Raw genomic sequence first — 55,290 nt, forward strand, 5'->3', positions numbered from 1 at the left:
TGCGCCCCAGCCGAGCGGCGACGTCCATCCGTTCCGCTTGCGCTTCGGGGAGCTCGATATCGGCTACACGCTCAACACTGCGTCGCGCACCGTGACGCTGGAGGATATCGAGCATTTCGCCGACTTCACCGGCGACACCTTCTACGCGCACATGGATGAGGAAGCCGCCGCGGCCAATCCGTTCTTCCCCGGTCGCGTCGCGCATGGCTATCTGATCCTGTCGTTCGCTGCCGGGTTGTTCGTCGACCCGGCGCCCGGGCCAGTCCTCGCCAATTACGGAATCGATAACCTCAGGTTCCTCAAGCCCGTGACGCCGGGCGAAGCGATCAAGGTCGCGCTGACGGTAGGGAGCAAGACGCGGCGCAACGAGCAATATGGCGAGGTCCGGTGGGCGGTCGCGGTGACCGATAGCAGTGGAGATACCGTCGCAACCTACGACCTGCTCACGATGAACGCGCTCTAAGGGGCCGACGGGACATGGATTACGGTCCGACGACAAAGGAGGAATTGCAGCGCACTCAGCTCGAACGCCTGCGGTGGACGGTCGAGCACGCCTGGCGCAACGTGGCCACGTTTCGTGCCGCGTGTGAGGCCAAGAGCGTCACGCCTCGTGAAATCCGGTCGCTCGCCGATGTCGCGCGCCTGCCGTTCACGACCAAGGCCGATTTGAGAGCCACTTATCCCTTCGGCTCGTTCGCCGTGCCGCAGGACAAACTCTCCCGCATTCATGCATCGTCGGGAACGACGGGCACACCGACGGTCGTGGGCTACACCGCAGACGACATCCGCACTTGGTCGTCGCTCGTCGCTCGAAGCATCCATGCAGCTGGCGGGCGCCCTGGCATGAAGGTGCATATCGCCTATGGCTATGGCCTGTTCACCGGCGGGCTCGGCGCGCATTACGGCGCCGAAGCCCTCGGCTGCACGGTCATCCCGATGTCGGGCGGACAGACCGAGAAGCAGGTCAAGCTGATCCAGGATTTCCGCCCCGAGGTCATCATGGTCACGCCGAGCTACATGCTCGCGATCCTCGACGAATTCCGGCGGCAAGGTATAGATCCGCGAAGCTCGTCGTTGCGCATCGGCATTTTCGGCGCCGAGCCCTGGACCGAAGCGATGCGGCGCGAAATCGAGAGTGCGTTCGATCTCGCCGCGACCGACATTTACGGTCTGTCCGAAGTCATGGGGCCGGGCGTCGCGCAGGAGTTCCGGGACCAGTCAGGTCCAACCATCTGGGAAGACCATTTCCTGCCCGAGGTCGTCGATCCCAAGACCGGCGAACCGCTTCCCGACGGCGAGGAGGGCGAACTCGTCTTCACCTCGCTAACCAAACAGGCGCTGCCGATAATCCGGTATCGAACGCGCGACCTCACTCGATTGCTGCCGGGCCAGACAGTGCCGCATCGCCGGATGGCGAAGATCGTCGGCCGGTCGGACGACATGCTGATCATCCGCGGCGTCAATGTGTTCCCGACGCAGATCGAGGAAATGCTGCTCAAATGCGCGGCACTCGCACCGCATTTCGTGATCGAGATCAGCCGGGCGGACCGCATGGACGAAGTGACGATTGAAGTGGAGCCTCGCGCCGGCATCGATCCGTCGCATGGCCAGGCGCACGCGGCGATGCTGTCGGGCTATATCAAGGAGAATGTCGGCATCAGCGCACGTGTGGCGCTTTGCGAACCCGGCCGCATTGCCCGATCGCAAGGCAAGGCGTCGCACGTTCGGGATCTGCGTCCGAGCGAACGCGAATTTGCCGGGGCACCGTGTTAGGAGCCCCGAGCAGAACGGAATCCATCCAGGGAAAAGGCAACGTGCCGTTCGAAGTTCACATCGACACTGAGCGCAATCGGCTCAACATCACCCTCACAGGGTTCGCGTCGATGGATGACGTGCGGCGGTTCGAGGAAGACTTGCGGCTGGCGTTTACTCAATTACCGTCGCATCGCGGTCCGCATCAGCTTCTCTACGACGTGTCAGCCGCGAAGATCCAATCGCAGGAGGTGGTCCATGCGCTTCGACAGGCGGCGCTTCACTCACCACGAACCTCCGCTTTCGCGCTGGTCAACGCGAGCGCACTCGCCGGCCGCCAGTTGAGCCGCATCTTCCTCGGTGCCGCGGCACATGTCTGCCACGATCGCGATGCCGCGGTCCGCTGGCTGGACGCCAAGCTCGGCGATTTACAACCCTCTCCACAGAAAGTCGAACCATGACGGTCAAGCTCATCGCCCTGTACACGAAGCCCGACGACGAGGCGGCCTTCCTGGAGCATTACCAAACGGTCCACCTGCCGCTCGTCGAACAGACGCCGCATCTCGAGAAGACGGTGATCCATCGCGTGACCGGCGCACCGTTCGGCGAACCCGCTTACTTCCTGATCGCCGAGATGTATTTTCCCGATCGTGCCCAGTTCGACGAGGCGATGGCGTCTCCGGAAAACCGCACCGCCGGCAAGGACCTAATGAGCTTTGCCAAGGGCCTGTTCACGCTGTTGATCGCGGAATAGCCGGGCTGCGACGGTGCCGGCGCAGCCTATCGATCAGGCCTGAGTATAAAGCCCCCTCGCCTGGCCAAACAGCCGGACGAGCCCGAGCAGCGTCTCGATGTTCGGCACCGCGATGCCGAGCGCGCTCGCGATCTCCGCGGGCGCGGCGGCGATCTGGTCGATCTCGAGCGCCCGGCCCGCTTCGGCGTCCTGAAGCATCGACGTCTTGAACGCCCCGAGCTTGCGGGTCACCTGGTTCCTGTCCTCGCCGCGCTCGCCGATGGGGCAGCCGATGCGCGATCCCACCTCGCGCGCCTCGGCCATGACCGCGAGCACGAAGCGATTGACCAGCGGATCGTCGAGAATGCGGTCGCAGGTAGCGCCGGTGAACGCCGAGATAGGGTTCATCGTCATGTTGCCCCACAATTTGTACCAGATGTCCTGCCGGATCGATCCGCTTCGCGTAACGTCGAAGCCTGCCGCCGCGAATGCATCGGCGACTCTGTCGAGGCGCTCGCTGCGCTGTCCCACCGGCTCGCCGAGGATGAGTCCGTTGCCCGCCTTGTGCACCACGCGGCCCGGTGCTGGCGCCGTGACCGAGCCATGAACGACCGAGCCGATTACCCGGTCGAAGGGCAGCGCTTCCGCGATGATTCCGTCCGGATCGATGCTGGAGAGCGGCATCGCCGGGAGTTCGCCGCCGCCGGCAAGCAGGAACCACCAGGGAATGCCGTTCATCGCCGGAACAACGACCGTGTCTTCCCCGATCAGGGGACGCAGCCGCGGCGCCAGCCTCGCGAGTGCGGGGCCCTTGACCGCGATCACGACGACGTCCTGCTCGCCCAGCTCGGCCGCGTCCTCGGCGGCGGCAACGCTCGCCTCGACGGTTTCGCCGGCGGTTTCCAGCCACCATGGCCCCGACCGTAGCGCCGCCAGCGTGTTGCCACGGGCGACCACAGAGACCTGCTGCCCGGACCGCGCGAGGCGGACGCCCATCCATCCGCCGATCGCACCGGCTCCGGCAATGGCGATACGCATGGTCGTTCCTCTCAATAGACGGCGGTGGTGGCCTTGCCGCCGCCACCAACGAAATCGCGCAATAGCTCATCGCTGCCGCGCGTGAGCAATCCGGCATCGGTACCGACCGCCAGGAACGCGCTGCCGAGATCGAGGCATGCGCGGCCGAACACCGGATCGGTCGTCAATAATCCGGACGGTTTGCCGAGTTGCTTCAACCGCTTGATGGCCACCTCGATCCGCTCGACCACTTCCTCTGAACCGGGGCGCCCTCGATACCCCAGCGAGGCGGCAAGGTCAGCCGGACCGATGAATACGCCATCGACGCCATCGACGCTCGCGATCGCGTCGAGGTTGGCCAAGCCCGCCGCTGTCTCGATCTGGAGCAGCAGGCAGACCTGTTCGGAGGCGCGGTCGAGATAATCGGGGACCCTGCCCCAGCGCGATGCGCGGACGATCCCTGCAGCGACGCCGCGCACGCCTTCGGGCGGATAGCGGACCGCGCGGACCAGGTCTGCCGCCTGCTCGGCGCTCTCGACGAAGGGGATCAGCAGCGTCTGGAATCCGATGTCGAGATATTGCTTGGTCAGCCATGTCTCGCCCGACGGCAGCCGCGCGACCGGATGCACCGGATAAGCCGCCACCGCCTGCAGCTGCGCAAGCAACGACGGTATGTCGTTGGGTCCATGTTCGCCGTCGAAGAGCAGCCAGTCGAACCCCGCGCCCGCACATATTTCCGCGGCGATAGGGCTCGCCAGTACTTGCCACAGCCCGATCTGGGGCCGGCCCTCGCGGAGCGCCGCCTTGAAACCGTTGGCGAGCGGGAACGCGCCGGTCATGCGAACCGCACCGCGATCGCACCAAGCGGGCCGTAATCGGCGTGGAAAGTGTCGCCCGCGCGGATCGGCACGGGCGCGGCGAACGAGCCGCCGAGCACGATCTCACCCGCCGCGAGCGAAACGCCATGCGGGGCGAGCTTGTTGGCCAGCCATGCCACGCCATGCGCCGGATGGTTGAGGACGGCGGCGGCGACGCCGGACTCTTCGATCCCGCCGTTACGATAGAGCAATGCCGAAACCCAACGCATGTCCACCGCGTCCGGCTTTACCGGCCGGCCGCCGAGGATGATCGCGGCGTTGGCGGCATTGTCGGCGATCGTGTCGGTGACCTTGCGCGTCGCGCCGCTGGCCGGGTCCACGCGTTCGATCCGCGCGTCGATCACTTCGAGCGCGGGGATCACATAGTCGATCGCATTGAGCACGTCGGTGATCGCGATCCCCGGCCCTTCGAGCGGATGCTTCAGCACGAACGCAAGCTCGACTTCGATGCGCGGCTCGATGAAGCGATCGAACGGAATATCGCCGCCTTCGGCGAACAGCATGTCGTCGAGCAACGTACCGTAATCGGGCTCGGTGATGTTGGCGACGCGCTGCATCGCGCGGCTCGTGAGCCCGATCTTGTGCCCGATCGCCGACCGCCCGCCGGCGATCTTCGCGTCGGCCCAGGCGCGCTGGATCGCATAGGCGTCGTCGATCGTGAGGTCGGGAAATTGCAGCGAGAATTGCGCGATCTGTGACCGGTTGCGCTCGGCCTGATCGAGTCGGCGGGCAAGCTCCGCGACGCTGCCTTGGTCGAGTGACATCAGCTCGCTCCTCCGATCACTTTGCCCGGATTCAGGATATTCAATGGGTCCAACGCGTGCTTGATCGCCTTTTGGAGCCGCAACTCCACGGGCGATTTGAGGCGCGCCGCTTCGTCGCGGCGGAGCACGCCGAGCCCGTGTTCGGCGGAAATCGTGCCGCCGTGCCGCATCACTATGTCGTGGACCAGCGTGTTGAGATCGTCCTGCATCGCCAGGAACGCGGCGGCGTCCTGTTCTGGCGCCGGCGAGAAATTATAGTGGAGGTTGCCGTCGCCGATATGGCCGAAGGTCACGCGGCGTGCATCGGGCCAGCGGGCGGCTACCGCCGCATCGGCGTCGTCGAGAAAGCGCGCGATCGCCGAGACCGGGACGGCGATGTCGTGCTTGATCGTCTTGCCGATCGCGCCCTGCGCCTCAGAGATGTTTTCGCGGATCGCCCAGAACGCGGCCGACTGGCTCAAGGATTCGGCGATTGCGGCGTCGAGGACCATCCCGGCTTCCAGCGCGCCGGCCAGCACGTCTTCGAGCTGGGCACGAACGGATTCGTCGTCGCTGAATCCGCTGAACTCAATCAGCAGATACCACGGAGCAATGCCGAGCAGACGCCGCGCCGCCGGCTGGTGCTCGACCACGAGCGACATGCAAACCTCGGACAGTATCTCGAACGCGGACAATTCGCCTTGATGGCGCTGCCGAACGAGGCCGAGCAGCGCCAGCGCCGATGCGGGGTTTTCCAGCGCGACGAACGCCGTCGCGCGCGCGAGCGGCCGCGGATGGAGTTTGAGTACCGCGGCAGTGATGATGCCCAGCGTGCCCTCCGATCCGATGAACAGGTCGCGCAAGTCGTATCCGCTATTGTCCTTGCGCAGACCCCGCACGCCGTCCCAGATCTCGCCATCGGCGGTCACGACTTCGAGACCGAGGCAAAGCTCGCGCGCCATGCCGTATCGCAGAACCCCCGTGCCGCCCGCGTTGCAGGCAAGATTGCCGCCAATCGTGCACGAACCCTCGGCGGCGAGGCTGAGCGGGAAATAGCGATCCACACGATCGGCCGCGTCCTGCACCGATTGCAGGATGCACCCCGCCTCCACGGTGATGCTGTCGTTGACCGTATCGATCTCACGAACCCGGTTGAGGCGGGCCAGCGAAAGCACGATCGCCTCGCCCGTCCCATCCGGCGTGGCGCCACCCGACATCCCGGTATTGCCGCCCTGCGGGACGATCGGCACCCGGCGTTCGGCGCACCAGCGTACCACCGTGGCAACGTCCGCAGTGCTGTCGGGCTGGACGACGGCGCGCGCGCGCCCGGTCCACAGGTTGCGCCAATCGGTGAGGAACGGCGCCATGTCGGCCTGATCGGCCAGCAATTTGCCGGCGAAGGCCGAGCGCAGATCGGAGAGGCCGGTCATCGGCCGGTCAGCCGCGGCTTGCCAGCTGGTAATTGGCCTTCAAATCCTCGCGCACGCGCTCGTCGCACCCGAGCGCGACGCGGCGCACCTCGGGCGTATCCATCGGTGGGTGCCCGATGCCAGATGCGCGTAGGAGCGGACCCGCGATCACCGTATTTTTCAGCCTGCCGATATTGCTGATCTCGACCTCGATCACGTCGCCGGGATCGAGCGATCGCGAATGCGCGGGCGTGCCAGTCGAGATGATGTCTCCGGGCATCAGCGTGATGTAGCGGGCGAGATCGGCGATCAGATAGTCGACGCCCCAGATCGTCTCCTCGCCGATATGCGCTTCCTGTACCAACAGGCCATTGCGGTAGGTGCGAAGCGTCTGCTTGCGCGGATCGATGCCACGGACGATCCCAGGCCCGACCGGGCAGAACCCGTCCATCCCCTTCACCCGCAGCATCGACCCCTGATCGGTATCGCGGAAATCCTGTGCCCCCATGTCGAGCAAGGGCAAGAAACCGGCGATATGGTCCCAGGCTTCATCGGGCGTGATGTTGCGGGTCACCCTGCCGATCACCGCGGCATATTCGCCCTCATAGTTCAGGTAACGGACGCCCTCGGGCTTCACGAGCTGACCATTGTGCCCGTTCAACGCGGTCGACGGCTTGGTGAAATAGGTCGGCGTCGCGCTCGGTTGCGGCTGGTTGCGCGTCTCCATGCTGCGCGAGCGATAGCTGATATGGACCGCGATGATCTTGCTCGGCATCCCCTCCAGCGGCGGCAGGTGGATCAGCGCGGCGGGATCGACCCGGCGGCCATCGTCGAGACGAAGCTCGCTGCCGTCCATGGTTCCCCAATAGGCGGTGCCGTCGAGCAGCACGCGCCGCCGCTCGATCCTTGGGCCGTCGAGCACGCTCATGCCACGTCTCCCCCGGCCAGCGCCGGCTCAACGTCGAACCAGACGTGGATGTTGCCGGTGCCCCGTGCATTCTCATAATCGGAGAGCGGCTCGCCCGGCGCCCGCGATTCCGCGCCGCCCATCGCGCCGATCATCTGCAGATAGTGCCCGCCCAAGCCCTCCCAGGGGATTTTGGCATATTCGATCGGGAACCGTTCGAGAATCAGGTCGTGCCGCCCCTCTCCCATCAGCGCGATCGCCTCGCGGTCGCTCGCAACGAGGCGCGGGTCCGACACATTGTCGGGATGATAGATGCGGGGGTTTTTCTGTTGCCAGTCGATGTCGTTGAACTTGTGGCTTAGCGCCCCCGACGCGAGCAGCACCACGCGATCACCGCTCCGGCGGATCGCCTCGCCGATGACTTCGCCCGAGCGCAGAAAGCTGTCGCTGTTGCAGTTCTGGCAATTGCTGACGGTCATGATCCGCTCGCGCGCTCGGAGCTTATTGACGACATTGACGGTGGCATAATGCCGCGGAAGCGCTTCCTCTTCGACGACGCGGCCCATCAGGCCCTGTTCCTCCGCGACCGTCTGGCACAGCCGCGCCAGATCGGGCGCACCGCGATAGTCATAAGCCTGGCCGAACAAATACCACGGCATCTCGTCCGAGATGTAGGTGCCGGCAAAGGCTTCGCCGCCGTCGTAGAGATGATAGCCGGTGGTGAACCAGTGCGTGTCGAAGATGACCAGCACGTCTGGCCGCACCGCGTCGATCTTCGCCCGCAGCCGGTCGAATCCTGCAATCAGGTCAGAATCCGCGCCGTTCCCCATCTGGATACGGAAACTCTCGTCCTGCATCAGGCCGGGGTGGTGCGAGACGATCGCTGCGCCGACGATGGAACCCATAGTTTCCTCCCTCATCGGTGACTGAAGCTGGGTTTGAACGGCTGTTTGGGGATGACGACGTCCTTGACGTCGCTGAAGAATTCGAAGCTCCACGCGCCGCCTTCGCGCCCGATCCCCGACTGGCCGCGCCCGCCGAACGGTGCGGCGAGGTCGCGGATGCCGAAGCTGTTGACCCAGATGAAGCCGGTCCGGACGCGGTCGGCGATCGCCGTGGCGTGGGATTCTTCGCCGTAGCAGACGCCGCCCAAGCCATAGGCAGAGTCATTGGCGAGCCGCACCGCCTCGGAATCGTCGGCGAAGGTCTGGAGCGTCAGGACGGGCCCAAACACTTCCTCCTGGACGATCTCCGCGTCGGGCGCGACGTCGGCCAGCATGGTCGGCTTGTAATAGAGAGCGCCGAAGCGGTCGGGCTCGCCGCCCCAAAGCAATGTCACCCCCGCCGCTTTGGCGCGCTCGACATAGCTGGTCACGCGCTCGATCTGGCGGGGATGGATGATCGGGCCGACCTCGGTCGCCTCGTCACGCGGATCGCCCACGACCAGTTGCTCGACGATCGCGCGCATTCGTTCGACAAAGGCGTCGCGGACCCGCTCATGGACAAGGAAGCGCGTGCCCGCGAGGCAGACTTGGGTGGCGTTGCGGTACATCAGCGCGCCGGTCGCCGCGGCGGTGTCGAGATCGGCGTCCTCGAGCACGATGAAGGGCGACTTGCCGCCCAGTTCGAGGCTGCACGGCACGAGGTTCGCGCCGGCCGCGCTCGCGATGATGCGCGCGGTCGCGACCGAGCCAGTGAAGGAAATCCTCGCGATGTCGGGATTGGCCACCAGCCGCGCGCCGGTGGTGGCGCCCCGCCCCTGGACGACGTTGAAGACCCCTGGCGGGAGCCCCGCATCGTGGGCAGCGTCGGCTAGCAGCGAGCAGGTGAGCGGCGCCCATTCGGGCGGCTTGACCACGACGGTATTGCCCGACGCGAGCGCCGGACCGACCTTCCACGTGCTCAGCATCAATGGCGCGTTCCACGGCGTGATGATCACGCACACCCCCGCCGGATCGTGCCGGACGCGATGGATCGCCTGTGGCGTCTCGATCACCTTGTCCTGCAGCGTCAGCGCGGCCTCGGCAAAGAAGGTGATGTTGAGCATCGCGCGCGGCACGATGCCATGCCGCATCCGCGACAGCAGCACGCCGGCATCGGTCGATTCGGTCAGGCAGAGCAAGTCCCCGCGCTTGCCGATTTCCTCCCCGAAACGCCGGAGATAGGGCAGCCGCCCCTCGGCGCCGAGAGCTGCCCAGCCCGGGAATGCGCGGCCGGCGGCGGCGACCGCTGCATCGGCTTGCGCGTCGCTCGCCTGCGCGACGCGTCCAAGCACGTGCTGGTCGATCGGAGAAAACAGCTCGAACGTCTCCGCCGACGCGACACGTTCACCGTCGATGTAGTGCAGCGGCGAAATGCCCTGCTGGCCAATCCAGTCACTGCCCATGACGATCCTCTCGGAGTCTGCCTAGCCGTGCACATTGTATCGATTAAGCGAAAGTTCTTGTACAATTGTATAGGATATCTGCACAATGCTCCCATGACGCCGCGCTTCACGCCACGCCAGATCGAGGCTTTTCTTGCCGTCGCGGAGCTGCAGAGCTTTCGGCTGGGCGCGTCGCGGATCAACGTCACGCCGTCGGCGATCAGCAATCTGATTGGCGAGCTAGAGGATTCGCTCGGCTTCGCGCTGTTCGAGCGGACCACGCGCAGGGTCGCGCTGACCGCGGCGGGCAGGCGCTTCCTGCCGTCGGCGACGGCGGTACAGCGGCAGATCGCGCAAGCCGTGACCGCGGCGGCGGATATTCGCGATGGCGCTACACAGGTCGTCCGCATCGCGGCGCCGCTGACACTGGCGGCGACCTTGCTTCCCTATCTGATCGCGACGCGCCCCAAGCCCCAGCGTATCGCGGTCCGGATCATCGACACCCCCGTCGTCTGGCTCGCGGATCGCGTGGCGATCGGGGAAGCCGATCTGGCCATCGGTCCCGACCGCGAATGCCCGCCGCATATCGCGCGATCGCCGATCAGCCCCACTCCCTGGCAGCTTTGGATGGCGCCGGATCACCCGCTTGCCGGCCGCGAATCGATTCCGTGGCACATGCTCGAACGGCTCCCGATGGTGGCCGCCGGGCGCGATCACGAGCAGAGCATCTGGCCGCACATCGTCGCTAGCGGCACGACGCCGCCCCGGCACGTCCAGATCGTCGAACATATCACGACAACTTTGGGCCTCGCCGCCGCCGGGCAGGTCGCGACCTTCTCGCCGGACTATGTCGCCCCGCTGGCGGCGGCGTTCGGGCTCGTCGGACGCCCGCTGGTCGAGCCCGATATCGAGCGTTCGCTTTGCCTCTATGCGCGCGCCGCAGACCGCATGTCCGCGGCCGTCCAAACGGTGTTCGATCACATCAAAACGGCGACGCCGGTGCGATTGGCGACCGGATAACGACTGGCGAGCGCGGCAATTGGTTTTGAAAATCAATCTCCGGCCGGATTCGAAATAGCACGAAACGGTGTGGCGGGGTTAGGATCGGGTCAAAAGGGAGAGAGGCGATGTCCGACCGTATGGCTACCGAAAGGAGCACGACGTGACCTATGCTCCCGCCCCCGAATTTCAGGATCTCTACAACGTCTTTACCGGCGTTCCCGACAGTATCGGGGCGCATCTGAACGGCCGTTATGGCGAGCTCTCGGCGCAGAATCCTTTGCTCGTCGTGACCGGCAGCGACTTCGTCCTCTTTCCCGGCGGCGGCCGTGCGCCCCACCGCGAAAGCTTCCGCAATTCGATGCGCGGCTTCGTCGAACTGACCGCGGTCTCGCATATCGGCGTCGCAGTGCCGTTCCTGATCCGGCTCAAGGAACTCGGTTTTACCGATTGGGAGAGCGACGCCCGGCGCTTCATCGCCAGCATGAACCGCCTGCGCGCGGCCAACACGCTCGCTTATTGGCGCGATACCGCGGCGGTCGAGGCTTGGCGCGGCCGCGAGGAGAAGATCACCGACCTCGTCGACTATAGCTGCGATGTCGCGCTTAACTTCATGGCACGCGGGCTTGCCGATCCCGATAGTTTCACCTTCCCTTATGTGCGGGAGACCTTTCTCGATCCGGTCGACAATCCCGCGGCTCCCGTGCCGATGAACGACATGATGGCCGCCACTTTCGCGCTGGTCTTTCTCGATTCCGGTTTCCGCATCACCCGGTGGCTTCGCGCGCAGGAGATCGACTGGTCGCGGCTGATGGTGATCTTCAGCGGGCGCGCCGGCCGGCCGACGGCGGGCCTCACTTGGCAGTCCAATTCGGCGTGCTACGTCCTCCACCGGGCATCAAACGAGCAGCTGCCGCCCGAGCGCGTCTATATCGCGCCGCACGCCCCAAGCCTCGACGTCGCCGCGCTCGAAACGCCCGAGGGGACTGCGCGGGTCGAGGCGGAATTCCGCAAGATCTGGTTCAGCACGCGCGCGACCGTCGAAATGGGGCGTGCCATGTATGCGGACTATCCCGCGTTCCGTCCGATGGTCGAGAACGCGCCGGTCGTGGATGCCGATACCGACGTGCTTGGCGAACTGCCCAAGGTGAAGTCGCCGGAGGATCGGCGGGCGTTCGTCACACTGCTGCGCTTCGTGATGGAGGACCCGCGTCAGCAACTCGCCAACGCCTCTGCCCATTATATCGTCGATCAGCTGAGCGAGAACGACAACCGGCCCGAGCGTGTGCGCGTCCCGGGTTTCGACAACGTGGACTATCCGCGGCGTAGCCCGCGCAACTAGGTCGCCATGCCCACCCGATCGGTCGACGTCGCGTCCTGACCTGCGGGAGCTGCCGCAAAGTCGAATAGCTGGCGCGGATTGTCGACCAGGATCATCCGTCGAGTCACCGCGTCGGGCGCCCAGATCGCCAGCGCGTTGAGCAGCTCGCCGGTGTCGCGCGTGCCGTCGGGAATATGCGGCCAGTCGGAACCCCACAGCACTTTCTGCGGCGCGGCCGCTACGATCGCCCTGGCGACGCGGTCGACCGCTTCGAGGCTCGAATGCCGGGCCAGACGATACGGCGCGCTCAACTTGAGCCAGCAATGGCCATCGCGCAGCAGACCGAGCATGCGCTCGAAATCGTCCTCGGTCAGGCCGTCCTTCGCCAGCATATATCCCATATGATCGACGACGAACGCGATCTCGAGTTCCGCAAGCATGTCCATCGAATCGCGGACGATCGCGCCCGGCGTGTAGAATTGCAGATGCCAGCCAAGCGGCGCCACGCGGGCGGCCATCTGGCGGATATAGGCATGGATCTCCGCGATCGGCAGCGACGCCCGCTTGAACAGATCGAGCCGGACGCCGCGCACCCCGGCGTCATGAAGGCGCTCGAGTTCGACGTCGCTCACGCTTGGTTCGATATTGACGATGCCGCGCGCGATTGGACCGGCGTCGGCCAAAGCGTCGATCAGGCACGAATTGTCGGTGCCGTAGAAGCTCGGCTGGACGATCACGAAATTGTCGATGCCCAGCACGGGCATGAGTTTCAGGTAATGGTCCAGCCCTCCGTCGGGCAGCGTGTAATTGGCGTCGGGGACACTCGGATAAAGCAGCGGCGTGCTCGGGAATTCGCCGCGCGCTTCGAAGACATGCATGTGCGCGTCGCACGCGCCCGCGGGCATCGCGAACGCAGGACGTTCGAGGCTCTGCGCGGGGCGCATCTTCGTGCTGATTTCGTTCGGATCACCGGGCATTCTATTCTCCAGAAAAGTCGGGGCGTCAGGCGTCCGCCATGTGGGCGCGCCATTCGTCGGCGCGCTGATTGATCACGCCGGCCAGCATGTCCGTGTCGATCCCGGCAAAGACCAGCGGCGCGAAGCCCATGTCGAGCAACTCGCGCCAATGCCCAGCATCGGCCACACCGCCGATCACCGCGAGCTTGCCGGCGGCGCGTGCGGCTGCGGCAACCTTGGCGCACGCGTCGAGGATCGCCGGGTTGCGCACTTCGCCGGGACAGCCGTAATCGGCGGTCAGGTCGTTGGTCCCGATGCCCAGGATATCAACCCCGTCGACCGCGGCGATGTCCGCGATGTTTTCGATGCCGAGGCGCGATTCGATCAGCACTTGAAGCAGGACATCGTCGTTGGCGCGTGTCGTGAGCTCGGTCGCCGGCATGCGGGCAAAGCCATGGTGCGGCAGCATCGCCAGCGCCGAGCGCTGCCCGCGAGGCGGAAAGCGGCACGCGTCGGCGGCATCGCGCGCCGCCGCCGCCGTTTCGACCTTGGGAACGATGATCCCGCTCGCGCCGCAGTCCAGCAGACGTCCAATGACGCCATATTCGCGTTCGGGGACCCGGACCCACGCTCCCATCCCCAGATCCATCGCGGTCGCCGCGAGCGCCGCCGCGCAATCGATCGAGAGGCTGGCATGTTCGAGGTCGATCCAGATGACATCGTACCCCGCCGCCGACGCCATGCGGATGATCTCGCCTGTCCGGGCGTTACGGATACCGAGTTGGATAATCGGTTCGGAAGCCAGCAGCCGGTCGCGGATCGACCGGACCTGCTCACGCTCCTGTGATCTGTAGCGTGTCATTCCAGCCCCTCTCGTGGCTATGTTCTTGAGCCGAAGCCGTCCGGCGCCTTGGGGGCGCGCCAGATACGCTTCGTTCCGGGATGCAGATTGCCGTTGCTTTGCCGCGTATGCTAATTCACGCTCCACCCCATATTGATTGAAGCTCCGCATCAATGAACCTGCGCCAGATCCAATATTTCGCCGTTCTGGCCGAGGAGCTCCACTTCCGGCGCGCGGCGGAACGGCTGGCAATCACGCAAGCGCCCCTGTCGGTGGCGATTCAGTCGCTCGAACGCGAACTCGGCACGATGCTGTTCCGCCGGACGCAGCGGCGGGTCGAACTGACCGAAATGGGCATGGCGTTCCGCCGCCACGCGACCGAGATACTCGAGCGGATCAATTTCGGCGTCAGCGACATGAAGGAACTGGTCGCCGGTAACGCGGGGCGCTTGCGCGTCGGCTTCACCTCGGCCGCGCCGCTTCTGACCTTCTTTCCTAATATGATCGCGTCGTTCTGCCTGCGCTATCCTAAGGTCCAGGTCACGCTGCACGATTTGCCGTCGGCCAGTCAGATCACGGCCTTGCAAGCGCATGAGATCGATGTCGGGATCATGCGCGGCACCGGGCAGGGCCAGGTCGCGGACGTTGCCTATACCCGCTTGTTTCGCGACAAGCTCATCGTCGTCATGCGCAACGACAATCCGCTGGCGGCCAAACCCGAGCTCAGCCTCGCCGATCTGCGCGACGAGAAGTTCCTGTTCTACCCGCCGCGAGCCGGTATCGGCATCGGCGATCTTTTGCGCGAATTGTGCGCAAAACGCGGTTTCACGCCGAATGTCGTGCAGGAAGTCATCGATACGTCGGCGCTCGTATGCCTTGCCGCGACCGGGATGGGTATCGCGGTTGTCCCATCGGAGCTTCAGTGCATCCACGTGCCGAACACCGTGTTCAGGACGCTGAGCGACGAAGATATGGTCACCGACGTCTGGCTCGTCGCGCGCGCCGGCGAACCGAGCCCGTTGATCGCCGCGTTCAACACGATCGTGAAGGGCGCGCTCACCGCGTGGAAGAAGGACGACGCGCAAAGTCAGTTCGCGTCGACGGTCGGCCCCGACCCTGTTACGCCGGTCGCGGTCGAAGCTAGCTGATCCCGACACGATTGCGCCGTCCGAAGCAGTATCCGGACGGCGCGTCGACGACCGATATCGATCCGGAAGGCCTGGCCAGCCCGTCTAGAAGTGGAATGCGAGCGTCGCACCGAATTCGCGCGGTCGGCCCAGCAGCTGATACACGATGCCGATGCCCTGGCTGTCGCCAATACTGGTAATATAGCGCTTGTCGGCCAGGTTGGTCCCGAACACGCTCACTTCCCACGGACCCTTTCGCGGCGCGTAGGCGAGCCGCGCACCGATGATGCCGTAGCTTGGCATGAACGACACTGCGGAGTTGATCGGCGTCGAGAAGCTCGACGAGCGGTAGGCGTAATTGACCGACGGCGTCAGCGTTCCGCCTGAACCCAGATCGATCTTGTAACGTGCGCTAACGCCCACGTTCCAGGTCGGCACATAGGGAATCTTGCCAGTGGGAGCAACGATCGCGCCCGGCTGGAGCTTGGTGTATTTGTCGTCGACATAGCCGACGGTTCCCGACAGCTCGAACCCTTTGACGGGTACGATCGTCAGCTCGCCCTCGAAGCCCTGAATACGGGCCTTGGCCACATTGTTGATGTCACTGATGATCTGGTTATTGATCAGAATCTGCCGGGTCAGCTGGATATTGCTATAGTTCGCCCGATAAACCGCAAAATTCGCGCGGATGTGGTGATCGAACAGGTCCGACTTTATACCGGCTTCGTACGACCAGAGCGTCTCCGGCTGGAATTCGGTCAGCGAGACCGCTGTCGCGGGCCGCTGATTGAACCCGCCGCTCTTGTAGCCGCGCGACGCCGACGCGTAGATCAGCACGTTCGGCGTGACCTGGTAGTCGAGCGAGAAGCGCGGCGTGAAGGCGTTGTAATCGCCTTTGAGCGGGGTCGTCGGGACGTAGACAATGCCCGATTCCGGACTGTCGACGAATACCGTCACATCCTTGCGGTCCTCCGTGTAGCGAATCCCCGCGGTAAGACTTAGCCTGGACGTAATTTTGAGCGTGCCCTGCGCGTAGAGCGCGTAGCTGTCAGTCGACTGCGTCGAGATATACCGGCGGCCGATATCGAAGCCGGCAACGTGAAGCGTGCGGTACAGCCCGGGCAGGATCGTCGCGACGTTGAACTCGCTCGCATCTTCTCGGAGGTAAAAGCCGCCGACGATGAAGTTGAGCTTGTCGTCGAACAGCTTGCCGAGCAGCTGAACTTCCTGCGTGTATTGGCGCGACCGGGAATTGCGCGAGATTTCGATATAGGTGGCGGGGCTTCCGTCGGTATCGCGCAGGAAGTAGATATGCGCATTACGATAGGCACTGATCGATTTCAGCGAGAAGCCACCGCCCAGATCGTAGGTCAGCGTTCCGCTAAGGCCGTAAATGCGGTCGCGCGCCGGCTGATAGGCTTGCGAGAAATTGTCATATCTGCCCGACGCCGTGTTGGCCTGGCTAATCGTGATGCCGAGCTGCGGACCGCCGACATTGGCGTTCCACAGGTTGAGCAGATTGGACTGGATGATCTTGGTCTGCCCCGGCGTGACGGTATCAGTATAAGCGGAATAATCGGCCGCGAGATCGATCGTGAGCGCGTTGGTTGGCGCCCAGCGCAGTTTCACGCGCCCCGAAAGGCGGTCCTGATCGCCGAGCCGCCCGAGCCGCTTCCCGTTGATCGCGAGCCGGTCGCCATAGCCGTCTTGGCCCTTGAGATTCACGGCGACGCTCAGCCCCAGCGTATCGCTCGCCGCGACACTGGCATAAGCGCGAGCCTGGAGGAGATTATACGTACCGCCGGTAAATTCGACCCGCACCTGCGGGTCCTTGCCCGGCGTCGCGGTCACGACGTTGACCGCGCCGCCGACGGCGTTCTTGCCGAACAAGGTGCCCTGCGGCCCACGTAGGATTTCCACACGCTGGATATCGGGCAGGTCGAGCGCGCCGCCCGCCGATTTGGCGACATAGGTGCCGTCGACATAGACCGGCACGCCGGGGTCGGAATAGATCGCCGGGTCGGGCTGACCGATGCCGCGGATATAGATGAGCGGCACCGATGCGGTCGGCGCATTTGACCCCGAAGCGTTGATCGACAGGCTGGGCGCGATGCGCGCTAGGTCCGCCACCGACGTGATATTCTGCGCCCGCAAATCCTCGCCGCTAATTGCGGTGACCGCGATCGGCGTCTTCTGGAGCGACTCCTCGCGCCGTTGTGCGGTGATCACGATGTCGTCGATCGCCGGCCCATTGGCGTCAGCCGCCGGCGGCGGGTTGGTGGTCTCTTGGGCATGGGCACCCGTCGGTGCGAGCACCCAAGCGGCGCCGGCCAGCAGCGCCATCCTGACGGCGGCACGAGTAGCAACGGTCGTCATCTTCTCTCCCCTCCTCGCTCGTTTTTTGATTTGCCCGCGGCGCCCCGAGCCGGCGGCCGCAATCCTGGTAGCCAAGAGTTCAATTGAGTTGATCCTCGATGACCTCAGCGGCCGCGAGCGCACAGCGTTCATCGACCGAACTCGGTTCGGCGCCGCTCACGCCGATCGCGCCGATCAGCTGATCGCGCGACCACAGCGGCACGCCGCCTGCGAAAGCCAGCAGGTTGCCATCACCGCGAACCTGAGCAGCGATCGCGGAGTCGCCCTTCGCGAGCGCCGCGACGGCCGATGTCGGCTTGTCGAAAACCCGCGCGGTATTGGCTTTGCGCAACGCCGTATAAGCGTGGAACCCCGCGGTCGTGTCCGGCACGTAGAAGAGCTTTGGCATGCCGGCTGAATCGACGATGCTGACTGCGATCGAATAGCCGTTGCATGCCTTCACTGCAGCCTGGGCGGCGGCGAGCGCCAAGTCCATTGTGGGTCCATCCGCGCGCGCCGGAAACGTCGGTCGCGGCGGCTTCTGATCGTCCGGCAACGGCACGCCGTCGAACAACCGGCCATAATCACCGGGAAACCCCGACGTCTGCGCACCGACTTGCCCCACTGCCGCTGTGAGCGGCACCGCCAGGCAGAGTACGATCGCGTATATCGCTAAGCGTTTCAATCAGCCTCTCCCCGCTGTGTTCATATCGGCACCGATTTAGTCGGCGTCCGGGTTCACCTATTGCTGATGCGAACCGGCGATTTGATCCAATGCATTCTGCGAACGTCATTGATGGCTTGAACCAATCGATTGTAGCGCGTTGGCAGCCGCCATGGCGGGCCGTCGAAAAGACCCATCGCGCCAGCGTTCGCGAAGCGATCAGGCCTTGCCCAGGCTCATCCGTTGCAGCTGCCGGCGACGGTCGACGAAGTGGTGCTTGAGCGCGCCAGACACGTGGAGAAGCAGCAGCGCGAGCATGATCCAGCCGCCCGCGAGGTGCGTCTTTTCGATCTGGTCGTGCAAGGCTTTCTGTTGCTGTATTCCGGCAGGCGCGCTCCCGATTTCGTGGATCGGAGCGATGAGCGGGAGCCGGAACAGACCCCACACCATCAAGGGTCCGCGTGGACCTGCCTGGCCGCTCGGGCGCCCACCGGGCGCCGGTGCCGATCCGGATACCGCCGGCGCGCCAGCGACCGCGGCCCGCTGAGCACCAGAAGCAGGAACCGGATTTGCCGATACCAGTGCCCAACCGGAGAGCGGCAGCGCGACCATCGCGGCGTAAAGCAGGACATGAACCGTCCGCGCGAGACGCGCTTCCCAATCCTTGATCGGCAGGAGCGACGGCGGCCGATGCGTCAGGCGCCATCCGATGCGGACTACCGTCAGCAGCAGGATCGTGATCCCGGAGGATACGTGAAAGATGAAGAACGGCCGAGGCAACACCGGCTTAAGAAGCCCGGACGTGAGGTTGTAGAGGATCAGCGCCGCAATGGCCCAATGAAGCCCGACCGCCACCTTGGTATATCGCTGTTCCGCCGCTTCCGCGATCGGCTGCGGCTCGATTGCCACGTACATGCTGCTCTCTCCGCTCGTGCGTTGACGCCATCGCTCGGCTTGCCGCGACAATGAGGATTGGCCGGCCCCAAGACAAATTGGATTGGCTGGCGCTATTGATTGCTCCGGCGAATTGCAGGCCCGCGAGTGATGGTCATTCGGGCTCGCCCCAGCGGCGACCTAGAGGGGAAGCCCCACATAATTTTCGGCGATCGCGGTCTGCATCGCTTCCGATTCCGCCAAATAGTCGAGTTCCGCCATTTGCATCCGGCGCTCGAACGCACCGTCGTCGGGGAAGCGGTGCATCAGCCGGGTCAGCGACCAGCTGAACCGTTCGGCCTTCCAGATCCGCGCCAGCGCTTTCGCCTCATACTTCTCGAGCAACCGTTCGTCGTCGTGCCTGTAATGGGCGATTAGCGCGTCGGCCAGATAAGTGACATCCGATGCGGCAAGGTTGAGCCCTTTGGCGCCGGTAGGCGGCACAATGTGCGCGGCGTCGCCGGCGAGGAACAGGCGACCGTGGCGCATCGTGTCGCAGACATAGGATCGAAGCGGCGCGATTGATATTTCCAGCGCGGGTCCACGAGCGACCGGGCGGCTGGCGAGTGGCGCGAAGCGAGACGCGAGTTCGTCCCAGATTCGATCTTCGGGCCAATCCTCGACCCGCTCCGTCAGTGGTACCTGGATGTAATATCGGCTCCGCGTCGGCGAGCGCATCGACGCTAGTGCGAAGCCGCGATCGCTGTTCGAATAGATCAGCTCGTCATGACACGGCGGCACGTTGGCAAGAATACCCAGCCAGCCGAACGGGTATTCGCGTTCGAACTCGCGCACGTAGGCGGCGGGGATCGATTTGCGGCTAGGGCCGTGAAAGCCGTCGCAGCCCGCGATGAAGTCGCAATCGATCCGCTTCGAGACGCCGTCCTTTTCATAGGTCACCTGCGGCGCGGCGTCGTCGATGCCATGGAGCGCGACTTGCTTCGCCTCGAACACAATATCCAGCGCCCGTTCCGGCGCGGCGGCGATTAAGTCGCGAGTCACCTCGGTCTGACCGTAGATGGTGACGTGGCGGCCGATCAGCTTCTTTAGGTCGACGCGGATCATTGTATTGCCGGTGGCGATATTGAACCCATGTTCGACCATCCCCTCGGAGTTCAAGCGCTCGTCGATTCCCAGCCGATGGAGCAAGTCGGTTGTGACGGTCTCGAGCACGCCGGCCCGGATGCGGCTTTCGACGTAGTCGCGCGACTGGCGTTCGAGGATGACGCAGCCCACGCCCTCGGCGCGCAACAGGTGCCCGAGCAGCAGTCCAGCCGGACCCGCGCCGATGATCGCGACCTGGGTCTTCATACCGGTGTTTTAGCAATCCGCGTGAGTGGGTCCGTATGAATCGAGGCCGAAGCCGCACCTCCGAGCACAGAGAATCTTAGCTCACTATCCATCCGACTTCGCTCGCGAACGAAGCGTCCAGCAAATCACGAATTGAGCGCGATCGGCCCCTTGGGCGTATCGTTGTTCTGCCGCTTCACCGATCGGCTGCGGCTCGATTGCCACGTCCATGCTCCTCTCTCCGCTCGTCCGTTGACGCCGTCGCTCGGCTTTGCCGCGACAATGAGGATTGGCCGGCGCCAAGACAAATTGGATTGGCTGGAGCTATTGATTGCTCCAGCGAATTGCAGGCCCGCGAGTAATGGTCACTCGGCCGATGCCGCAACTCCGAGCATGAAGAATCCTAGCTCACAATCCATTCGACTTCACTCGCCAACAGAGCGACATCGCGATCAGCCAACGAGTCGTAGCCAAGCGCTAGGCTGCCCCGCCGATGACATCGTCCGGGGCTGAGGCTGGTGGGAGCGGCATATTGCCGCTCTCCTCGAACGAGGAACCACCACCATGCCTAAGCTCAATGATACACAGCTCATCCTGCTGTCGACCGCATCGCGTCAGCCAGACGGCAGTTTCTACCCCCTGCCCGAAACGCTGGGGGGCGGGGGTGATCGAGTAACCCAGGCGATCGCCGCCCTCGTCAAGCGCGGGCTTGCGGCGGAGGGCGAAACGCTCGACGCGGCTCAGGTGCAACGTGTCGACCACGACATCCGATACGGCATGTTCGTCACCGACGCCGGAATGGAGGCGTTGGATGCGGGCGATCACGATGCAGGACCGGTAACGACGCCGCCAACGCCCGCGCCCGCCAGCACGTCAAAGACTAGCGCTGTTCTCGCACTGCTCGAGCGCAGCGATGGCGCGACGATGACCGAGCTCATTGGGGCGACCGGCTGGTTGCCGCACACGACGCGCGCCGCACTAACCGGATTGCGGAAGAAAGGTCATGCGATCGAACGCGGCAAGCGGGATAGCGACACCTGTTATCGCATCTCGGCTGCCGCGTAATGGCGCCGGATATGAACGCCCGCCTCGCCGCCGTATCGATGATGACGCCCGCACAGTTGAAGGACGAGTGGCAGGGGGTCACCAAGACCCCCTGCCCTCGCCTGTCACGAAAATTGTTGAGCCTCGCCTTGGCTTGGGAAATCCAGGCCAAGGCGTTCGGCGGACTGTCGCGTCAGACACAGCAAAAGCTGGCGCAGCTCGCCGATGGCAAGACCCGCACGACCTCAGTGTCGGCTGGCATGCAATTCGCCCGCGAATGGCAAGGTAAGGTCTACGTTGTCACGACCGGTGATGACAATGTGGTCCGTTGGAATGACCGCGACTATCGCTCACTGAGCGAGGTCGCACGCGCGATTACAGGCACCCGCTGGTCGGGCCCTGCCTTCTTCGGCCTCAAGCGAAAGCTGGCCGCATGAAACAGGTCCGCTGCGCGATCTATACCCGCAAATCGAGCGAAGAGGGACTCGAGCAGGATTTCAATTCGCTCGACGCCCAACGCGAGTCATGCGCCGCCTACATCTTGAGCCAAGCGAGCGAAGGCTGGGTCGAGCTGCCGGACCGCTACGATGATGGCGGGCTGTCCGGCGGGACGCTCGACCGCCCTGCCCTCAAGCGCCTCCTCGCCAATGTCGCTGCCGGCAGCATTGATATAATCGTCGTCTACAAGGTTGATCGCCTGACCCGGTCGTTGCTCGACTTCTCGAGGCTGGTCGAGGCGTTCGACAAGGCAGGCACCTCATTCGTGTCGGTCACACAGTCGTTCAACACCACAACCAGCATGGGCCGGCTGACCCTCAACATGCTGCTGTCGTTCGCGCAGTTCGAGCGCGAGGTCACCGCGGAGCGCATCCGCGACAAGATTGCCGCCAGCAAGGCCAAGGGCATGTGGATGGGTGGCTCGCCGCCGATGGGGTACAAACCAAAGGGCCGCACCCTCGAGATCATCGAGGAGGATGCGGCGCTCGTGCGCAATATCTTCAAACGCTATTGCGAGCTCGGAAACGCGTGGTTCGTCGCCAAATCGCTGGCGGGCGACGGAATCCTGACCCCCAGGCGTGTGTCGGCGAAAGGCAATGACTATGGCGGCCGCCCGTTCTCGCGCGGCCATATCTACCTGATATTGAACAACCCGCTCTACGTCGGTCTGATCAAGCACAAGGATCGCACCTACGCCGGCATGCATAAGCGGATCGTCGATCAAGAGACTTGGGACAAAACGCGGCGGATCATGGCAGCGAATTTACAGGGCGGGCCGCGCACGCGCAGGCCGCGCCTAAGTCCGTGCATTATGCGCCAGGGAATGCCGAGTGGGGCCGAAGGCTCATTCGGGAGATGCCCCTCGCCGAATGCGCCGCTCTTCGCGAGAATTCCCTGCAGATTCCCTGCTAAGCACGGAATTAGGGCCGGGGATGCTTGCGAAGGCGACCAACGTTTCGAGAACGGTACTGCCGCCGAACGGCGCAGAGAAATCCGGCGCGAAATGCGGATGAGAGCGTCAATTGTGGCTCTCTGCGGTACCTAAAGGGAGTGTGAAGGGCGCGAGTTTGCGCCAAAAACTCCCTAAGCTCGCTATGTAGCGAAGTCGCATGTGACTGCTTGGCGGAGAGGGTGGGATTCGAACCCACGGTACCTTGCGGCACAACGGTTTTCGAGACCGTCCCAATCGACCACTCTGGCACCTCTCCGCGACGGCAGGTCCACCGCTAGGGCGGGTCGAAGGCGGCGCGTCTAACGTACAAGTTTCGCGCCCGCAACCCGCGCGCTTGTGCGAGGCCGACAAAACTCTACATTGTGGCCATGACCGGTACCGACCCCCATGATCTGCGATCCGATGCCGGCGTTCCGATGCCGCCGATCGCTACTGCGAACTTTTCGATCGGCGATGTCGTGCGCCACCGCGTGTTCGACATTCGCGGGGTGATTTTCGACGTCGATCCGGTCTTCGCCAACAGCGAGGAATGGTACGAATCGATCCCGGAATCGATCCGCCCGCGAAAGGACCAGCCTTTCTACCATCTGCTCGCCGAGAATACCGAGTCGAGCTACGTCGCCTATGTCAGCCAGCAGAATCTGCTCCATGACGACAGCGACGAGCCGGTCGAGCACCCCGCGATCGACGGGCTGTTCAGCGGGCTGGTCGATGGGCGGTACAACTTGCGTCGCGAGCATAAGCACTGAGCGGACGGCTTGCGATTGTGCAAGCAATCGCAAGACTCGTCACGGCGGGCAGCGGTCGAGCGTAGCTCGTCCGTCTGACGACGTGACGTCCCGCCAATAGGAAAGGGCCGCAAAGCCCCTTCCTTTCCTCCAGATTACCGCCACGCCGTCGGACGAGGCCGTACGCGACCTCGGCGCCTGCCGTGGAGAATCCTCGGATTGTTGACGCAATCCAAGGCTGCCTGCGTCAGAATTGCGTGGTGAACCGCCCGTACAGGAACCGCCCGTTGAACCCGAACGGCGAAAAGCCGCTATACGGAATATACTGGTTCGAGATCGGATATTGCCCACCGACGCTGGCCGGACGGTTCCCGCGCGGGAAACCGGTCGGATAGATATCGAACAAATTGTTTGCCCCGAGCGCGAAGGTCGCATGCTCCTTGAAGGTGAAACGCACTTCGAGATCGGTGATCCATTTCGGCTTGAGGAACAGATCGTCGGGGCCGTAATCGGTCAGGCTGAGCGGATTGACGATCGGCGCCGAGGCGCCGGGCGCGATAACCTTGCCGTACCGCGTCGTCTTGGCCGAAATGCCGAACGCGCCGAGCGTGCCGTCCGCGCTCAACACAACCTTGTCCTTGGGTTGGCCGTTGGTGAAGCGAATGCCCTCGACGCGCCCGAACAGGATCAGGTTGGGAATCTGCGCGAGCGGCCCGAGCGCGGCTATGCGGCGGTCGATCGAGTTGCTGTTATGGTTGTACGCCGCCGACAGCGACCAATTGCCGAACCCTGCGACGTTGAACCGATAGGTGCCGACGACGTCGATGCCCTGGGTCGTCGTGTCGAGGCCGTTGATGAAGAATCGCGCCGCGCCGACCGACTGGTAGCCGTTGGCGTCGAGGATCGCCTTGACTGCGGCGTTGACCGCCGCCGTCCCGCTACCCGCCGCACCGAGATTCTCGGTCAGCACGATCCGGTCCTTGATCTCGATATGGTAGTAATCGACGGTGAGGTTGAAGCCGCGGAACGGGTTGGCGGTCGCGCCGACCGAAAAGTTGAGCGACTTTTCAGGCTTGAGCGGCTTCGACCCGAGCGCGATGGCGACCGGACTCGACACCGGCAAGGTCGAGATGTCGACCGGCAGCCCGGCGATGAAGTTGGTCGACGTGGTCGTGAAGAATTGCTGGTGCAGCGACGGCGCGCGGAAGCCGTTTGACACCGATCCGCGGATCGCAAATCCTTTGACGAACTCGTACCGCGCCGCCAGCTTGCCGTTCCAGGTCTCGCCGAAATCGCTGAAATGCTCGTAACGGCCCGCAGCCTGGACGCTGAACCCGTCGACGATATCGGTGTCGAGCTCGACATAGCCGGCATAACTGTTGCGGCTGGCGTTGGTCGCCGCCGAAGCGGGGAAGCCGGGGAAGCCCTGTGCGCCGGCTGCCGCGCCGCGGCCCGGGAACGAGCACACGCTGGTGCCCGCATTATAAACGCCGCCCAGGGTCGTGCAGTTGGCCGCGGTGGTGGTCTGCGACGCCATGAAATACGGGCCCGTGGCGTAGGATTGCACTTCGCCGGGCCGGATCTTGAAGTTTTCATCGCGATACTCGGCGCCGAACGCCAGGGTTAACGGCTTGGCGAACCCGAGGTCGAACTCCTTGCTGAGATCGAGGTTAGCGGTCAGCTGGCCGAATTCGAGCCCGCCCGAATCGAACGAATTCTTGCTGAGCGGCCCGTAGGACGTGTTGAGCGTGTTCTCGGTCCGGTAATCGAAGCGGTTGTTGCCGTAGACGACCGACAGGTCGCTCTTGAGCCCGGCCAAGTCGCCCTTGACCCCGACGGCGATCGAATAATCGCGCAGTTTGGAGGCGATGAACGGCAGGAAGCCGTCCGGACGCAGCGCCACGAAATTGGCCGCGGTCGGCGTGGTCGACGGCGTGATCGTCGAGAAATCGCGGTTGGCGGCGGCGGATGCCTGGCGATAGTTTGCCGCCGAGCGGCCATTGCGCCGCGAATAGGAGCCGAACGCGTACAGTTCGAAATTGCCGATCGGCATGCCGGCATTGACGAACAGGTTGTAGTCCTCGGTCCGCGGATCGCCGAATTCGAAGTTGAGACGGTTGAACGTCGCTTCGCGCGGGTCGAACGCCGCAGTCGGGCGATTATAGTTCGGACGCGTGTCGTATCCTGCGCGATTGGTATTGTCGCGGTCGCGATATTCGCCGGTAATGTTGACGAAGCCCTGGCCGATCGGCAGGCCGACGTTCATCCCGATCGTCCACAGATCGCCGTCGTTGCGCTTCGCCTCGCCGCCAAAGGTCGCGGCCAGATAGCGCGTGTCGTTGGGGTCGAGCCCGAGCGCGACCGAAGTGAGACTGGGCACACCGTCGAGCGTGGTAACGTACTTGCCGTAGCTTACCGACGCCTTGCCGCCGTGGTTCGCCTTCTTGAGCTGGATGTTGATGACGCCCGCGATCGCGTCCGACCCGTATTGCGAGGCCGCGCCATCGCGCAGCACCTCGACACGATCGATGGCGAGCGCCGGAATGCTGTTGAGATCGACTGCCGCCGATCCGCGCCCGACGGTGCCGTTGACGTTGATCAGCGCGGTCACGTGACGACGCTTGCCGTTGACCAGGACCAGCGTCTGGTCGGGGGCCAGCCCGCGCAGCGATGCGGGCCGGATCACGTCCGTGCCGTCGGCGATCGACGGCTGCGGAAAGTTGAACGACGGGACCAACGTGTTCAGGATCTTGGCCGTCTCACCCAGGCCCGAATTGCTGAGCTGAGCCGACGAGATGACGTCGATCGGCACGGCACTGTCGGCGACGGTGCGATTCGCGGCACGTGTGCCCGTGACGATAATGTCTTTTTCCGGCGCATCGCTCGCTTGCGGATCGGCCGCTTGCGGCTTGGCCGGCGCGTCCTGCGCGACAGCGGGCGTCGCCAGCGCGATCGCCGACACGGTGAATAACGATGTGATAATTGCGCGACGCATGGCCGATTCCCCATTTGACATGTTTTATGGCGGCGTCGGGCCCTCTCCTCCCTCAACCGTTACGGCGACTGTATGCGGTCACGTAAATGTAACAACAAAGTTATGCTGCGGCCGCACAATACGCATATTTGGTGTGGCGGACGGGCAACACGCTTTTCGAAGGTGTCGCGGGCGCCTCGGCGGTTGACAGCGCGGCGCCCTTTGCCTAGTTGGCCCGTCTTTCCCAGGCAGGCTTACGCTTGCCGGGGTTCGTTTATTTGAAAAGTGATGAGGGCCATGTTCGCAGTCGTGCGCACGGGCGGCAAGCAGTATCGCGTTGCCGCCGGAGACAAGATCGTCGTCGAGAAGATCGACGGTGAAGCCGGGGCGTCGATCACGCTCGGCGACGTCCTGCTCGCGGGCGAAGGCTCCGAGCTGAAATCGGTCGCCGGCCTGACCGTCGCCGCCGAGATCATCGCGCAAGCGAAGGCCGACAAGGTCATCGTCTTCAAGAAGCGCCGCCGTCAGAACTATCGCCGCAAGAACGGCCACCGCCAGAACCACACGATCCTGCGGATCGTGGCGATCGGCGCCGAAAAGAAGGCTGCAGCGCCGAAGAAGGCCGAAGAGCCCAAGGCCGAAGCCGCGCCGAAGGTAGAGACCAAGGCCGCCGCGCCCAAGAAGGCTGCTGCGCCCAAGACCGAAACTGCGGCTCCGGCCGCCAAGACCCCGGCGAAGAAGCCGGCGGCCAAGAAGACCGCGGAGTAAGTCGAGATGGCACATAAGAAAGCAGGCGGTTCGTCGCGCAACGGTCGTGATTCGGCCGGTCGTCGCCTCGGCGTCAAGAAGTTCGGTGGCGAAGCCGCCGTCGCGGGCAACATCCTGGTGCGTCAGCGCGGGACCAAATTCTACGCGGGCCGCAACGTGGGCATGGGCAAGGACCATACGCTGTTCGCGCTCGTCGATGGCCGCGTGACCTTCCACGACGGCAAGCTTGGCCGAAAGTTCTGTTCGGTCGACATGCCGGCGATTGCGGCCGAATAACATCGGGTGACCAACCGGGTTGCCCACCAGGGCGATCCGGGGTTTCGATGCGAAATCCGAAAAGGGAGACGGGTCGCCCCGGCTCCCTTTTTTCATGCTCCCCCCACTTGTCGTCGCGCGACCGTCACATCGACGTGCGAGCGCCGCAACGATCGCGGAGAGTGAGATGTTCGCACGGACCAAGAGACTGACATTGCGCCCCGGCTGGCCCGAGGACGCCCTGGTGCTGACCAAAGCGATCGCGCATGAGGACGTCGCGTTCAAGCTGTCGCGCCTGCCGTGGCCCTATACCGAGGCGCATGCCGCCGAGTGGCTGGCGATGCCGCGCGCGCATGACAACGTGACGTGTCTGATCCTCGCGCACGAGGACACGACGCCGCGGCTGGTCGGCGCGGTCGGGATCCATCCCAACGAGCACGGGCCGGGGCACGAAATCGGCTATTGGCTGACCCCCAATGCCTGGGGCCGTGGCTATGCCACCGAGGCAGGGCAGGCGATGCTCGGCATCGCACGTTACGCGATGGGCCTGCGGCGGCTGGTGTCGGGGCATTTCCTCGACAACCCGGCGTCGGGCAACGTGTTGCGCAAGCTCGGCTTTCGGCAGACCGGCACCGAAAAGCGGCTGTGCCTGGCGCGCGGGATCGAGGTCGATTGCGCGACGCTCGAGCTCGATTTCGAGCCCGAAGAACCGCGAATGTGCATCGCGGCGTAATCTTGCCGTCGCCGCCCGATAGCACGCGGGCGGCGGCGGATTGATTTCGCGCGATAAACCGCCGACAGACTCCAGCATGTCCGTCACTCCCCTCCCCGTTCGCCGCCGCCTCTCCCCGGAGGAGTCGCGCGACGCGGCGCTCGATGCCGCGCGCGCGCTGCTGGTCGAGTTCGGCCCCCAAGCGGTGACGCTGAAGGCGGTCGCGGCGCGGATCGGGCGGACGCACGCCAACCTGCTCCACCATTTCGGCTCGGCCGCGGGGCTGCAGCAAGCGCTGATCGGGCGGATGGCGGCGTTCATCACCACGACGATCAAGGAAACCGTGATCCGCCAGCGCGCCGGCGATCAGAACCCGCGCGAAGTCGTCGACCTGGCGTTCGACGCGTTCGACACCGGCGGCGCGGGGGCGCTGGCGAGCTGGATGATCCTGTCGGGCAACGAGGATGCGCTCGACCCGATTCTCAAGGCGATCCACGACCTGGTCGAAGAATTGAGCGAGGATCATTCGAAGGACGAACTGCCGATCGAGGACGAAACGCTCCAGCTCGTCATCATGGCGCTCGGCGATGCGCTGTTCGGTGCGCCGCTGACGCGCGTGCTGGGACTGCCGCGCGAGCGGGCGCGGGAGCTCGCGTTGCAGTCGTTGATCGCGGGCGGCGCGGGGCGGCAGCAAAAGTGATGATGCGGACCCGGCGTGGCAAAGCCACGCCGTCGGTCGGAGCGCTGCTCCGCCGGCCGGGCGGCCGCTGAGTCGCTTTAGCTGCGCTAAAGCGCTACGCGGCTCGCCATGCACTTCCTCGACCAAGCAAAAATCTACGCCTGTTCCGGCTCGGGCGGCCCCGGCGCCGTCAGTTTCCGGCGCGAAAAGTTCATTGAATATGGCGGTCCCGACGGCGGCAATGGCGGCAAGGGTGGCGACATCATCTTCGAGAGCGTCGCCGGGCTGAATACGCTGATCGACTTTCGCTATACCCAGCATTTCCGCGCGCCGCGCGGCAAGGGCGGGTCGGGCAGCAACCGCACCGGCGCGGGCGGCGACGATCTGGTCATCAAGGTACCGGTCGGCACCCAAGTCCTGTCCGAGGACAAGCAAGACGTGCTGCTCGACTTCACCAAGCCCGGCGAGCGCGTCGTGTTCCTGCGGGGCGGCGACGGCGGGCGCGGCAATGCCAGCTACAAGACATCGACCAACCGCACCCCGCGCCAGCACGGCACCGGCTGGCCCGAGCAGGAAGCGTGGCTGTGGCTGCGGCTCAAATTGCTCGCCGACGCGGGGCTTGTCGGGCTGCCCAATGCCGGCAAGTCGACCTTCATCAACCAGGTGACGAACGCGCAGGCCAAGGTCGGCGAATATGCCTTCACCACCACCCGCCCGCAATTGGGCGTGGTGCGCCACCACCAGCGCGAGTTCGTCGTCGCCGACATCCCCGGCTTGATCAAGGGCGCCGCCGAGGGCGCGGGAATCGGCGACCGCTTCCTCGGGCATATCGAGCGCTGCCAGGTGCTGCTCCACCTGGTCGATGCGAACGACAAGTACGTCGCCGAAAGCTATCGCATCGTCCGCGACGAGTTGGAGAATTACGGCGCGGGCCTGACCGACAAGAAGGTCGTCGTCGCGCTCAACAAGATCGACACGCTCGACGACGAACTGATCGCCGCACTGTCGGGCGAGCTGGAAGAAGCTAGCGGGGCGGAGGTCATCCCGATCTCAGGCGCAGCCGGGACCGGCGTGGACTGGGTGCTCGACAAACTACTCGACGCGATCGGCGACCACGCCAAGGTCAGCGCCGACGACCAAGGCGAGGACGCGATCGAATGGTCGCCGATCTAATCCGCGGCCGACCACAATAGTCAGGCTGGACGTCCGAACGCGATTGATCGCCGTCGCGTTGTCGAGCCTCGCCGGGTTCGCCGACGCGCTCGGCTTCCTCGCTTCCGGCGGCTTCTTCGTCTCTTTCATGAGCGGCAACTCGACCCGGCTGGGAGTAGGGCTGGCTTTCGCGCCGAGGCTCGCGGCCATCGCGGCTTCGCTTATCCTCGCGTTCGTGCTCGGCGTGACGGTGGCAAGCTTGCTGCGGCGTGCGGTCCCGGCCCGGCGCGCGGCGGTCACCGTGTTGTTGGCGGCGGTCACGCTGACGTTGGCGGCGGTCGTCCATCGTATCGCCCCGCCGCTGGTCACGCTCGCCCTGATCGCGGCGGCGATGGGCGCGGAAAACGTCGCCTTTGCCATCGGCGGCGATGTGATCGGCCTCACCTATATGACCGGCACGTTGGTCAAGATCGGGCAACGGATCGCGACCGCGCTTACAGGGGGCGACCCGTGGGGCTGGCTCCTTTACGCCTTGCTGTGGACCAGCTTGATCAGCGGCGGCGTGCTCGGCGCGCTTGCTTACCAGCTGCTCGCACTCGATGCGTTGTGGGTCGCGGCCGCGCTGACCGCGTCGCTGGCTCTCATACTCTGGCGCCTCTCGACGTCGAGCCAATGGTGAACGGGCAAAGCAATCCCATTGGTGGATGGCAGCACTCGCGCTAACGGTCCGCGGTGTCTTGTTTCTCGCCCGCCTCCTGTCCGCGCCTGATCGTCAAGGTCGGGTCGTCGCTGCTCGTCACGCCGGAGGGCGACGTGCGGCGCGCGTGGCTGGCGAGCCTTGCCGCCGACCTCGCTACGGCGGTCAACACCGGGCAACAAATCGCTATCGTCTCGTCCGGCGCCATCGCGCTCGGCGCGCGGCGGTTGAAGCTGGCGAAGGGCGGGCGGGCCTCGCTCGAAGACGCGCAGGCTGCAGCCGCGACCGGGCAGATTGCGCTGAGTCAGGTCTGGGCCGAATGCCTCGCCGCAGAGGGGTTGACCGCGGCGCAGATGCTCGTGACGCTCGACGATCTCGAGGACCGGCGACGCTATCTCAATGCAGCGGCGACGCTCAACCGGTTGCTGACGCTCCGCGTGGTGCCGGTGATCAACGAGAATGACAGCGTCGCGACCGAGGAAATCCGCTTTGGCGACAACGACCGGCTCGCCGCGCGCGTGGCGCAGGCGGCGGGCGCGCAAGGCGTATTGCTGCTGTCCGATGTCGATGGCTTGTACGACCGCGACCCGGCGCAGGACGGCGCCACGCTGATCGCGCACGTCGCTCGCATCGATGCCGCGATCGAGGCGATGGCAGGCGGATCGTCGTCGGGGATGGGGTCGGGTGGCATGTCCTCCAAGGTGCAGGCGGCGCGGATCGCGACGCGCGCGGGGATCGCGCTCGCCATCGCCAACGGGCGGGTCGATCATCCGCTGGCGCGCTATGTCGAGAGCGGGCGCGGAACACTATTCACCGCCGAACGCACGGCGACGGCGCATAAGGCATGGCTCGGCGGGCGGCTGAGCGTGCGCGGGACGATCCATGTCGATGCGGGCGCGGTGGCGGCGCTGGCGCAGGGCAAGAGCTTGCTGCCGGCCGGTGCGGTGCGGATCGAGGGACAGTTCGCGCGCGGCGACCGCGTCGCGATCGCGGGACCGGACGGCGTGTTTGCCAACGGCCTCGCCGAATATGACGCTGCGGATGCCGTGCGGTTGGCTGGCAAGCGCAGCGACGAAGCGGCGGCGATATTAGGATATTCCCCTCGCGCGGCGCTGGTGCATCGCAACCATATGGTACTGGCATGACCGTCATCGCGCTGACCGGCGGGACCGGGTTCGTCGGCAGCCATGTGATCGACCAAGCGCTTACTGCCGGGCTCGACCTGCGCGCGCTTACCCGCCGCCCGCAGCCCGAGCGCGCGGGCGTGACGTGGATCGCGGGGGCGCTCGACGATCCCGCCGGCCTCGCCAAGCTGGTTAAAGGTGCCGATGCGGTGTTGCACGTCGCGGGGGTGATCAACGCGCCCGACCGCGCCGGGTTCGCGGCGGGCAATATCGAGGGGACGCGCGCGATGATCGCCGCCGCCCAGCAAGCAGGCATCCGGCGCGTCGTCCAGGTATCGTCGCTCGCCGCGCGCGAGCCGGGCCTGTCGGACTACGGCTGGTCGAAGGCCGAGGCCGACAAGGTGCTGATGGCGAGCGACCTCGACTGGACGATCGTCCGCCCGCCGGCGATCTTCGGCCCGCGCGACAACGAAATGCTCGAGCTATTCAAGCTCGCCAAGAAGCACGTCATTCCGCTGCCCCCTGTCGGCGGCCGTCTGTCGGTGATCGCGGTCGAGGAGCTGGTACGGCTCTTGATCGCGTTACCCGCCAGCAACGCGCTGACTCGCCAGATCGTCGAGCCCGACGATGGCCGCCCCGACGGCTGGGACCATCGCGACCTGGCGCGCGCGATCGGCGTGGTGACCAACAGCAAGGTCTTTCCGTTCCCCCTGCCCCGCATCGTACTGAACGCGGTCGCGGCGGCCGACGGACTATTTCGCGGCAAAGGCGCGAAGCTCACCCCCGACCGAGTCCGCTATTTCTGCCACAAGGACTGGGTCTCGCACGCCGCACCGCCGCCCGAGGTGTGGATGCCGCAAACCGACACCCGCGATGCGCTCGCCGCGACCGCTTCATGGTATCGCGCGAACGGCCTTCTGCGCTGATCAGCGCGCCATTTCCCAGATCACCGCGCCAAGACTAGCGGCGAGCCCCGTCATCAGGGCGAGGTAGGCATAGCCGAGCAGCCGATACTTCCGGTCCGCGAGAATCCGGCCGTTCTGATAGAGATCGCGCACCATGATTTCGAGCGCGTCATTGTCGTCGCGCACCCGCTCGCGCAGCGCCTCGACATAATCGTCCTCGGACAGTCGCACGAACGACCCGAAGAACAGCAGGTTGACCGGCGCGTCGGGATCCGTCCGCTTCGTGCCGATCGACGGCATCACCACCGACACCGCGAGCAGCGCCGAAACGAAGGCGAAGCCGCCGAGGATCGCCAGCGGCAAGGGCGGGATGCCGCCCTTCGCCTGGCCGACGGCGAGCGTGAAGATCACGAACGTCGCGCCCATCAGGATCGACGCCTTCTGGTCGGCCATCTGGCTGAGGCTCAGGTGCATCGTCTGCGCGGTGCGCACGACGTGGACATAGTTGGGAACAAGCGGCGGGTGTTCGCCGGGTCGATCGTCGCTGGTCATGGACACCCCCTCCGCTTAGATCGATCGTCGAGCATCGCCTCGCGATCGGCACCTTTATGCCGCAATCGCTTGGCACTGCCAAAGCGAGCAATTAGGACGACGCCCATGACCGACCGCGCCAACACGTTCGACATCGTCACCGGGCTGATTCAGCCGTTCAACAAGAAGCAGGCTGCGCTAAGCGATGCGACGACGTTTCAGCACGATCTTGAATGGGACAGCCTAACGGTGATGGATTTCGTCGCGGCGATCGAGGACGAGTTCGACATCATCATCACGATGAACATGCAGGCCGAGATCGAGACCGTCGGCCAATTGGTCGACGCGGTGCAGAAGCTGAAGGCGTAACCGATGACCGACGCCGGCCAGACCGCCCAGAAGCTGCCCGCCGATCCGCCCGCGGTCGCGCCCGAAACCGACCTGATGTCCAAGTTCGACGCGCTGATCGCCGAGCGCCAGGCACTGATTGACACCGGTGTGACCGATCCGTTCGCGATCGTGATGGAGCAGGTTAAGTCGCCCACCGAAGCGGTGATTGCGGGGCGCGACACGATCCTGCTCGGCACGTACAATTACATGGGCATGACCTTCGACCCCGACGTGATCCAGGCGGGCAAGGATGCGCTCGACCAGTTCGGGTCGGGCACCAACGGCAGCCGGATGCTCAACGGCACGTTCCGCGACCATATGGAGGTCGAGGATGCCTTGCGCGATTTCTACGGCGTGTCGGGCGCGATTGTGTTTTCGACCGGCTATATGGCCAATCTCGGAATGATCTCGACGCTCGCCGGCAAGGGCGAATATGTCATCCTCGACGCCGACAGCCACGCCTCGATCTACGACGGCTGCAAGCAAGGCTATGCGGAGATCGTCCGTTTTCGCCATAACGACGTCGAGGATCTCGATAAACGGCTCGGACGGCTGCCCAAGGAGCCGGGCAAGCTGGTCGTGCTCGAAGGTGTCTATTCGATGCTCGGCGACATCGCGCCGCTCAAGGAAATGGTCGCGGTCGCCAAGAAGCACAATTGCATGGTGCTGAGCGACGAAGCGCATTCGATGGGCTTTTTCGGCCCCAACGGGCGCGGCGTGTATGAGGAGCAGGGCTGCGAGGGCGATGTCGATTTCATCGTCGGCACCTTCTCCAAATCGGTCGGCACGGTCGGCGGGTTCTGCGTGTCGAACCACCCGAAGTTCGAAGCGATCCGCCTCGCCTGCCGCCCGTACATCTTCACCGCCAGCCTGCCGCCCTCGGTCGTCGCCACCGCCGCGACGTCGATCCGCAAGCTCAAGCACGCGCACAACAAGCGCCAGCATCTGTGGGAGAATGCCCGCAAGCTCCACGGCGGGCTCAAGGCGATGGGGTTCGAGCTCGGCACCGAAAAGCCCGACAGCGCGATCATCGCGGTGATCCTCGACGATCAGGAACAAGCCGTGGCGATGTGGCAGGCGCTGCTCGACGGCGGGTTGTACGTAAATATGGCGCGCCCCCCGGCGACCCCTGCGGGAACCTACCTCCTACGCTGCTCGCTCTGCGCCGAGCACACCGCCGAGCAAATCGACGCCGTCCTGAAGATATTTCAAGCGGCAGGACGAATCGTAAACGCGATCAGTTGAGGGAACCCGCGGGGTTCACACGATTCGCCTGATTCGCTACAATCGCTTTATGGGCGGGAACGATGCCGAACGACGGCTCGTCGACAGGGCGCGCGATATCTGGCGGGGGGTAACCCTGGCGGTGATGGCGGTGCTCGGCGCCGGTATCCTGATCGCCCTGGTCATCCTGCAGTCGAACGCCAACACGCAGCGCGACCACGCACTGCAGTTGCAGAGCCACAGTTACGACGTGATGATCCTGACCCGCACGCTGTCCGGAACGATCGCGCGCGCCGAGGCGGCACTGGGCCGGTACGTGATCAGCGGCGACGAAAAAATCGGGCGCGATTATGCGGATCAATGGGATCAGGCGCGGGCGCAGATCGACCGGCTCGATACGGTTACCGCCGATAACCCGTATCAACAGCGGTCGATCGACCGGCTCCGCGCGGCGTTTCAGCGCCGCGGTGCCGAATTGTCGGTGACTGCGCTCAGCACCGCGTACGACAAGAACAGCCAAGCCTATTCGCGGTATTACGAAGCCGGGAAGTCATCGTCGTTGCGTGAAATCGACGGCGAATTGGAAAAGATAACCGCCGCCGAGCACGACTTGCTCGACAAGCGCACCACGGCGGCGATGGCATCGGTCGCGCGGTCGAGCGAAATCGCGCGCATCCTGACCATCTTTGGCGTGCTGATCGTGCTCGGCGCGGTGGTGCTGGGGGCGCTGACGATCGGGGCGATGCAGGAGCGCGCCGCCGCGCGCGCCGATGCCGATAGCGAGCGCGAGCGATCGGCGCTGCTCGAGGAAGCGGTCAGCGAAGCCACTGCGGCGCTCAGCCAGCAGGAAGCCAAGCTCCGTCAGGTCCAGAAGATGGAGGCGGTCGGTCAGCTCACCGGTGGGATTGCACACGATTTCAACAATATGCTGGCGGTGGTTCTGGGCGGGCTCGAGCTTGCGCGGCGGGCGCTCGACACCGACCCGACAAGCGCAGCCCGTCACCTCGACAACGCCACCGACGGTGCCAATCGCGCCGCCGCGCTGACTCGGCGGCTGCTCGCCTTCTCGCGCGAAGAGGCGCTCAACCCGGAGGCGATCCGCCCGATTGATGTGATCGCCGGCATGACCGACTTGCTCGACCGCACGCTGGGGGACCAGATCACCGTCGAGCGCGGCGACGACGGCGCCGGCTGGGCAATCTGGGCCGACCGGCACGAGCTCGAAAACATGTTGCTCAATCTGGCGGTCAACGCGCGCGACGCGATGGACGGTCGCGGCCGGTTGAGTATCCGGACCGGCGCCGTCACGCTTGGCGCCGGGCAGATCGGGCATTGCCTGGGCGGCGATCATGTCGCCGTCGCGGTCCGCGACACCGGGTGCGGCATGGCGCCCGACACGCTCGAGCGGGTGTTCGAGCCGTTCTTCACGACCAAGCCGGTCGGCAAGGGCACCGGGCTCGGCCTCAGCCAGATCTTCGCGTTCGCGCGCCAGTCGGGCGGCGAGATCACGATCGACTCGACGCCCGGCGAGGGCACGGTGGTCACGCTCTATCTGCCGCGCCACACCGGCGTAGCCGATACGGCCACCACGCCCGTGCCGGCGGCGCTTGCGCGTGACGTGCCGACGATCACCGGGCTCGGCATCCTGGTCGTCGAGGACGATCCACGCGTGCTGACCGCGACGGTGGGCGCGCTGGAGGAACTCGGCCATCGCGTCGTCCCCTGCCCCGATCCGCTCGACGCGCAGCGGATGGTCGACGACCTTGGGCCGTTCGACCTGATCGTGTCCGACGTGCTGATGCCTGGGCAGACCGGCCCGGAAATGGTCGCCGAACTGCTGACCCACCGTCCCGACCTCGCGATCCTGTTCGTGACGGGCTATGCCGGCGATGGGTCGGCGGCGGATTTCTGCGGGCGGCCGGTACTGCGCAAGCCTTTCACGATCACCGGGCTCGAACATGCCATCGCCGACGCGATGGCCTTCGAGCGTCCCGTAGCCACAGACCAGATCGCCGCGGAATAAGACAGTTTTTCAGGCTGACGCGGGGCCATTGCCTGCCTATAGCCGTTCGACACGCACGCCACGCTGCGCCCGGCCGAAGGACCGACGTCCCCGATCCCCATGAAGTCCATCGACCGCTACATGGCCCGATTGATCGCGGTGCCGCTGTTTTCGACCTTGGTCATCGCGGCGATGCTGCTGGTGCTCGATCGTATGCTGCGGCTGTTCGATTTCGTCGCGACCGAGGGCGGACCGGTCAGCGTGGTGTGGGAAATGCTCGCCAATTTGCTGCCCGAATATTTCGGACTGGGCATCCCGATCGGCCTGCTGCTCGGCTGCCTGCTCGCCTTCCGCCGGCTCGCGACGTCGTCGGAACTCGACGTGCTGCGCGCGGTTGGGGTGAGCAGCAACCGATTGCTGCTGGTGCCGTACATTTTCACCGTCGTGCTGGCGGTCATCAATCTGGGCATCGTCGGCTACGTCCAGCCCAAGGCGCGCTTCGCGTACGAGCGGCTGCGCTATGAACTGCGCACCGGGGCACTGGGCGCGTCGATCAAGGTCGGCGAGTTCACGACCTTTCCGACCCAGAACGGCATTCCCGGCCCGACCGTCCGCATCGAGCAAAGCAAGGAAGAGGGGCGCGAACTGTCGGGTATCTTCCTCCAGCAGACCGACAAGAAGGGCAACACGCTCGCGGCGACCGCCGAAAAGGGCAGATTTTTCGGCACCGCCAACCCCGACGAGATCATCTTTCAGCTGACCAAGGGAACGCTCGTACGCACCGAGGTCGGCGTTCCGACCCCGCGTGTGCTGCGGTTCGATTTGTGGAACATCCCGATCCCGCTGCCCAAGACCGATCCGTTCCGCGGGCGCGGCGGGCGCAACCTCGAACGCACGCTGCCCGAACTTGCGGCGTTGGGCCGCGCCACAACAACCGACGAGGAATTGCGCGACACCAGCCGCGCAGCGTTCCACTTCCGGCTGACCGAAGTCGCGGCGATGTTCCTGTTGCCGATGCTCGCCATGGCGCTCGGCGTGCCACCCAAAAGATCGACCTCGGCGCTCGGGGTTTTCCTCGGAATCGTGATCATCGTTACCTATTTCAAGGTCAACGAATACGGCCAGTCGGTCGGCGGGCTCGGCAAGATCGACCCGTTCCTGGCCTTGTGGGTGCCGTTCGGGATCTTCGCGGCGTTGGTGCTGTGGATGTATTACACGATCGCCTATGTCCCCGGCGGCCAGCCGATCGGCGCGCTCGAACGCGTGTTTGCCCAAATCTCGAAGGCGGTCCGCCGCTGGCTGCCGGGGCGGCGGGTCGGCGGTCAGGCGGACGACGATGACGACGCCGCGCTGCCGGCGGCGGGGGCGCCTGCATGATCTCGATGCAATTCTTTCCGTCACGCACGGTGTCGCTGTACATGGCGAAGACCTTTATCGTGCGCGCATTCGCAGTCCTCGCGGCGTTGGTCCTGGTGCTTCAGTTCCTCGATGCGCTGAGCGAGTCGGGCTATATCCTCGCGCATCCCGGAAACACTCAGGCCGATGTGTGGCGCTATATCAGCCTACGCACGCCGCAGATCATCGCGCGGTTCCTGCCCTATTCGGTACTGCTCGGCGCGATCATCACTTATTCGACGCTCAACCAGAATAGCGAGGTCATCGCGCTCAAGGCGTCGGGGCTGTCGGCGCACCAGATCCTGGCGCCGATGATCGTCGCGGCGCTGGGCATCGCGGTGCTCAGCTTCGCGTTCAACGACCGCATCGTCAGCCGCGCGACGGCAACGCTCGATGCCTGGAAGAAGGTCGAATATGCCCAAGTCCCGATCGACCATGGCGACCGCACCAATGTGTGGACCAAGGCGGGCGAAGACCTGATCCACGTCAGATACGTCAAGTTACAGGGCGACGGCGCGGTCCTGACCGGGATCACCTTTTACGACCGCGATGCCGGCGGGCGGCTGATTTCGACGGTCACCGCGGATCACGGGCGCCAGCAAGGCAAAAGCTGGCGCATCTGGCCGGCGCGCAAGTTCGACGTCGCCAGCGGGCAGTTGAGCAACATCGGCGCGGTAACGGTCGCCGACGGCGTCCGCCCCAGTCAATTCACGCTGGCGAGTATCGATGCCGAAGGCCAATCGTTCCTCGAACTGCGCGACACGGTCGACGCGTTGCGCGCGGCGGGGCGCCCGACCAAAGCGTATGAGGGCGAGATGTGGCACAAATTGTCCGGCCCGTTGGCTGCAGTGCTGATGCCGTTGCTCGGCGCGGTCGCGGCGTTCGGGATCGCGCGGTCGGGCAAATTGTTCATTCGCGCGGTGATCGGCATGGCGCTGGGCTTCACCTATTTCGTGATCGACAATTTCGCGCTGGCGATGGGCAATCTGGGCGCCTACCCGCCGTACCTTGCGGCTTGGGCACCGTTCCTGCTGTTCCTGATGATCGGCGAGGCGGTACTGATCCGCACCGAGGAATGATCAGCGCCGTCTGATGGTGCTTTTCGCCAACCGGGCGGCCAAGAACGGCAGCCCGCTGTAGCTGCCCTTGTGATACACCGACTCCACGTCGAGCGCGGCGGTGATGCGGCGGTGCGCGGTGCCGAGCGCGTGATACGGCAGCCCGGGCAGCAAATGGTGCAGCGCGTGATAGCGCAACCCCACCGGCGCCCATAGCATCGGCAGCAATGCCGGCGGCGGCACGTTGACCGAATCGAGATATTGCGCGGTGACGGTCATCGCCTCGCCCTCATTCTCCCACAGATGCGCGACGAGCGTGCGCACCTGATTGGTGACGGCCAGGCCCGAGGTGACGGCAAGGAAGATCAGGAACGCCTTGAGCGGGATGACGCCGGTCGCGGTCAGCGCGATCGACGCGATCGCATAGACACTCGCCCCGGCCTCGAGCCGATGCCAGAGGGCGCGCGCCTCACCTTCGGGCGGCCGGCGGCGGAACGACGGGTTGATCTGCAGCCCCGAAAACCGCGCCACCACGGTACGGCGCAGCGCCGGGATGACCGCCGATAGCGGGGTCAGCACGGCGTAGCGGAACAGGAGCGCGACCGGTGCCAAGGCCGAGATCAGGATGAACGCCGGCAGCGTCCACCATTTCATCAGCGCGAGCGGCAGATATTCGGGATCCTCCGACGTGCCGTAGCGCGTGCGCGCGTGGTGAAGGTTGTGCACGCCTTCATACATGAAGCTGGGCGTCAGCAGCGGGATCCCGACGAGCAGGTTCCAGCCGAGCCGGAACCTCGGCACCGCGCTGTGCTTGATGTGCGTGAGTTCGTGGATGAAGCTTTCGGCGCGGTACAGCGCCAGCGCCGCGACCACCCCGGCGGCGATGCTCCAGCCGAGCGACGGCGCGACGATCGCCGCGATCAACGCGGCATAACCGATCGCGGCCGATGCCAGCATGTCCGACCAGTAGATCGCCGGCCGCGCGGCGTTGAGGTCGCGCGTAAGGTCGGCGGCGGCCTTCAGCATCATCTTGTCGTCGTCGATCCGCGCCCGCGCGGCGGCGCGCGCGGCCAAAGCGGCGGCTGCACCGGAATCCCGACGGTCAAGGGTCGCGACTGTATCCATGGGTAGGGCCATTGGCCGAATATAGTGGCGAGACGGTGGCAAACCAACGGGTTGCATCAGGACCGCCGGTGTTAGGACAATACGCGCTTATAGCCCCTAGGTCGTCATGCTGAACTTGGTTTAGCATCCATGCGCCGCACACGCCCTCAAGTCGTTCGTTTGTCACAGGCGGGTCGCATGGATCCTGAAACAAGTTCAGGATGACGGACAGAAGGATTGTCCGCAGCCGCGGCATTGCCTAGGCGCGTTGTCACAACAGCGCCGAGAAACAGCGATGCCCTCCCCCGTCACCATCCGCCCGATCGACAGTAAGGCCGATCGCAAGAAGTTCGTCGATCTGCCCTTCCGCCTCTACAGGGACGATCCCAATTGGGTGCCGCCACTCAAGGGCGAGGCGCTCGGCCTGATCACCCCCGAAAAGAACGGCTGGTACAGCCACGCCAAGGTGCAGCTGTTCCTCGCCGAACAAGATGGCCGCGTCGTCGGGCGGATTTCGGCGCATATCGACACGCTGGCGCTGACCATGCCCGCCGACAAGGGGTTCGGACCCGGCGTCGGGCAATGGGGCCTGATGGACGCCGAGCGCGAAGATGTCTTCACCGCCCTCCTCGCCGCCGCCGAGCATTGGTTGCGCGAGCAAGGCATGACGCGCGCACTCGGGCCGATCTCGCAATCGATCTGGGAAGAGCCGGGGCTGTTGATCGAGGGCTTCGACCATCCGCCAACGATCATGATGGGTCACGCCAAGCCCGAATATCAGGGCTGGATCGAGGGCGCGGGCTATCGCCCGGTCAAGCAACTCCAGACCTACGACCTCGACGTGACGAAGGAATTCCCACCGATCGTCCAGCGCATTATCCAGTCGGGTGAGCGCAATCCGCGCATCCGCATCCGCGAGGTCGACAAGTCGAAGTTCGAGGAAGAGGCCGCGATCATCCTCGCGATCCTCAACGACGCCTGGGCCGACAATTGGGGGTTTGTCCCCCTCACCCCGCCCGAGATCGCCGACGTCGGCGTCAAGCTGAAGCCGATCGTGTTCAACGACCTGATCCGCATCGCCGAGTTCGACGGCAAGCCGGTGGCGTTCATGATCACCCTTCCCGACCTCAACGAAGCGATCAAGCCGCTCAACGGCAGCCTGCTGCCGTTCGGCTGGGCCAAACTGTTGCTATGGCTGCGCCGCCCGCAGGTGAAGACGATGCGCGTGCCGTTGATGGGCGTGGTCAAGGAATTGCAAGCGTCGCGCCTCGCCGGGCAGCTCGCCTTCATGATGATCGAATATATCCGCCGCGCCGCGATCACGCGCTACGGCGCGAAGCGCGGCGAGATCGGCTGGGTGCTCGACGACAATCAGGGCATGAACGCGATTGCGGATGCGATCGAGAGCAAGGTCAACAAGGTCTATATGATCTACGGAAAGGCGTTGTAGCGCGTCAGAACCGTCGCGAGATGCCGGCGTACAGCTCGACGTCGGGCGCATCGTGATTGAGGCCGGCGACGCCACCGACATCGAACTGCATATTGTCGCGCGCCATATACGCCAGCGACAGCGATCCCAGCGCCTGAGTCGTCTTGCCCGACGGATCGTCGTCGCGGATCGCCTGTCCCTCCAGTTCGACCGTCAGCTTGTCGGTCGCGGCATAGGCCAGCCCGACCACGCCGCTCGCCGCGAAGTGCCGGCCACGCCCATCCTGATCGACCGCGGCGTCGATTTCGGGGACGAACTGAACATTGACCTTTTTCGACAAGTCGTACGTCAACGGTACCACAACGCCAACGCCCCAATCGTCCGCGCCGACCGGCGTCCGTCCAACCGGCAAGGTCACGAACGGCTGCACCGCGACCGCGAACCCGCTGCCGTCGGGATTGGCGAGATTGGCCTTGAGGCCCAGCGTCACGTCGCCGACGCGCGTCGCGCGGCTGACCAGGCCGCCCGATCGATCGCGGACATAGCCGATCGGCGTCCAGCCAATCTGCGCCTCGATAGTGTCGCTGAGCCCGATCCGCACCAGCGTGTCGCCGATCAGCACGGTGTCGGTGCGGTCGCCGCCTTGTTTGTCGAGCGTCCAGTCGGCGAGTGCGGTTTCGACCGACACGTGGCGCGCATCGATCGTGCAGGCGGGCGTGCCGAGGCCGGGGCGCGCGGGGCAATAATCGCGCTCCTTGTCTTGGGCGTGCGCTGCCGGGATGACGAAGAGGGCGGCAGCTAGAAGTCGATATCGCATCGCACCCGAACCCGCATGCGATCGATCGGTTCCGCTCACGTAACGGTCACCGCAACTGCACCCAGGTCGGCGCGTGATCGCTGGCCTTTTCACGGCCGCGATACTCCTTGTCGACCCCGGCGTCGCGCAGCCGGTCGGCGGCGATCGGCGAGAGCAACAAATGGTCGATGCGGAACCCTGCATCGCGCTGCAACGCACCGGCCTGATAATCCCAGAAGGTCCAAACCCTGCCCCCCGGGAAGCGCGTGCGCAGCGCGTCGGTCCACCCCTGCGCTAGCAAGGTGCGATACGCCGCGCGGCTTTCGGGCTGCATCAGCGCGTCGTCCTGCATCGCGCGGACCGAGAAGGTGTCGTCGTCATTGGCGATCACGTTGTAATCGCCCGCCAGCACCACCGGCAGCTCCTCCGCCAGCAGATCGCGCGCGCGGTCGGCGAGGCGCTCCATCCATTTGAGCTTGTAGTCGAATTTCGGCCCTGGCTGCGGATTGCCGTTGGGCAGATAGAGCGACGCGACGACCAACCCGTCGACCTCGCATTCCAGGTAGCGGCTATGTTCGTCCTCCGGATCGCCCACCAATCCGCGCTGGCGCTCGACCGGATCCTTGCCCTTGGCAAGCACCGCGACGCCGTTCCAGCTCTTCTGCCCGTGCCACACCGCACCGTACCCGGCGGCGCGGATCGCATCGATCGGGAAGCCGTCGTCCTGCGACTTGAGCTCCTGAAGGCAAACGATGTCGGGCTGTTGCTCGGTCAAATACTCGACCAGCCGGTCGATCCGCGCCTTGATGCCGTTGACGTTGTAGGTGACGATTTTCATCAGTTCAGGAACCCCATCCAACCGTTCGCCCTGAGCTTGTCGAAGGGCGTGTTGCACGCACGTGGTTCGACAAGCTCAGCACGAACGGACCCCTTGGGAGCATGTCGTCAGACCGAGAAGCTGGTGCCGCAACCGCAGCCCGAAGCGGCGTTGGGGTTCTCGACCTTGAAATGCGCGCCGCCGAGATTATCGACGAAATCGACCGCGCAACCGCGCACCAGGTCGAGGCTCATGTCATCGACCAGCAATTTCACGCCATCGACCTCGGCGATCGTATCGCCCTGCTCGGGCGCGTCGGCCAAGCCGAACTTATACTGGAACCCGGAGCAACCGCCGCCTTCGACCGACAGCCGCAGGATGGCGGGCTTGCTTTGCTTCGCCGCGATCGCCGCGACACGCGCAGCGGCAGCCTGTGTCAGCGTGATATCGGGCGCAAGCGTTGCCATGGAGCGGAGATAGGCGCTGCCCGGCGCCTCGGCAACCAACGAAAAGGCCGCGCCGGTTGCCCGGCGCGGCCCATCCTCTCCTTATTATTCTTCGTTCAGTCGGTCGAATCGGCCGCCGGCGCGGTCGTCATCGGCACCGCGTTCAGCGTCGGGCTGCGCAGCGCGGTCGAATAATCCGCGGTGGTCAGGAACGGCATCGGGTTGACCGCGCGCCCATCGATACGGACTTCGTAATGGAGGTGCGGCCCGGTCGAACGGCCGGTCGAGCCCGACAGCGCGATCAGCTGGCCGCGCTTCACGCGCTGCCCCGCGACGACCAGGATTTTCGACAAATGGCCGAAGCGAGTCTGGATGCCGCGGCCATGATCGATCTCGACCATGTTGCCGTACCCGCCCGAACGCTCCGCCTTATCGACCACGCCGTCGGCGGTGGCATAGACCGCGGTGCCGGTCGCACAGGGAATATCGACCCCCGGGTGGAACGCCGCGGTGCCGCGGAACGGATCGCTGCGAATGCCGAAATTGCTGGTGAATTTCATGTCCGCGACAGGCTGAACCGAGGGGATCGAGATCAGCCCGTCTTCGAGCGTATCGAGCTTCTTCCAGGTCTGGAACAGCGCGCGGAACTGGGCGTCGGCGGCGATGTCGGCGGCGGCTTCCGAACTATCGGCTGCGATGTAGGGACCGCCCATCGCGGGCATTTTCGGCTGAAAGCGGGTCGGGTCGATCCCGAACGAGCGCGCGCGGCCGACCGCCGCAATGTAGCGCTTCTCGGTCGCGATCCGCGCCTTGATCGCCAGCGTCACCTGCCCGCGCTCGACGCGCGCGAGGGGCTCAACCACGTCGGCGGCAACTGCGGCAGCCTTGGCATCGATCGGCTCATAAGCGACCGGCTTGACGTCGCCCGAGCCGTTCAGCGCGGCCGCAAGCATCGCCTGGCGCGCTTCGACCCGCTGCGCGCGGACGTCGGCGACATATTTGATCTGCTGGATCTTGGCCTGCATGTCGGCGACCTGCGCCTCCATCTTGGCGACCTTGGCTTCGGGCGACAGCGGCTTTTCGGTCAGGCCGGTCAGCGCGATCGCGCTGACCCCGGCTTGCGCGACGCCATAAGCAGAGAAAACGAGCGTGACGGCACCGGCAGCGGCGAGAGCGGCCTGGGTACGGCCGGCGAGCGAGAAGCGGCGGAGGTCACGGCCATCGTGAAAGATGAAATCGCGTGTCTTGAAATATTGGCCAAAGCGCGTCAGCGCGCCCCGAAAACCCGTAAAATTTATCATGTGTCCCCGGCGACCCTGGCGACGGTCACCGCGTTTCGCGACGACCTTGATTGCTCGAACTACCGGATCCAGCCCCTCCGCATCCGGTCTATGGGAACCTTCACTGCCCGGCTGTCGTTTTCATGCAATAGCCTCGCGGCGAATCGGGGGCAGACCGGCACGTCCGCGCGGCGAGTCGTTGAACTGCGTGTTAATTATGCGCCGCCGCCGATACGCGCGGTGAGCGATTCGGCCTGATTTCAGCGAGTCAGCTCAGTTCCTTTACCGCCGCCAGAACCTGTTCGACATGACCCGGTACCTTTACCTTGCGCCACGTCCTGACCAGCTTGCCCGATGCGTCGAACAGCCAGGTCGAGCGGTCGATCCCCATATAGTCGCGGCCATAGAGAACCTTGGGCACCCAGGCACCGAACGCCTCGATCACCTCTTGCTCATCACTCGCCAGCGGCACTGTCAAATCGTATTTGGCGGTGAACTTGGCGTGCTTGGCGGCTGTATCCTTCGACACGCCGAGCACCGCCACCCCAGCCTTCGCGAAGTCAGGCAGCGCCGCGCTGAACTCCTGCGCTTCCTTGGTGCAACCGCCGGTGTCGTCCTTGGGATAGAAATAGAGCACGAAAGGCTTGCCAACGAAGCTTCGAAGCCGGATCGGGCCATCGGCGCCGGTCAGTTCGAGATCGGGCAGGTCCGCCCCCTCTTCAACGCTCATCCCGTCCTCCGCTGACGCTCGCCCAGAAACGCGAAACCTCCTGCCGCGTCGCGTCGAACCGCGCAACCAGCGCACTCCAGCTCTCGGCACCGAGCACGCGCACAATCAGTGCCTGCGTCGCGATTGACGGCGGCTCGCTGTCGGGCGCGACGAGGCGCAGCAGCACCAGCATCCGCGTGAGCAGCCGATACGCCTCGCCGATCGCCGCCGGCACGATAGCGTGTTCCGCCAACGTGGCGATCGCGGGATCGAGATCGGGATCGAACCCCGTGCGGTGCGTCAGTTGCGCGACGTGGACGGCGAATTCGAGGTCGACCAGCGCGCCGGGCAGCAACTTGGCGTCGAGCGGCCCCCCGGGTGGCTTATGCCGCGCCATTTCGGCGCGCATCCCGGCTGCGTCGGTGACGATCTTGGCCGCGTCGCGCGGCGTCGCCAGGACCTCATCGATCACCGCCGTCACCGCCGCGCGCGCTGAGTCCGACCCGAAGATCGCCCGTGCGCGAGTCAGCGCCATATGCTCCCACGTCCACGCATCCTCGCGCTGATACCGCGCGAACCCGTCGAGCGAGACGACTAACGGCCCTTGCGCGCCCGACGGCCGCAACCGCGTGTCGATGTCGTAGAGCGGGCCGGCGGCGGTCGGCACCGACAAAGCGGCGCTGAGCCGCTGTGCGAGGCGGTTGTAGTAATGCACCGCGCCGAGCGGCTTCGGGCCATCCGATTCACCCGCGAAATCGCCGGTGAACAGATAGATCAGGTCGAGGTCGGAAGCATGCGTCATCGCCCCGCCACCGAGCCGCCCCAGCGCGAGGATCAGCAATTCGCTGTCGGGCACATGCCCGTGCGTCTTGGCGAAATCGGCGACGGTGGCGGCGGCGAGCACGTCGACGGCGGAGACCGCGACGCGGGCGTAACCGTGCGCCACGTCGAGCGGATCGCTGGTCCCGGCGACGAGTTGCGCCCCCAGTGCGAAGCGCTTTTCACCGACGACGCGGCGAACATGTTCGAGCGCACCCTGGTAGTCGTCGCCCTCCTCGGCGCCTGACATTTCTTTGATCAACGCCTGCAGGTCGCCCACCGGCGCGAGTGCGGTCGCGTCGATCAGCCCGTCGAGCAGAGCCGGGCGCCGTCCCAATGCTTCGGCCAGCAGCGGCGCGTGACTGAGGATCGTCGCCATCAACTGCGCGAGTTGCGGGCGCGCTTCGAGCAAACGGAAGAAATTGATCGCGCTGGGTAGCCGCGAGAGCATCGCGTCGATCTGGATCAGCGCCGCCCGCGGATCGGGCGCTTGGCCCAACGCCGTCATCAACCCGGGGAGGACCGCTTCGAGCGCCTGCCGCGCGGCCGCGCTGCGCAGCGCCGGATACGACCCGCCGCGCCAACGCTCTACCAGTTGCGCGGCGGTCGCGGCGTCCGCGAAGCCGATGCTTTCGAGTTGCGCCGGTAACGTTTCGCCGTCGCTCGATAAGGCGGCGGTATCGGGCGGGTCGAGCGAATCGTAGATCGCGCCCACCGCCAAAACATGCGGCTTGAGCATCGCGATCAGCGATGCGCCGCTGCCGAACGCCGCAAGCTGCCCCACATTGTCGAGTGCATCCTGCCCGCGCGGCAGCGCGTGGGTCTGGCGGTCGTCTACCATTTGCAGCCGATGCTCGGTGGTGCGGAACGCGACGTACGCGGCCTTCAGCGTTGCCGCCTCGTCCGCGCCGATCCGCCCCGCCGCCGCCAGCCCGTCCAGCGCGTCGATCGTTGCCGGCGCCCGCAATCCCGCGTCGCGCCCGCCGTGGATCAGCTGATGGATCTGCGCGAAGAATTCGATTTCGCGGATTCCGCCGCGCCCGCGCTTGAGATCGTAGCCGGGGCCGAACGCCTGACCTTGCGAATGGTGATCGCGGATGCGTCGGGTGATCTCGCGGATATCGCCGACAGCGCCGAAATCGACCCCGCGGCGCCACACGAACGGGCGGATCGCGTCGAGGAAGCGCCGACCCAACGCAAGATCCCCGGCAACGGCACGCGCCCGAATGAACGCGGCGCGCTCCCACGGCAAAGCCGCCGATTCGTAATAGGAAATCGCGCCGTCGACCGGCAGCGCGATCGGTGTGGCCTCGGGCGAAGGACGCAGCCGCAGATCGACGCGTAGCACATACCCCTCACCGTCACGCGCCTGAAGCAATTCGACTACGCGGCGTCCGATACGGATCGCGGCTTCTTGCGGTTCTTCGCGCGGACGGTGCGGCAACGTCGCGGGATCGAACAACAGGATCGGGTCGATGTCGGACGAATAATTGAGCTCGCAACTCCCCTGCTTGCCGAGCGCGATGGCGGCGAAGCCGATCGGCTCGGCGTCGGGCGTGCGTTCGTGGATCGCGGCGCGGATCGCCGCGTCGAGCGCACGATCGGCGAACGCGGTCAGCCGCTGCGTCACGCCGGCAAGATCGAGCGCGCCGGCGAGGTCGGCGATCGCGACGATCAACGCCTCGCGCCGCCGGGCGCGGCGCAATGCGACGCCGATCGGCAGGTCGGGATCGAACGGCAGCGGATCGGGCACGATACCGACGGCCAATTCCGCCGCTAGATCAGGCTGTTGCTCCAGCGCAACACGCAGGAACGGCGCATGCGCGGCGGCGCGTGCGAGAGCGTCGGCAAAGTCGGGCGGCGTGATCACAGCCTTGCCCTAGCCCAAGCGGCGAAGCGCGAGAATTGCCGAGATCGTTACGGACTGATTCAAATTAATGTGCAGCGCAGCAACAAATCGGCAACAAATTGTCGCATCGCACGTTTTTCCCGAATGAGCCCGCCGCCTTCCCAGAGTGCCGCTACCCCCGATAGCTTACGCCAGACGGTTCGCATGCCGCGCGAAAGCGACGGCGTGGGAAGTGCGCTACGCCAGATTTTCGCCGGCGTTCCGGCGCTGCCGTCCGAATGGCGCGCTTTATTGGGCCGGCTCGACAACGGCTAATCCTCGTCGTCGGGATCGTCCGGGCGCGGGTTATGCTCGCCGCTAAGCTCGTCGACCTCATCCATGATCGTGTCGAGCGCGGTACGTCCCTGATTGTCGGGCGCGTGGCGGCGTGAGGCGAGGTCGTTGCCGCTCAGGATCGATTCGAGCGCGACGCGCCCGCGCGCCACCCGGCTCTTGATCGTTCCGACCGCGACGTTGCAGATCTCGGCCGCTTCCTCGTAAGCGAAGCCGCCCGCGCCCACCAAAATCAGTGCCTCGCGCTGCGGTTGGGGCAGGTGCAGCAACGCGCGCTGCATATCGCCGAGCTCGACATGCTTGTCCTGACTCGCGGGTGCCGCGAGCACGCGGTCGGCGACCAGGTCGTCCCATTCGCCCTTGAACCGCGCGCGGCGCATCTGGCTGAGATAAAGATTGCGCAAGATGATGAAGGTCCACGCGCGCATATTGGTGCCGGCCTGAAACCGCTGGCGCGCGGCCCACGCCTTCATCAGGGTTTCCTGGACCAGATCGTCGGCAAGATCGCGGCTGCCCGACAGCGAGCGGCCGAACGCGCGAAGGTGCGGGATAACCTGCGCCAACTGGTCCTTGAACTCGGGATCCGACAGCGCGACGTGCTCGATCGCCTCCCCCTCATCCATCGCATCGGTGTCGGTCGTGGTCATGGAACTCCGTCGAGCGGGCGCGGATGTACGCCGTAAGCAGATAGATAGGGTGGAATCGGCGCCAGCGCCAATTACGGCAGGCTCATTTGTTGAACAGCACCGGGCCCCAGACGATCAGCGAGAGGATCCCGATCGCCAGCACGATCGAAATGCCGAGGACGTAGCGCATGTGCCCGGATGTTTCACCGGCGCGTGCCTCATCGCCGCTTTCGCGGACCGGCGCGTCTGGAGATTCTGGATCAGTCATATCCCCCGAACGCACCAATTCCGTTTTGGCTCCGTAACCGATGGAACTTCGCTGAAGCCGTGCCCTCAAGCAGGAATCGTGCTCTCGTCGAAGAACAGCGCCTGACTGATCGCTGCCTTCACCGTCGATCGCTGAAACGGCTTGGTGATCAGGAAGGTCGGCTCGGGCCGCTCTCCGGTCAGCAAACGCTCCGGGAAAGCGGTGATGAAGATCACCGGTACCTGGAATTCGGCGAGGATGTCCTTGACCGCGTCGACCCCCGAACTGTCGTCGGCAAGCTGAATGTCGGCAAGCACCAGCCCGGGCCGGTCGGCCATCGCCGAGGCGACCGCTTCGTCGCGAGTTACCGCCACGCCGGTCACGTCATGACCAAGGTCGCGGACGATCGTTTCGATATCCATCGCGATGATCGGCTCGTCTTCGATGATCAGGACGCGCGAACGCGTCTGCTTTTCGATCTCGGCGAGCGCGTCGGCGACAAGGCTTTCGACCTCGTCGCCATCGGCATCGATCAGATAACCGGCATCCTCGGGCGTGAAGCCCTCCATCGCGGTCAGCAGCAGCGCCTGGCGCGACAAAGGAGTCATCTTCGCGAGCCGCGCGCGTGCGACCGCTTCCTGACCCCCAGTGTCCGACCCGTCATCGCTCAGCGCGACCTCGTCGTCGCGATTGGTGGTGCGCCAGATAACCTGGAACGTGCGGTACAATCCCAGGCGCGGATCGACATCGCGCGGAAATTCCTCGGGCGCGGCGACGATCGCCTCGAGCGCGGCGCGGACGTAGCGGTCGCCATGGTCCTGGCTCCCGGTTAGCGCGCGGCCATAGCGGCGCAGGAACGGCAGGTGCGGTGCGAGTTGCTGACCGAGCGACATAATGAAACTATTCTCCCCAAAAGGCGCCGGCTCTTGTGCGAGGCGGGACCGCTTTACGCAACACGACATTTTTCTATTCGCTGGTGGAACAATCGAGAGCGTTTTTGGTTTCACGGGGTGCTGACGCAATTCGTGCGTCGTGTTCGGCTCCGCTTGCGAACCCTTTTCGGTTCCGGCATGGCCGGTTCAGTTTTCGAGGGGGATTGCGTTGCCAGAGCGGCGGTCATCAAAGCGGGGAGGTCCCGGCGACGGTGATGGAAACGGCAAAAAGCTAAAAGACGAAGCGATGGGGACCGCACTACGCACGGTATATCATACCGCCGTCAGCGAACCCGTGCCCAACGAAATGCTCGATCTGCTCCGCAAGCTGGATTAGCCCGTGGCTGGGCTTATGGCTGGTGGGCGCCCGGGCACATTAAGCGCTCGCCTCGGACGGCTGCCGACCGGACCCAAGATTTTCCTCATTCTGTCGGCGGCGCTGCTGCCGTTCGCGATCATAGCGATTCTGGCGACGCTGGCCACCACGCGGCAAGCGGGCCAGGAAGCGCGATCGCAATTGCGCGTCGCGGCGCAGGAAAGTTCACGCAACCTGGCGATCGAACTGGTCGGCGACATGACCGCGCTGACCACCGCGATGAACGCGCTCGCCGCCGATCATGCCGACGCGCCGAGTTGCGCACGCGCCCGCGGCGTTTTCGCGCAACAGATTGCAGCGGGCGCCAGTTTCACCATCAGCGACCGGACCGGTCGATTGCTGTGCGGCACCGCGCCCCCGTTCTCCGTCCCCAACGCCATTGCCGGCGGTCAGCCGTCGGCGCGCGTGGTGCCGGGCAAAGGCATCGTTCTGGCGATCACCGCCGCCGGCGGGGGTTTGCGCGGAAGCGCGTTCTTCCCGGCAAAATTTCTCAGCGGCGTCGCCAGGCCGAGCGCGTTCGGGGTCGATTATGCCGAGGTCATCCGCGATCCGGACGGCCAGGAACTCAACCTGCGCACACTCGACCAGGATCGCCCGCTCGATCGGCATGACTCGGTCAGCGTGCCGCTCAACATTGGTAATTTGACGGCGGTTCTGAATATCAGCAGCAACCCGATCACCTGGCCCATCTTCACCGCCTTGCTCCTGCCGATCCTGATGTGGCTGGCCGCCGCCAGCCTGGCCTGGCTCGTCGTCGACCGCTTGCTGATCCAGCCGCTGCGCACGCTGCGCGCGCGGGTGGCGGCCTACCGCCCGGGCGAGGAAATCGCCTCATCCGATGTCCGGTCCTTGCCCGCGCAGGAAATTCGCGAGCTCGGCGAAACCTTTCGCTCATTGAGCCGCACGCTGATCCTCCACGAGGCCGGCCTCGCCGAGGGGCTGGTGCGCCAGACCAAGCTGACGCGCGAGGTTCACCACCGCGTCAAGAACAACCTCCAGGTCATTTCCAGCCTGATCAACCTGCACTCGCGCGGGGCGAAGGCGGAAGAAGCGGCGCGCGCGTATTCGTCGATCCAGCGGCGAGTCGATGCGCTGTCGGTGGTCCACCGCCACCATTTCGCGGAGATGGAGGATCATCGCGGGTTGTCGCTGCGCGCGGTGATCGGCGAACTGGCGTCGAACATCCGCGCGACCAGCCCGGAAGGGTCGAAGCTGGGCATCCTGCTCGAAGTCGAGCCCTATCTGGTCACCCAGGACAATGCGATCGCGATCGCGTTTCTGCTGACCGAGATCATCGAGCTGGCGATCGCTATCAATCCCTGCGCGCAACTTCGGCTGTCGGTCCGCGCAGGCGACACGCCGGACAAGGCGATCCTGCGTGCCAGTTCGCCCGGGCTGATCGAGGGCGACGGGCTGAAAGCGGCGCTCGACCAGCGCTACGCCCGGGTGATGGAAGGGCTGTCACGCCAATTGCGCGCGCCGCTGCACCACGATCCGCTCGCCGGCGCGTATGAAATTGCGATTGCGATTACCGGAAAAGACTGAAATCCCACCCAAAATTCTTGCCCGAAAAAAATTGTAAAAAAATGCATTTTTTCTGGGAACCGCATCGCGAAAGGGGCGTTTTCATTCTCGGATAGCGAATTTATGCCCCCCCGCTCTCGCTATCCAAGACATAGGCCCGGCAGCGCACCCCTCCCCCCCGGTAGCGCTTCCGGGCCTAAATCTTTTCCGGCCTCTTCAGATGCTCGACGGTCGAGCGATCAGGCGGCGGTTTCGCTCGCCTCGGTCCGCGCGCGCCGGCGATGCGTCAGCCAGATCGCGACCAGCGTCAAATAATAGAGCACCACCAGCGGCGACGCGAGCATGATCATCGATCCAGCATCGGGCGGCGCGAGGAACAGCGCAATCGCGAAGCAGCCGAGGATGGCATAGCGCTGCGCCTTGACCAGTTGCTTCAGCGTGACGATCCCGGCGCGTTCGAGCAGCATCAACAGCACCGGCAACAGGAACGCGATGCCGAACCCCATCAGGAACTGCATGACGAACGACAGATAATTATCGACCGACGGCAGCGCCTCGCGATCGACCCCGCCGACATTGCCCTGATAACCGAGCAGGAAATGGAGCGCGCCGGGGATCGCGACGAAATAGGCCAGGCACGCGCCCGCCCCGAACAGCAGCGGCGTCGCCAGCAGAAACGGCAGCAGCGCGCGCTTTTCCTTGCGATACAGGCCAGGTGCGACGAACTGCCACAACTGGTTGGCGATCACTGGGAACGACAGCATTATCGCGGCGAAGAATGCAACCTTGAGCTGGACGAAGAATGCTTCGAACAATTGCGTATAGATCAGCTTCGATTGCCCCGCCTTGAGCAGCGGGCGCACCAGGATGCCGAAAATCCATTCGGAGAAATAAAAGCTGAGCGCGAACATCGCCGCCAGCGCCAACAGGCTGAACAGCAAGCGGCGGCGCAACTCGATCAGATGATCGAGCAGCGGCGCGCGGCTCGCGTCGATGGTGTCCTCGTCGCTCACGGCTTGGCGCGCTTGGCGGCGGGTTTCTTCGCCGCAGGTCTTGTCGCCGCTGCCTTGGCTCGGGGTTTTGGCTTGGGCTTGGGTGCGATTGCGACTTTCGGCTGTTCGACCATCACCGCCGACGAGTCACCGGCCAGCTCGGCGGGATCATCCTGCGGTACTGGCGCCATCAGTGCGGCCTGATCGGCGGTCGGGGGAAAGTCACGCATGATGCGCTCATTCTCCGCCTTCCACTTCTTTTCCATTTCCTGGAATTCGGATTCGCGGATCATGTCGTCGAACCCCGAGCGGAATTGCCGCGCCATACCGCGCGCACGGCCGATCCACTGCCCGGCCAAGCGCATCGCCTTGGGCAAGTCTTTGGGCGGGATGACAAGCAATGCCACCACGCCCAGCACCAGCAACTCGGTCGGGGCTACGTCTAGGATCACCGCCGGATTCCTCTCCGGCAGGAATTAAAGGTCGGCGTCGCGCACGCGCTCACGCTCGGCGTCGACGACCGGGTCGGCGCGCTTGGCTTCGAGTCGGCTCGGCGGAACCGCATCGTCATCCTCGGCCATGCCCTTCTTGAACTGCTTGATGCCCTTGGCGACGTCGCCCATCATGTTCGAGAATCGCCCGCCGCCCAAGATCAGGATCGCGACCACCCCGAAAATCAGCCAATGCACCAGGCTGAAGCTACCCATCACTCAATCTCCCAAAGGCGTAACGCCTATCTAGTCCTCTTCGGACGCATTTGCCATCTCTTCATCGGCGCCCTCGCCGATCGCCATCTCCGCCATCGCCAGATCGATCGGGTCGAGCAGCCCGGCAGCGCGCAGATCGTCGATTCCGGGCAAGTCGCGACGGCTCGCGAGCCCGAAATGCGTGAGGAAATCGGGCGTCGTCGCATAGGTCAACGGGCGGCCCGGGGTTTCCCTCCGCCCGGCGGGGCGTGCCCAGCCCGCCTCCATCAGCACGTCGAGCGTGCCCTTCGAAATCTGCACGCCGCGAATCGCCTCGATCTCGGCGCGGGTGACGGGCTCGTGATAGGCGATGATCGCCAGCGTCTCGATCGCCGCGCGCGAGAGTTTTCGCGCTTCTTCGCGCTCGCGCCGGAGCAAGTGCGCCATGTCGCCCGCGGTCTGGAAATGCCAGCGGCCGCCACGCTCGACCAGCTCGATCCCGCGGCCGGCGTACAATTCGGCGAGCGTATCGAGGGCGCCGCGAACGTCCGCCGCCTCGCCGACATAGGAGCGGATCGCGTCGATGCTCAGCGGCTCGTCGGCGGCGAACAGCACCGCCTCGACCGCGCGCGTCAGGTCGTCCGGTTCGATCATGCCCCCACCTTTTCAACGCCCTTCAGGTAGAGCGGCGCGAACGGCGATTGCTGGCGCAGCTCGGCCTTGCCCATCCGCGCGAGCTCGAGCGCCGCGACGAAGCTGGAGGCGAGCGCCGATTTGCGGAACGGTCCGTCGAGCGTGTCGGGCAGGAAGCTTTCGATCGTCGCCCAATCGACCTGCAACCCGAGCAGTCGCGACACGCGTTCCAGCGCGGCGTCGAGCGTCATCACCGCGCGTTCGTGGACGACGTGGAAGACCGGCCGGTTGCGCGCGGTGACCTGGCCATAAGC

Annotated in this window: 58 protein-coding genes and 1 tRNA gene (1 of these 59 only partly in view); 28 read left to right on the forward strand and 31 right to left on the reverse strand. The window is 65.0% G+C overall.

Going from position 1 to position 55,290, the window contains the following annotated elements; all coding sequences use genetic code 11:
- The 4 genes from JWM94_RS06445 to JWM94_RS06460 all read left to right on the forward strand — a co-directional run.
- Nucleotides 1-463: MaoC/PaaZ C-terminal domain-containing protein (locus JWM94_RS06445; protein ID WP_299423799.1), on the forward strand; the 463-nt coding region annotated here is incomplete at its 5' end.
- Between the two features lie 14 nt (nt 464-477).
- Nucleotides 478-1,773: an AMP-binding protein gene (locus JWM94_RS06450; protein ID WP_299423804.1), complete on the forward strand. Its 1,296-nt coding sequence runs from the start codon at nt 478-480 to the stop codon at nt 1,771-1,773.
- 41 nt (nt 1,774-1,814) lie between these two features.
- On the forward strand, nt 1,815-2,213 hold the full coding sequence (locus tag JWM94_RS06455; RefSeq protein ID WP_299423808.1) for a hypothetical protein: 399 nt from the start codon (nt 1,815-1,817) through the stop codon (nt 2,211-2,213).
- Nucleotides 2,210-2,506 carry an EthD family reductase gene (locus JWM94_RS06460; protein WP_299423812.1) on the forward strand — a complete coding sequence of 99 codons (297 nt, stop codon included), beginning with the start codon at nt 2,210-2,212 and terminating at the stop codon, nt 2,504-2,506. Before JWM94_RS06455 ends, JWM94_RS06460 begins: the two co-directional genes overlap by 4 nt.
- A 33-nt stretch (nt 2,507-2,539) precedes the next feature.
- Here JWM94_RS06460 and JWM94_RS06465 read toward each other — a convergent pair whose 3' ends face one another.
- From JWM94_RS06465 to JWM94_RS06495, 7 genes are read right to left on the reverse strand one after another with little or no spacing between them, the layout of a single operon-like run.
- Nucleotides 2,540-3,523: a 2-dehydropantoate 2-reductase gene (locus JWM94_RS06465; RefSeq protein WP_299423815.1), complete on the reverse strand. Its 984-nt coding sequence runs from the start codon at nt 3,521-3,523 to the stop codon at nt 2,540-2,542.
- Between the two features lie 11 nt (nt 3,524-3,534).
- A complete protein-coding gene (locus tag JWM94_RS06470; protein ID WP_299423817.1) occupies nt 3,535-4,341 on the reverse strand; it encodes an aldolase/citrate lyase family protein in 807 nt (268 codons plus the stop codon).
- A complete protein-coding gene (hpaH, locus tag JWM94_RS06475) occupies nt 4,338-5,144 on the reverse strand; it encodes a 2-oxo-hept-4-ene-1,7-dioate hydratase (protein WP_299423822.1) in 807 nt (268 codons plus the stop codon). The genes JWM94_RS06470 and hpaH overlap by 4 nt, the downstream gene beginning before the upstream one ends.
- Nucleotides 5,144-6,553 (reverse strand): FAD-binding oxidoreductase, encoded by a 1,410-nt coding sequence (locus tag JWM94_RS06480; RefSeq protein ID WP_299423825.1) that lies wholly within the window; start codon nt 6,551-6,553, stop codon nt 5,144-5,146. Before JWM94_RS06480 ends, hpaH begins: the two co-directional genes overlap by 1 nt.
- A 7-nt stretch (nt 6,554-6,560) precedes the next feature.
- Entirely contained in the window at nt 6,561-7,460 is a 900-nt protein-coding gene (locus JWM94_RS06485) for a fumarylacetoacetate hydrolase family protein (RefSeq protein WP_299423832.1), read from the reverse strand.
- Complete coding sequence (locus tag JWM94_RS06490) at nt 7,457-8,344, reverse strand: hypothetical protein (RefSeq protein ID WP_299423835.1); 888 nt, start codon at nt 8,342-8,344, stop codon at nt 7,457-7,459. The genes JWM94_RS06485 and JWM94_RS06490 overlap by 4 nt, the downstream gene beginning before the upstream one ends.
- An 11-nt stretch (nt 8,345-8,355) precedes the next feature.
- Nucleotides 8,356-9,825 (reverse strand): aldehyde dehydrogenase family protein, encoded by a 1,470-nt coding sequence (locus JWM94_RS06495; RefSeq protein WP_299423840.1) that lies wholly within the window; start codon nt 9,823-9,825, stop codon nt 8,356-8,358.
- Between the two features lie 93 nt (nt 9,826-9,918).
- Here JWM94_RS06495 and JWM94_RS06500 point away from each other — a divergent pair, with 93 nt between their 5' ends.
- Both JWM94_RS06500 and JWM94_RS06505 read left to right on the forward strand, forming a co-directional pair.
- Complete coding sequence (locus JWM94_RS06500) at nt 9,919-10,824, forward strand: LysR family transcriptional regulator (protein WP_299423844.1); 906 nt, start codon at nt 9,919-9,921, stop codon at nt 10,822-10,824.
- A 142-nt stretch (nt 10,825-10,966) separates the two neighbouring features.
- Entirely contained in the window at nt 10,967-12,145 is a 1,179-nt protein-coding gene (locus JWM94_RS06505) for a DUF5624 domain-containing protein (RefSeq protein WP_299423847.1), read from the forward strand.
- Here JWM94_RS06505 and JWM94_RS06510 read toward each other — a convergent pair.
- The gene (locus JWM94_RS06510) at nt 12,142-13,101 is read right to left on the reverse strand and encodes an amidohydrolase family protein (RefSeq protein WP_299423850.1); all 960 of its coding nucleotides are present in this window, start codon (nt 13,099-13,101) and stop codon (nt 12,142-12,144) included. The genes JWM94_RS06505 and JWM94_RS06510 overlap by 4 nt on opposite strands.
- 25 nt (nt 13,102-13,126) lie before the next feature.
- Nucleotides 13,127-13,942 (reverse strand): aldolase/citrate lyase family protein, encoded by an 816-nt coding sequence (locus tag JWM94_RS06515; protein WP_299423855.1) that lies wholly within the window; start codon nt 13,940-13,942, stop codon nt 13,127-13,129.
- A 152-nt stretch (nt 13,943-14,094) separates the two neighbouring features.
- On the opposite strand from JWM94_RS06515, the gene JWM94_RS06520 reads away from it, so the two are divergent.
- Nucleotides 14,095-15,069 carry a LysR family transcriptional regulator gene (locus JWM94_RS06520; protein WP_299423859.1) on the forward strand — a complete coding sequence of 325 codons (975 nt, stop codon included), beginning with the start codon at nt 14,095-14,097 and terminating at the stop codon, nt 15,067-15,069.
- An 84-nt stretch (nt 15,070-15,153) separates the two neighbouring features.
- Here the strand turns inward: JWM94_RS06520 and JWM94_RS06525 are convergent, their stop codons facing one another.
- The 4 genes from JWM94_RS06525 to pobA form a co-directional block, all read right to left on the reverse strand.
- Nucleotides 15,154-17,424 carry a TonB-dependent receptor gene (locus tag JWM94_RS06525; protein WP_299423861.1) on the reverse strand — a complete coding sequence of 757 codons (2,271 nt, stop codon included), beginning with the start codon at nt 17,422-17,424 and terminating at the stop codon, nt 15,154-15,156.
- Nucleotides 17,425-17,503: 79 nt separating this feature from the next.
- A complete protein-coding gene (locus JWM94_RS06530) occupies nt 17,504-17,977 on the reverse strand; it encodes a heme-binding protein (protein WP_299423863.1) in 474 nt (157 codons plus the stop codon).
- Between the two features lie 309 nt (nt 17,978-18,286).
- A complete protein-coding gene (locus JWM94_RS06535) occupies nt 18,287-18,982 on the reverse strand; it encodes a cytochrome b (protein WP_299423867.1) in 696 nt (231 codons plus the stop codon).
- Between the two features lie 159 nt (nt 18,983-19,141).
- The gene (gene pobA / locus JWM94_RS06540; protein WP_299423870.1) at nt 19,142-20,311 is read right to left on the reverse strand and encodes a 4-hydroxybenzoate 3-monooxygenase; all 1,170 of its coding nucleotides are present in this window, start codon (nt 20,309-20,311) and stop codon (nt 19,142-19,144) included.
- Nucleotides 20,312-20,854: 543 nt separating this feature from the next.
- On the opposite strand from pobA, the gene JWM94_RS06545 reads away from it, so the two are divergent.
- The 3 genes from JWM94_RS06545 to JWM94_RS06555 are packed head-to-tail and all read left to right on the forward strand — an operon-like array spanning nt 20,855 to nt 22,877.
- On the forward strand, nt 20,855-21,355 hold the full coding sequence (locus JWM94_RS06545) for a DUF3489 domain-containing protein (RefSeq protein WP_299423874.1): 501 nt from the start codon (nt 20,855-20,857) through the stop codon (nt 21,353-21,355).
- An 11-nt stretch (nt 21,356-21,366) separates the two neighbouring features.
- Nucleotides 21,367-21,771 carry a DUF2924 domain-containing protein gene (locus JWM94_RS06550; protein WP_299423878.1) on the forward strand — a complete coding sequence of 135 codons (405 nt, stop codon included), beginning with the start codon at nt 21,367-21,369 and terminating at the stop codon, nt 21,769-21,771.
- The gene (locus tag JWM94_RS06555; protein ID WP_299423880.1) at nt 21,768-22,877 is read left to right on the forward strand and encodes a recombinase family protein; all 1,110 of its coding nucleotides are present in this window, start codon (nt 21,768-21,770) and stop codon (nt 22,875-22,877) included. The genes JWM94_RS06550 and JWM94_RS06555 overlap by 4 nt, the downstream gene beginning before the upstream one ends.
- A gap of 75 nt (nt 22,878-22,952) precedes the next feature.
- Here JWM94_RS06555 and JWM94_RS06560 read toward each other — a convergent pair.
- Nucleotides 22,953-23,040, reverse strand: a tRNA-Ser gene (locus JWM94_RS06560).
- A gap of 112 nt (nt 23,041-23,152) precedes the next feature.
- Between JWM94_RS06560 and hspQ the strand changes: the two genes are divergently transcribed.
- A complete protein-coding gene (hspQ, locus tag JWM94_RS06565) occupies nt 23,153-23,533 on the forward strand; it encodes a heat shock protein HspQ (RefSeq protein WP_299423881.1) in 381 nt (126 codons plus the stop codon).
- Between the two features lie 226 nt (nt 23,534-23,759).
- Here hspQ and JWM94_RS06570 read toward each other — a convergent pair whose 3' ends face one another.
- The gene (locus tag JWM94_RS06570) at nt 23,760-26,507 is read right to left on the reverse strand and encodes a TonB-dependent receptor (protein ID WP_299423883.1); all 2,748 of its coding nucleotides are present in this window, start codon (nt 26,505-26,507) and stop codon (nt 23,760-23,762) included.
- 276 nt (nt 26,508-26,783) lie between these two features.
- Here JWM94_RS06570 and rplU point away from each other — a divergent pair, with 276 nt between their 5' ends.
- The 8 genes from rplU to JWM94_RS06610 all read left to right on the forward strand — a co-directional run bounded on the left by rplU (nt 26,784) and on the right by JWM94_RS06610 (nt 32,799).
- Nucleotides 26,784-27,254, forward strand: a complete 471-nt coding sequence (gene rplU, locus JWM94_RS06575) for a 50S ribosomal protein L21 (protein ID WP_299423888.1) — start codon at nt 26,784-26,786, stop codon at nt 27,252-27,254.
- A 6-nt stretch (nt 27,255-27,260) separates the two neighbouring features.
- The gene (gene rpmA / locus JWM94_RS06580; RefSeq protein WP_299423891.1) at nt 27,261-27,530 is read left to right on the forward strand and encodes a 50S ribosomal protein L27; all 270 of its coding nucleotides are present in this window, start codon (nt 27,261-27,263) and stop codon (nt 27,528-27,530) included.
- A 166-nt stretch (nt 27,531-27,696) separates the two neighbouring features.
- Entirely contained in the window at nt 27,697-28,242 is a 546-nt protein-coding gene (locus tag JWM94_RS06585; protein ID WP_299423895.1) for a GNAT family N-acetyltransferase, read from the forward strand.
- A gap of 76 nt (nt 28,243-28,318) precedes the next feature.
- Nucleotides 28,319-28,921 carry a TetR/AcrR family transcriptional regulator gene (locus JWM94_RS06590; protein WP_299423899.1) on the forward strand — a complete coding sequence of 201 codons (603 nt, stop codon included), beginning with the start codon at nt 28,319-28,321 and terminating at the stop codon, nt 28,919-28,921.
- A 108-nt stretch (nt 28,922-29,029) separates the two neighbouring features.
- Nucleotides 29,030-30,073, forward strand: coding sequence for a GTPase ObgE (obgE, locus tag JWM94_RS06595; protein ID WP_299423903.1), 1,044 nt, complete (start codon nt 29,030-29,032; stop codon nt 30,071-30,073).
- A 43-nt stretch (nt 30,074-30,116) separates the two neighbouring features.
- Nucleotides 30,117-30,731: a DUF1275 family protein gene (locus JWM94_RS06600; protein WP_299423908.1), complete on the forward strand. Its 615-nt coding sequence runs from the start codon at nt 30,117-30,119 to the stop codon at nt 30,729-30,731.
- A gap of 53 nt (nt 30,732-30,784) precedes the next feature.
- A complete protein-coding gene (gene proB, locus JWM94_RS06605; protein ID WP_299423913.1) occupies nt 30,785-31,894 on the forward strand; it encodes a glutamate 5-kinase in 1,110 nt (369 codons plus the stop codon).
- Nucleotides 31,891-32,799, forward strand: a complete 909-nt coding sequence (locus JWM94_RS06610) for an SDR family oxidoreductase (RefSeq protein WP_299423918.1) — start codon at nt 31,891-31,893, stop codon at nt 32,797-32,799. The genes proB and JWM94_RS06610 overlap by 4 nt, the downstream gene beginning before the upstream one ends.
- Here JWM94_RS06610 and JWM94_RS06615 read toward each other — a convergent pair whose 3' ends face one another.
- Nucleotides 32,800-33,330: a Pycsar system effector family protein gene (locus JWM94_RS06615; protein WP_299423923.1), complete on the reverse strand. Its 531-nt coding sequence runs from the start codon at nt 33,328-33,330 to the stop codon at nt 32,800-32,802.
- 105 nt (nt 33,331-33,435) lie between these two features.
- On the opposite strand from JWM94_RS06615, the gene JWM94_RS06620 reads away from it, so the two are divergent.
- The 5 genes from JWM94_RS06620 to lptG all read left to right on the forward strand — a co-directional run bounded on the left by JWM94_RS06620 (nt 33,436) and on the right by lptG (nt 39,399).
- Nucleotides 33,436-33,678 (forward strand): acyl carrier protein, encoded by a 243-nt coding sequence (locus tag JWM94_RS06620; protein ID WP_299423927.1) that lies wholly within the window; start codon nt 33,436-33,438, stop codon nt 33,676-33,678.
- A 3-nt stretch (nt 33,679-33,681) separates the two neighbouring features.
- Complete coding sequence (locus JWM94_RS06625; protein ID WP_299423932.1) at nt 33,682-34,944, forward strand: aminotransferase class I/II-fold pyridoxal phosphate-dependent enzyme; 1,263 nt, start codon at nt 33,682-33,684, stop codon at nt 34,942-34,944.
- A gap of 49 nt (nt 34,945-34,993) precedes the next feature.
- A complete protein-coding gene (locus JWM94_RS06630) occupies nt 34,994-36,946 on the forward strand; it encodes an ATP-binding protein (protein WP_299423936.1) in 1,953 nt (650 codons plus the stop codon).
- A gap of 99 nt (nt 36,947-37,045) precedes the next feature.
- Nucleotides 37,046-38,302 (forward strand): LptF/LptG family permease, encoded by a 1,257-nt coding sequence (locus tag JWM94_RS06635; protein ID WP_299423941.1) that lies wholly within the window; start codon nt 37,046-37,048, stop codon nt 38,300-38,302.
- Nucleotides 38,299-39,399 carry an LPS export ABC transporter permease LptG gene (lptG, locus tag JWM94_RS06640; RefSeq protein WP_299423945.1) on the forward strand — a complete coding sequence of 367 codons (1,101 nt, stop codon included), beginning with the start codon at nt 38,299-38,301 and terminating at the stop codon, nt 39,397-39,399. Before JWM94_RS06635 ends, lptG begins: the two co-directional genes overlap by 4 nt.
- Here lptG and JWM94_RS06645 read toward each other — a convergent pair whose 3' ends face one another.
- Nucleotides 39,400-40,503: a fatty acid desaturase gene (locus JWM94_RS06645; protein WP_299423949.1), complete on the reverse strand. Its 1,104-nt coding sequence runs from the start codon at nt 40,501-40,503 to the stop codon at nt 39,400-39,402. It abuts the gene before it with no gap.
- Nucleotides 40,504-40,777: 274 nt separating this feature from the next.
- Between JWM94_RS06645 and JWM94_RS06650 the strand changes: the two genes are divergently transcribed.
- Entirely contained in the window at nt 40,778-41,932 is a 1,155-nt protein-coding gene (locus JWM94_RS06650; protein ID WP_299423954.1) for an N-acetyltransferase, read from the forward strand.
- Nucleotides 41,933-41,936: 4 nt separating this feature from the next.
- Here the strand turns inward: JWM94_RS06650 and JWM94_RS06655 are convergent, their stop codons facing one another.
- The 6 genes from JWM94_RS06655 to JWM94_RS06680 form a co-directional block, all read right to left on the reverse strand.
- Nucleotides 41,937-42,728: a transporter gene (locus JWM94_RS06655; RefSeq protein WP_299423959.1), complete on the reverse strand. Its 792-nt coding sequence runs from the start codon at nt 42,726-42,728 to the stop codon at nt 41,937-41,939.
- Nucleotides 42,729-42,774: 46 nt separating this feature from the next.
- Nucleotides 42,775-43,545 carry an exodeoxyribonuclease III gene (gene xth / locus JWM94_RS06660; RefSeq protein WP_299423964.1) on the reverse strand — a complete coding sequence of 257 codons (771 nt, stop codon included), beginning with the start codon at nt 43,543-43,545 and terminating at the stop codon, nt 42,775-42,777.
- Nucleotides 43,546-43,652: 107 nt separating this feature from the next.
- Nucleotides 43,653-43,991 carry an iron-sulfur cluster insertion protein ErpA gene (gene erpA / locus JWM94_RS06665; protein ID WP_299423969.1) on the reverse strand — a complete coding sequence of 113 codons (339 nt, stop codon included), beginning with the start codon at nt 43,989-43,991 and terminating at the stop codon, nt 43,653-43,655.
- A 95-nt stretch (nt 43,992-44,086) separates the two neighbouring features.
- Complete coding sequence (locus JWM94_RS06670; protein ID WP_299423973.1) at nt 44,087-45,271, reverse strand: M23 family metallopeptidase; 1,185 nt, start codon at nt 45,269-45,271, stop codon at nt 44,087-44,089.
- A gap of 247 nt (nt 45,272-45,518) precedes the next feature.
- Nucleotides 45,519-45,980 (reverse strand): peroxiredoxin, encoded by a 462-nt coding sequence (locus tag JWM94_RS06675; protein ID WP_299423978.1) that lies wholly within the window; start codon nt 45,978-45,980, stop codon nt 45,519-45,521.
- Nucleotides 45,970-48,648: a bifunctional [glutamine synthetase] adenylyltransferase/[glutamine synthetase]-adenylyl-L-tyrosine phosphorylase gene (locus tag JWM94_RS06680; RefSeq protein WP_299423982.1), complete on the reverse strand. Its 2,679-nt coding sequence runs from the start codon at nt 48,646-48,648 to the stop codon at nt 45,970-45,972. The genes JWM94_RS06675 and JWM94_RS06680 overlap by 11 nt, the downstream gene beginning before the upstream one ends.
- Between JWM94_RS06680 and JWM94_RS06685 the strand changes: the two genes are divergently transcribed.
- Nucleotides 48,568-48,942, forward strand: coding sequence for a hypothetical protein (locus tag JWM94_RS06685; RefSeq protein ID WP_299424134.1), 375 nt, complete (start codon nt 48,568-48,570; stop codon nt 48,940-48,942). The genes JWM94_RS06680 and JWM94_RS06685 overlap by 81 nt on opposite strands.
- On the opposite strand, the gene JWM94_RS06690 is transcribed toward JWM94_RS06685, so the two are convergent.
- The 3 genes from JWM94_RS06690 to JWM94_RS06700 all read right to left on the reverse strand — a co-directional run bounded on the left by JWM94_RS06690 (nt 48,939) and on the right by JWM94_RS06700 (nt 50,726).
- Nucleotides 48,939-49,607 carry a sigma-70 family RNA polymerase sigma factor gene (locus JWM94_RS06690; RefSeq protein WP_299423987.1) on the reverse strand — a complete coding sequence of 223 codons (669 nt, stop codon included), beginning with the start codon at nt 49,605-49,607 and terminating at the stop codon, nt 48,939-48,941. The two genes, JWM94_RS06685 and JWM94_RS06690, sit on opposite strands and share 4 nt — an antisense overlap.
- 82 nt (nt 49,608-49,689) lie before the next feature.
- The gene (locus tag JWM94_RS06695) at nt 49,690-49,854 is read right to left on the reverse strand and encodes a hypothetical protein (protein ID WP_299423991.1); all 165 of its coding nucleotides are present in this window, start codon (nt 49,852-49,854) and stop codon (nt 49,690-49,692) included.
- A gap of 65 nt (nt 49,855-49,919) precedes the next feature.
- Nucleotides 49,920-50,726 (reverse strand): response regulator, encoded by an 807-nt coding sequence (locus tag JWM94_RS06700; RefSeq protein ID WP_299423995.1) that lies wholly within the window; start codon nt 50,724-50,726, stop codon nt 49,920-49,922.
- A 286-nt stretch (nt 50,727-51,012) separates the two neighbouring features.
- Between JWM94_RS06700 and JWM94_RS06705 the strand changes: the two genes are divergently transcribed.
- Together JWM94_RS06705 and JWM94_RS06710 are read left to right on the forward strand one after the other, a co-directional pair.
- Nucleotides 51,013-51,102 (forward strand): NepR family anti-sigma factor, encoded by a 90-nt coding sequence (locus JWM94_RS06705; RefSeq protein WP_299424000.1) that lies wholly within the window; start codon nt 51,013-51,015, stop codon nt 51,100-51,102.
- A 3-nt stretch (nt 51,103-51,105) separates the two neighbouring features.
- Complete coding sequence (locus tag JWM94_RS06710) at nt 51,106-52,686, forward strand: sensor histidine kinase (protein WP_367185870.1); 1,581 nt, start codon at nt 51,106-51,108, stop codon at nt 52,684-52,686.
- Between the two features lie 218 nt (nt 52,687-52,904).
- On the opposite strand, the gene tatC is transcribed toward JWM94_RS06710, so the two are convergent.
- The 5 genes in view from tatC to JWM94_RS06735 are tightly spaced (at most 30 nt apart) and all read right to left on the reverse strand, a layout consistent with a single transcriptional unit that may run on beyond the window.
- Nucleotides 52,905-53,678 carry a twin-arginine translocase subunit TatC gene (gene tatC, locus JWM94_RS06715; RefSeq protein WP_299424005.1) on the reverse strand — a complete coding sequence of 258 codons (774 nt, stop codon included), beginning with the start codon at nt 53,676-53,678 and terminating at the stop codon, nt 52,905-52,907.
- Nucleotides 53,675-54,106, reverse strand: coding sequence for a Sec-independent protein translocase protein TatB (gene tatB, locus JWM94_RS06720; protein WP_299424124.1), 432 nt, complete (start codon nt 54,104-54,106; stop codon nt 53,675-53,677). The genes tatC and tatB overlap by 4 nt, the downstream gene beginning before the upstream one ends.
- A gap of 27 nt (nt 54,107-54,133) precedes the next feature.
- The gene (locus JWM94_RS06725; protein WP_299424010.1) at nt 54,134-54,364 is read right to left on the reverse strand and encodes a twin-arginine translocase TatA/TatE family subunit; all 231 of its coding nucleotides are present in this window, start codon (nt 54,362-54,364) and stop codon (nt 54,134-54,136) included.
- 30 nt (nt 54,365-54,394) lie between these two features.
- Nucleotides 54,395-54,997 carry an SMC-Scp complex subunit ScpB gene (gene scpB / locus JWM94_RS06730; RefSeq protein WP_299424013.1) on the reverse strand — a complete coding sequence of 201 codons (603 nt, stop codon included), beginning with the start codon at nt 54,995-54,997 and terminating at the stop codon, nt 54,395-54,397.
- Nucleotides 54,994-55,290, reverse strand: the final stretch of a protein-coding gene (locus tag JWM94_RS06735; RefSeq protein WP_299424015.1) for a ScpA family protein. It continues 447 nt past the right edge of the window; the window shows 297 of its 744 coding nt (coding positions 448-744); its start codon lies beyond the right edge, outside the window; the stop codon is at nt 54,994-54,996. The genes scpB and JWM94_RS06735 overlap by 4 nt, the downstream gene beginning before the upstream one ends.

Source organism: Sphingomonas bacterium, from assembly GCF_028289855.1.
Classification (GTDB): Bacteria; Pseudomonadota; Alphaproteobacteria; order Sphingomonadales; family Sphingomonadaceae; genus Sphingomonas.

Excerpts from the sequence above, each read along its gene's own strand:
- JWM94_RS06450 (WP_299423804.1), top strand. The coding sequence starts at position 478 with ATGGATTACGGTCCGACGACAAAGGAGGAATTGCAGCGCACTCAGCTC.
- JWM94_RS06460 (WP_299423812.1), top strand. The coding sequence starts at position 2,210 with ATGACGGTCAAGCTCATCGCCCTGTACACGAAGCCCGACGACGAGGCG.
- JWM94_RS06465 (WP_299423815.1), bottom strand. The coding sequence starts at position 3,523 with ATGCGTATCGCCATTGCCGGAGCCGGTGCGATCGGCGGATGGATGGGC.
- JWM94_RS06470 (WP_299423817.1), bottom strand. The coding sequence starts at position 4,341 with ATGACCGGCGCGTTCCCGCTCGCCAACGGTTTCAAGGCGGCGCTCCGC.
- hpaH (WP_299423822.1), bottom strand. The coding sequence starts at position 5,144 with ATGTCACTCGACCAAGGCAGCGTCGCGGAGCTTGCCCGCCGACTCGAT.
- JWM94_RS06480 (WP_299423825.1), bottom strand. The coding sequence starts at position 6,553 with ATGACCGGCCTCTCCGATCTGCGCTCGGCCTTCGCCGGCAAATTGCTG.
- JWM94_RS06485 (WP_299423832.1), bottom strand. The coding sequence starts at position 7,460 with ATGAGCGTGCTCGACGGCCCAAGGATCGAGCGGCGGCGCGTGCTGCTC.
- JWM94_RS06490 (WP_299423835.1), bottom strand. The coding sequence starts at position 8,344 with ATGGGTTCCATCGTCGGCGCAGCGATCGTCTCGCACCACCCCGGCCTG.
- JWM94_RS06495 (WP_299423840.1), bottom strand. The coding sequence starts at position 9,825 with ATGGGCAGTGACTGGATTGGCCAGCAGGGCATTTCGCCGCTGCACTAC.
- JWM94_RS06500 (WP_299423844.1), top strand. The coding sequence starts at position 9,919 with ATGACGCCGCGCTTCACGCCACGCCAGATCGAGGCTTTTCTTGCCGTC.
- JWM94_RS06510 (WP_299423850.1), bottom strand. The coding sequence starts at position 13,101 with ATGCCCGGTGATCCGAACGAAATCAGCACGAAGATGCGCCCCGCGCAG.
- JWM94_RS06515 (WP_299423855.1), bottom strand. The coding sequence starts at position 13,942 with ATGACACGCTACAGATCACAGGAGCGTGAGCAGGTCCGGTCGATCCGC.
- JWM94_RS06520 (WP_299423859.1), top strand. The coding sequence starts at position 14,095 with ATGAACCTGCGCCAGATCCAATATTTCGCCGTTCTGGCCGAGGAGCTC.
- JWM94_RS06525 (WP_299423861.1), bottom strand. The coding sequence starts at position 17,424 with ATGACGACCGTTGCTACTCGTGCCGCCGTCAGGATGGCGCTGCTGGCC.
- JWM94_RS06535 (WP_299423867.1), bottom strand. The coding sequence starts at position 18,982 with ATGTACGTGGCAATCGAGCCGCAGCCGATCGCGGAAGCGGCGGAACAG.
- pobA (WP_299423870.1), bottom strand. The coding sequence starts at position 20,311 with ATGAAGACCCAGGTCGCGATCATCGGCGCGGGTCCGGCTGGACTGCTG.
- JWM94_RS06545 (WP_299423874.1), top strand. The coding sequence starts at position 20,855 with ATGCCTAAGCTCAATGATACACAGCTCATCCTGCTGTCGACCGCATCG.
- JWM94_RS06550 (WP_299423878.1), top strand. The coding sequence starts at position 21,367 with ATGAACGCCCGCCTCGCCGCCGTATCGATGATGACGCCCGCACAGTTG.
- JWM94_RS06555 (WP_299423880.1), top strand. The coding sequence starts at position 21,768 with ATGAAACAGGTCCGCTGCGCGATCTATACCCGCAAATCGAGCGAAGAG.
- hspQ (WP_299423881.1), top strand. The coding sequence starts at position 23,153 with ATGACCGGTACCGACCCCCATGATCTGCGATCCGATGCCGGCGTTCCG.
- JWM94_RS06570 (WP_299423883.1), bottom strand. The coding sequence starts at position 26,507 with ATGCGTCGCGCAATTATCACATCGTTATTCACCGTGTCGGCGATCGCG.
- rplU (WP_299423888.1), top strand. The coding sequence starts at position 26,784 with ATGTTCGCAGTCGTGCGCACGGGCGGCAAGCAGTATCGCGTTGCCGCC.
- rpmA (WP_299423891.1), top strand. The coding sequence starts at position 27,261 with ATGGCACATAAGAAAGCAGGCGGTTCGTCGCGCAACGGTCGTGATTCG.
- JWM94_RS06585 (WP_299423895.1), top strand. The coding sequence starts at position 27,697 with ATGTTCGCACGGACCAAGAGACTGACATTGCGCCCCGGCTGGCCCGAG.
- JWM94_RS06590 (WP_299423899.1), top strand. The coding sequence starts at position 28,319 with ATGTCCGTCACTCCCCTCCCCGTTCGCCGCCGCCTCTCCCCGGAGGAG.
- obgE (WP_299423903.1), top strand. The coding sequence starts at position 29,030 with ATGCACTTCCTCGACCAAGCAAAAATCTACGCCTGTTCCGGCTCGGGC.
- JWM94_RS06610 (WP_299423918.1), top strand. The coding sequence starts at position 31,891 with ATGACCGTCATCGCGCTGACCGGCGGGACCGGGTTCGTCGGCAGCCAT.
- JWM94_RS06615 (WP_299423923.1), bottom strand. The coding sequence starts at position 33,330 with ATGACCAGCGACGATCGACCCGGCGAACACCCGCCGCTTGTTCCCAAC.
- JWM94_RS06620 (WP_299423927.1), top strand. The coding sequence starts at position 33,436 with ATGACCGACCGCGCCAACACGTTCGACATCGTCACCGGGCTGATTCAG.
- JWM94_RS06625 (WP_299423932.1), top strand. The coding sequence starts at position 33,682 with ATGACCGACGCCGGCCAGACCGCCCAGAAGCTGCCCGCCGATCCGCCC.
- JWM94_RS06630 (WP_299423936.1), top strand. The coding sequence starts at position 34,994 with ATGGGCGGGAACGATGCCGAACGACGGCTCGTCGACAGGGCGCGCGAT.
- JWM94_RS06635 (WP_299423941.1), top strand. The coding sequence starts at position 37,046 with ATGAAGTCCATCGACCGCTACATGGCCCGATTGATCGCGGTGCCGCTG.
- lptG (WP_299423945.1), top strand. The coding sequence starts at position 38,299 with ATGATCTCGATGCAATTCTTTCCGTCACGCACGGTGTCGCTGTACATG.
- JWM94_RS06645 (WP_299423949.1), bottom strand. The coding sequence starts at position 40,503 with ATGGATACAGTCGCGACCCTTGACCGTCGGGATTCCGGTGCAGCCGCC.
- JWM94_RS06650 (WP_299423954.1), top strand. The coding sequence starts at position 40,778 with ATGCCCTCCCCCGTCACCATCCGCCCGATCGACAGTAAGGCCGATCGC.
- JWM94_RS06655 (WP_299423959.1), bottom strand. The coding sequence starts at position 42,728 with ATGCGATATCGACTTCTAGCTGCCGCCCTCTTCGTCATCCCGGCAGCG.
- xth (WP_299423964.1), bottom strand. The coding sequence starts at position 43,545 with ATGAAAATCGTCACCTACAACGTCAACGGCATCAAGGCGCGGATCGAC.
- erpA (WP_299423969.1), bottom strand. The coding sequence starts at position 43,991 with ATGGCAACGCTTGCGCCCGATATCACGCTGACACAGGCTGCCGCTGCG.
- JWM94_RS06670 (WP_299423973.1), bottom strand. The coding sequence starts at position 45,271 with ATGATAAATTTTACGGGTTTTCGGGGCGCGCTGACGCGCTTTGGCCAA.
- JWM94_RS06675 (WP_299423978.1), bottom strand. The coding sequence starts at position 45,980 with ATGAGCGTTGAAGAGGGGGCGGACCTGCCCGATCTCGAACTGACCGGC.
- JWM94_RS06690 (WP_299423987.1), bottom strand. The coding sequence starts at position 49,607 with ATGACCACGACCGACACCGATGCGATGGATGAGGGGGAGGCGATCGAG.
- JWM94_RS06695 (WP_299423991.1), bottom strand. The coding sequence starts at position 49,854 with ATGACTGATCCAGAATCTCCAGACGCGCCGGTCCGCGAAAGCGGCGAT.
- JWM94_RS06700 (WP_299423995.1), bottom strand. The coding sequence starts at position 50,726 with ATGTCGCTCGGTCAGCAACTCGCACCGCACCTGCCGTTCCTGCGCCGC.
- JWM94_RS06705 (WP_299424000.1), top strand. The coding sequence starts at position 51,013 with ATGGGGACCGCACTACGCACGGTATATCATACCGCCGTCAGCGAACCC.
- JWM94_RS06725 (WP_299424010.1), bottom strand. The coding sequence starts at position 54,364 with ATGGGTAGCTTCAGCCTGGTGCATTGGCTGATTTTCGGGGTGGTCGCG.
- scpB (WP_299424013.1), bottom strand. The coding sequence starts at position 54,997 with ATGATCGAACCGGACGACCTGACGCGCGCGGTCGAGGCGGTGCTGTTC.